Origin of the sequence: Sphaerisporangium perillae (assembly GCF_023276435.1) — a bacterium.
GTDB classification, from domain to species: Bacteria; Actinomycetota; Actinomycetes; order Streptosporangiales; family Streptosporangiaceae; genus Sphaerisporangium; species Sphaerisporangium perillae.
This window is the reverse complement of record NZ_JALLPO010000027.1, coordinates 62,857-119,878: the sequence shown is the minus strand read 5'-3', so window position 1 is coordinate 119,878 and position 57,022 is coordinate 62,857. Positions and strand designations below refer to the sequence as shown.

General features: G+C 70.8%; 49 protein-coding genes, 4 pseudogenes and 1 riboswitch (1 of these 54 cut by a window edge). Of the genes and pseudogenes, 26 read left to right on the top strand and 27 right to left on the bottom strand.

All coding sequences use genetic code 11. The features are described from left to right. The 4 genes from MYF83_RS26025 to MYF83_RS26010 form a co-directional block, all read left to right on the top strand. Positions 1 to 725: the 3' portion of a multicopper oxidase family protein gene (locus MYF83_RS26025; protein WP_248963327.1), read on the top strand. The gene continues 676 nt to the left of window position 1, outside the view; only the last 725 of its 1,401 coding nucleotides appear in the window; the start codon falls outside the window, past its left edge; the stop codon is at positions 723 to 725. A 167-nt stretch (positions 726 to 892) separates the two neighbouring features. After that, positions 893 to 1,306: a VOC family protein gene (locus tag MYF83_RS26020; protein WP_248963326.1), complete on the top strand. Its 414-nt coding sequence runs from the start codon at positions 893 to 895 to the stop codon at positions 1,304 to 1,306. A gap of 159 nt (positions 1,307 to 1,465) precedes the next feature. Continuing rightward, positions 1,466 to 3,019 (top strand): acetolactate synthase large subunit, encoded by a 1,554-nt coding sequence (locus MYF83_RS26015; protein WP_248963325.1) that lies wholly within the window; start codon positions 1,466 to 1,468, stop codon positions 3,017 to 3,019. A 135-nt stretch (positions 3,020 to 3,154) separates the two neighbouring features. After that, positions 3,155 to 4,261 (top strand): TetR/AcrR family transcriptional regulator, encoded by a 1,107-nt coding sequence (locus tag MYF83_RS26010; RefSeq protein WP_248963324.1) that lies wholly within the window; start codon positions 3,155 to 3,157, stop codon positions 4,259 to 4,261. Positions 4,262 to 4,322: 61 nt separating this feature from the next. On the opposite strand, the gene MYF83_RS26005 is transcribed toward MYF83_RS26010, so the two are convergent. Further along, entirely contained in the window at positions 4,323 to 4,916 is a 594-nt protein-coding gene (locus MYF83_RS26005; RefSeq protein WP_248963323.1) for a transcriptional regulator, read from the bottom strand. A 50-nt stretch (positions 4,917 to 4,966) separates the two neighbouring features. Here MYF83_RS26005 and MYF83_RS26000 point away from each other — a divergent pair, with 50 nt between their 5' ends. From MYF83_RS26000 to MYF83_RS25990, 3 genes are all read left to right on the top strand, one after another. After that, positions 4,967 to 6,598 (top strand): pyruvate, phosphate dikinase, encoded by a 1,632-nt coding sequence (locus MYF83_RS26000; protein WP_248963322.1) that lies wholly within the window; start codon positions 4,967 to 4,969, stop codon positions 6,596 to 6,598. 231 nt (positions 6,599 to 6,829) lie between these two features. Further along, on the top strand, positions 6,830 to 8,686 hold the full coding sequence (locus tag MYF83_RS25995; RefSeq protein ID WP_248963321.1) for an APC family permease: 1,857 nt from the start codon (positions 6,830 to 6,832) through the stop codon (positions 8,684 to 8,686). A gap of 190 nt (positions 8,687 to 8,876) precedes the next feature. After that, on the top strand, positions 8,877 to 9,581 hold the full coding sequence (locus MYF83_RS25990) for a DUF4118 domain-containing protein (RefSeq protein ID WP_248963320.1): 705 nt from the start codon (positions 8,877 to 8,879) through the stop codon (positions 9,579 to 9,581). A gap of 20 nt (positions 9,582 to 9,601) precedes the next feature. Here the strand turns inward: MYF83_RS25990 and MYF83_RS25985 are convergent, their stop codons facing one another. Further along, a complete protein-coding gene (locus MYF83_RS25985; RefSeq protein ID WP_248963319.1) occupies positions 9,602 to 11,386 on the bottom strand; it encodes an APC family permease in 1,785 nt (594 codons plus the stop codon). Positions 11,387 to 11,810: 424 nt separating this feature from the next. Here MYF83_RS25985 and MYF83_RS25980 point away from each other — a divergent pair, with 424 nt between their 5' ends. The 7 genes from MYF83_RS25980 (at position 11,811) to MYF83_RS25950 (ending at position 18,108) form a co-directional block, all read left to right on the top strand. After that, positions 11,811 to 12,188 carry a hypothetical protein gene (locus tag MYF83_RS25980; RefSeq protein ID WP_248963318.1) on the top strand — a complete coding sequence of 126 codons (378 nt, stop codon included), beginning with the start codon at positions 11,811 to 11,813 and terminating at the stop codon, positions 12,186 to 12,188. 124 nt (positions 12,189 to 12,312) lie between these two features. Beyond that, positions 12,313 to 12,915 carry a DedA family protein gene (locus MYF83_RS25975; protein ID WP_248963317.1) on the top strand — a complete coding sequence of 201 codons (603 nt, stop codon included), beginning with the start codon at positions 12,313 to 12,315 and terminating at the stop codon, positions 12,913 to 12,915. 22 nt (positions 12,916 to 12,937) lie between these two features. Next, a complete protein-coding gene (locus MYF83_RS25970) occupies positions 12,938 to 13,339 on the top strand; it encodes a TraR/DksA family transcriptional regulator (RefSeq protein WP_248963316.1) in 402 nt (133 codons plus the stop codon). A gap of 296 nt (positions 13,340 to 13,635) precedes the next feature. Then, the gene (locus MYF83_RS25965) at positions 13,636 to 14,553 is read left to right on the top strand and encodes an SRPBCC family protein (RefSeq protein ID WP_248963315.1); all 918 of its coding nucleotides are present in this window, start codon (positions 13,636 to 13,638) and stop codon (positions 14,551 to 14,553) included. 10 nt (positions 14,554 to 14,563) lie between these two features. Further along, entirely contained in the window at positions 14,564 to 15,736 is a 1,173-nt protein-coding gene (locus MYF83_RS25960; RefSeq protein WP_248963314.1) for a zinc-dependent alcohol dehydrogenase, read from the top strand. 549 nt (positions 15,737 to 16,285) lie between these two features. Further along, a riboswitch (cyclic di-AMP (ydaO/yuaA leader) is annotated at positions 16,286 to 16,431 on the top strand. 11 nt (positions 16,432 to 16,442) lie between these two features. Continuing rightward, entirely contained in the window at positions 16,443 to 17,186 is a 744-nt protein-coding gene (locus MYF83_RS25955; RefSeq protein WP_248963313.1) for a glycoside hydrolase family 25 protein, read from the top strand. 376 nt (positions 17,187 to 17,562) lie between these two features. Beyond that, positions 17,563 to 18,108, top strand: coding sequence for an RNA 2'-phosphotransferase (locus MYF83_RS25950; RefSeq protein ID WP_372500241.1), 546 nt, complete (start codon positions 17,563 to 17,565; stop codon positions 18,106 to 18,108). 101 nt (positions 18,109 to 18,209) lie between these two features. Here the strand turns inward: MYF83_RS25950 and MYF83_RS25945 are convergent, their stop codons facing one another. Further along, positions 18,210 to 18,932, bottom strand: a complete 723-nt coding sequence (locus MYF83_RS25945; RefSeq protein ID WP_248963312.1) for an expansin EXLX1 family cellulose-binding protein — start codon at positions 18,930 to 18,932, stop codon at positions 18,210 to 18,212. A 140-nt stretch (positions 18,933 to 19,072) separates the two neighbouring features. Beyond that, positions 19,073 to 21,205: a PEP/pyruvate-binding domain-containing protein gene (locus tag MYF83_RS25940; protein WP_248963311.1), complete on the bottom strand. Its 2,133-nt coding sequence runs from the start codon at positions 21,203 to 21,205 to the stop codon at positions 19,073 to 19,075. Between the two features lie 143 nt (positions 21,206 to 21,348). Between MYF83_RS25940 and MYF83_RS25935 the strand changes: the two genes are divergently transcribed. Continuing rightward, positions 21,349 to 21,687 (top strand): PadR family transcriptional regulator, encoded by a 339-nt coding sequence (locus tag MYF83_RS25935; RefSeq protein ID WP_248963310.1) that lies wholly within the window; start codon positions 21,349 to 21,351, stop codon positions 21,685 to 21,687. Beyond that, the gene (locus MYF83_RS25930) at positions 21,669 to 22,247 is read left to right on the top strand and encodes a hypothetical protein (protein WP_248963309.1); all 579 of its coding nucleotides are present in this window, start codon (positions 21,669 to 21,671) and stop codon (positions 22,245 to 22,247) included. The genes MYF83_RS25935 and MYF83_RS25930 overlap by 19 nt, the downstream gene beginning before the upstream one ends. 175 nt (positions 22,248 to 22,422) lie before the next feature. Here the strand turns inward: MYF83_RS25930 and MYF83_RS25925 are convergent. The 7 genes and pseudogenes from MYF83_RS25925 to MYF83_RS25900 form a co-directional block, all read right to left on the bottom strand. Next, a pseudogene (locus MYF83_RS25925) lies at positions 22,423 to 22,524 on the bottom strand (DUF397 domain-containing protein); the annotation flags it as partial. 391 nt (positions 22,525 to 22,915) lie between these two features. After that, complete coding sequence (locus MYF83_RS25920) at positions 22,916 to 24,202, bottom strand: cyclase family protein (RefSeq protein ID WP_248963308.1); 1,287 nt, start codon at positions 24,200 to 24,202, stop codon at positions 22,916 to 22,918. Between the two features lie 63 nt (positions 24,203 to 24,265). Beyond that, on the bottom strand, positions 24,266 to 25,030 hold the full coding sequence (locus MYF83_RS25915; protein WP_248963307.1) for a hypothetical protein: 765 nt from the start codon (positions 25,028 to 25,030) through the stop codon (positions 24,266 to 24,268). A gap of 328 nt (positions 25,031 to 25,358) precedes the next feature. Further along, positions 25,359 to 25,640 (bottom strand): annotated as a pseudogene (locus MYF83_RS44465) (DUF6519 domain-containing protein); the annotation flags it as partial. 248 nt (positions 25,641 to 25,888) lie between these two features. Beyond that, a complete protein-coding gene (locus MYF83_RS25910; RefSeq protein WP_248963306.1) occupies positions 25,889 to 26,200 on the bottom strand; it encodes an oxidoreductase dimerization domain-containing protein in 312 nt (103 codons plus the stop codon). A 64-nt stretch (positions 26,201 to 26,264) separates the two neighbouring features. Further along, positions 26,265 to 26,717 (bottom strand): annotated as a pseudogene (locus MYF83_RS25905) (FAD-dependent oxidoreductase); the annotation flags it as partial. Between the two features lie 73 nt (positions 26,718 to 26,790). After that, positions 26,791 to 27,351: a hypothetical protein gene (locus MYF83_RS25900; RefSeq protein ID WP_248963305.1), complete on the bottom strand. Its 561-nt coding sequence runs from the start codon at positions 27,349 to 27,351 to the stop codon at positions 26,791 to 26,793. A gap of 343 nt (positions 27,352 to 27,694) precedes the next feature. Between MYF83_RS25900 and MYF83_RS44460 the strand changes: the two are divergent. Then, positions 27,695 to 27,877 (top strand): annotated as a pseudogene (locus tag MYF83_RS44460) (helix-turn-helix domain-containing protein); the annotation flags it as partial. Positions 27,878 to 27,982: 105 nt separating this feature from the next. Here MYF83_RS44460 and MYF83_RS25895 read toward each other — a convergent pair. Then, complete coding sequence (locus MYF83_RS25895) at positions 27,983 to 28,609, bottom strand: hypothetical protein (RefSeq protein WP_248963304.1); 627 nt, start codon at positions 28,607 to 28,609, stop codon at positions 27,983 to 27,985. Positions 28,610 to 28,773: 164 nt separating this feature from the next. On the opposite strand from MYF83_RS25895, the gene MYF83_RS25890 reads away from it, so the two are divergent. Then, positions 28,774 to 29,460, top strand: coding sequence for a hypothetical protein (locus MYF83_RS25890; protein WP_248963363.1), 687 nt, complete (start codon positions 28,774 to 28,776; stop codon positions 29,458 to 29,460). Between the two features lie 180 nt (positions 29,461 to 29,640). Here the strand turns inward: MYF83_RS25890 and MYF83_RS25885 are convergent, their stop codons facing one another. The 6 genes from MYF83_RS25885 to MYF83_RS25860 form a co-directional block, all read right to left on the bottom strand. Next, a complete protein-coding gene (locus tag MYF83_RS25885; RefSeq protein ID WP_248963303.1) occupies positions 29,641 to 30,255 on the bottom strand; it encodes a hypothetical protein in 615 nt (204 codons plus the stop codon). 139 nt (positions 30,256 to 30,394) lie between these two features. Beyond that, entirely contained in the window at positions 30,395 to 33,169 is a 2,775-nt protein-coding gene (locus tag MYF83_RS25880; RefSeq protein WP_248963302.1) for a DUF5682 family protein, read from the bottom strand. Next, positions 33,166 to 34,281: an ATP-binding protein gene (locus MYF83_RS25875; RefSeq protein WP_248963301.1), complete on the bottom strand. Its 1,116-nt coding sequence runs from the start codon at positions 34,279 to 34,281 to the stop codon at positions 33,166 to 33,168. Before MYF83_RS25875 ends, MYF83_RS25880 begins: the two co-directional genes overlap by 4 nt. Positions 34,282 to 34,294: 13 nt before the next feature. Continuing rightward, the gene (locus MYF83_RS25870) at positions 34,295 to 35,596 is read right to left on the bottom strand and encodes a VWA domain-containing protein (protein WP_248963300.1); all 1,302 of its coding nucleotides are present in this window, start codon (positions 35,594 to 35,596) and stop codon (positions 34,295 to 34,297) included. Continuing rightward, entirely contained in the window at positions 35,593 to 36,978 is a 1,386-nt protein-coding gene (locus tag MYF83_RS25865) for a hypothetical protein (RefSeq protein ID WP_248963299.1), read from the bottom strand. The genes MYF83_RS25870 and MYF83_RS25865 overlap by 4 nt, the downstream gene beginning before the upstream one ends. After that, the gene (locus tag MYF83_RS25860; RefSeq protein WP_308201505.1) at positions 36,978 to 37,472 is read right to left on the bottom strand and encodes a hypothetical protein; all 495 of its coding nucleotides are present in this window, start codon (positions 37,470 to 37,472) and stop codon (positions 36,978 to 36,980) included. Before MYF83_RS25860 ends, MYF83_RS25865 begins: the two co-directional genes overlap by 1 nt. Positions 37,473 to 37,849: 377 nt before the next feature. Here MYF83_RS25860 and MYF83_RS25855 point away from each other — a divergent pair, with 377 nt between their 5' ends. After that, positions 37,850 to 38,542, top strand: a complete 693-nt coding sequence (locus tag MYF83_RS25855) for a formylglycine-generating enzyme family protein (protein WP_248963298.1) — start codon at positions 37,850 to 37,852, stop codon at positions 38,540 to 38,542. A gap of 81 nt (positions 38,543 to 38,623) precedes the next feature. Continuing rightward, positions 38,624 to 39,265 (top strand): glycosyltransferase, encoded by a 642-nt coding sequence (locus MYF83_RS25850; RefSeq protein ID WP_248963297.1) that lies wholly within the window; start codon positions 38,624 to 38,626, stop codon positions 39,263 to 39,265. A gap of 140 nt (positions 39,266 to 39,405) precedes the next feature. On the opposite strand, the gene MYF83_RS25845 is transcribed toward MYF83_RS25850, so the two are convergent. Next, a complete protein-coding gene (locus MYF83_RS25845) occupies positions 39,406 to 40,284 on the bottom strand; it encodes a D-alanyl-D-alanine carboxypeptidase family protein (protein WP_248963296.1) in 879 nt (292 codons plus the stop codon). 719 nt (positions 40,285 to 41,003) lie between these two features. Between MYF83_RS25845 and MYF83_RS25840 the strand changes: the two genes are divergently transcribed. Both MYF83_RS25840 and MYF83_RS25835 read left to right on the top strand, forming a co-directional pair. Beyond that, positions 41,004 to 41,375, top strand: coding sequence for a hypothetical protein (locus tag MYF83_RS25840; RefSeq protein ID WP_248963295.1), 372 nt, complete (start codon positions 41,004 to 41,006; stop codon positions 41,373 to 41,375). A 109-nt stretch (positions 41,376 to 41,484) separates the two neighbouring features. Further along, entirely contained in the window at positions 41,485 to 41,940 is a 456-nt protein-coding gene (locus tag MYF83_RS25835; RefSeq protein WP_308201504.1) for an Lrp/AsnC family transcriptional regulator, read from the top strand. A gap of 6 nt (positions 41,941 to 41,946) precedes the next feature. On the opposite strand, the gene MYF83_RS25830 is transcribed toward MYF83_RS25835, so the two are convergent. The 6 genes from MYF83_RS25830 to MYF83_RS25805 form a co-directional block, all read right to left on the bottom strand. After that, positions 41,947 to 42,930 carry an N-acetylglucosamine kinase gene (locus MYF83_RS25830; protein WP_248963294.1) on the bottom strand — a complete coding sequence of 328 codons (984 nt, stop codon included), beginning with the start codon at positions 42,928 to 42,930 and terminating at the stop codon, positions 41,947 to 41,949. After that, positions 42,927 to 44,201 (bottom strand): 6-phospho-beta-glucosidase, encoded by a 1,275-nt coding sequence (locus tag MYF83_RS25825; protein WP_248963293.1) that lies wholly within the window; start codon positions 44,199 to 44,201, stop codon positions 42,927 to 42,929. Before MYF83_RS25825 ends, MYF83_RS25830 begins: the two co-directional genes overlap by 4 nt. Then, positions 44,201 to 45,088, bottom strand: coding sequence for a carbohydrate ABC transporter permease (locus MYF83_RS25820; protein WP_248963292.1), 888 nt, complete (start codon positions 45,086 to 45,088; stop codon positions 44,201 to 44,203). The genes MYF83_RS25825 and MYF83_RS25820 overlap by 1 nt, the downstream gene beginning before the upstream one ends. After that, entirely contained in the window at positions 45,085 to 46,047 is a 963-nt protein-coding gene (locus MYF83_RS25815; RefSeq protein WP_248963291.1) for a carbohydrate ABC transporter permease, read from the bottom strand. The genes MYF83_RS25820 and MYF83_RS25815 overlap by 4 nt, the downstream gene beginning before the upstream one ends. A 3-nt stretch (positions 46,048 to 46,050) precedes the next feature. Continuing rightward, positions 46,051 to 47,382: an ABC transporter substrate-binding protein gene (locus MYF83_RS25810; protein ID WP_248963290.1), complete on the bottom strand. Its 1,332-nt coding sequence runs from the start codon at positions 47,380 to 47,382 to the stop codon at positions 46,051 to 46,053. Positions 47,383 to 47,468: 86 nt separating this feature from the next. Then, positions 47,469 to 48,719, bottom strand: coding sequence for an ROK family transcriptional regulator (locus MYF83_RS25805; protein WP_248963289.1), 1,251 nt, complete (start codon positions 48,717 to 48,719; stop codon positions 47,469 to 47,471). 461 nt (positions 48,720 to 49,180) lie between these two features. On the opposite strand from MYF83_RS25805, the gene MYF83_RS25800 reads away from it, so the two are divergent. From MYF83_RS25800 to MYF83_RS25785, 4 genes are all read left to right on the top strand, one after another. After that, entirely contained in the window at positions 49,181 to 51,505 is a 2,325-nt protein-coding gene (locus MYF83_RS25800; RefSeq protein WP_248963288.1) for a HelD family protein, read from the top strand. Between the two features lie 525 nt (positions 51,506 to 52,030). Then, complete coding sequence (gene lnt / locus MYF83_RS25795; protein WP_248963287.1) at positions 52,031 to 53,623, top strand: apolipoprotein N-acyltransferase; 1,593 nt, start codon at positions 52,031 to 52,033, stop codon at positions 53,621 to 53,623. After that, complete coding sequence (locus MYF83_RS25790) at positions 53,623 to 54,366, top strand: polyprenol monophosphomannose synthase (RefSeq protein ID WP_248963357.1); 744 nt, start codon at positions 53,623 to 53,625, stop codon at positions 54,364 to 54,366. Before lnt ends, MYF83_RS25790 begins: the two co-directional genes overlap by 1 nt. A gap of 63 nt (positions 54,367 to 54,429) precedes the next feature. Continuing rightward, the gene (locus MYF83_RS25785; RefSeq protein WP_248963286.1) at positions 54,430 to 54,957 is read left to right on the top strand and encodes an FxsA family protein; all 528 of its coding nucleotides are present in this window, start codon (positions 54,430 to 54,432) and stop codon (positions 54,955 to 54,957) included. Positions 54,958 to 55,063: 106 nt separating this feature from the next. Here the strand turns inward: MYF83_RS25785 and MYF83_RS25780 are convergent, their stop codons facing one another. Together MYF83_RS25780 and MYF83_RS25775 are read right to left on the bottom strand one after the other, a co-directional pair. Beyond that, entirely contained in the window at positions 55,064 to 55,408 is a 345-nt protein-coding gene (locus MYF83_RS25780; protein ID WP_184981820.1) for an RNA polymerase-binding protein RbpA, read from the bottom strand. A gap of 169 nt (positions 55,409 to 55,577) precedes the next feature. After that, complete coding sequence (locus MYF83_RS25775) at positions 55,578 to 56,924, bottom strand: MFS transporter (protein ID WP_248963285.1); 1,347 nt, start codon at positions 56,922 to 56,924, stop codon at positions 55,578 to 55,580. Between the last annotated feature and the right edge of the window lie 98 nt (positions 56,925 to 57,022).

Below are 57,022 nucleotides of genomic sequence, written 5' to 3'. Positions count from 1 at the left end.
TCCGTCCCGGCGAGACGCAGCTGTGGCGGCTGGCGAACATCGGGGCCGACATCGCCTACAAGGTCCAGTTGCAGGGAACGCGCTTCAACGTCATCGCGCAGGACGCCAATCCCGTCAGCACGGTGTGGAGCGCCGACACGCTTGTCATGCCCCCCGGAAGCCGCTTCGACGTGCTGGTGCAGGGGCCCCCGGCCGGCCGGAGCCTGTTGCGGACCCTGCCCTACACCACGGGGCCCGCTGGTGACGACTATCCGGAGACGACCCTGGCCACCCTGCTGTCAACGGGCCGGCCCATGCCACAGGCGACACTGCCCACGACGTTCGCCCCGTTCGATGATCTGCGCGCGGACAGGGTCGATCGGCGGCGCACCATCACGTTCTCCGAGAACAGCGCGTCCACCGAGTTCTACATCGACAACAAGCTGTTCGCCCCCGACCGGATCGACGTGCGGGCACGGCTGAACACCACCGAGGAATGGACGGTGCGCAACCTCGCCGACGAAGAGCACACCTTTCACATCCACGTCAACGATTTCCAGGTCATGAGCGTCAACGGCAGAACGTACAACGCCCGCAGCTGGCAGGACACCGTTCAACTACCGGTGCATGGAGAAGTCGTCATCAGGATGCGGTTCCGTGACTTCCTCGGTAAGTATCCGTTTCACTGCCACATCCTCAATCACGAGGACAAGGGAATGATGGCGAACATCGAGGTGGTCCCGTAGAAGACCGCGCCCGGCGCTGAGCCCGTAGCGGCGCCGAAGCCGTCGAGGAGATCATCGGCGTTCTCTCGCTCCGCGGCATGGGCCGACGCGTTCTCGGCCGCGTTTTACAGTGTCGGCGCCGCGCCAGTCTGCAAAGCTAGGTTTCTGTCACGACCAAGGAGCAGCCTGTGACCTCTCGACTCAACCCGTACATCAGCTTCGCCGGCAACGCGCGGCAGGCCATGGAGTTCTACAAGGACGTCTTCGGCGGCACCTTGACGCTGAACAACTACGGTGAATACGGCGCGCCGGACTCCGAGGGCGCCGACAAGATCATGCACGGCATGCTCGAGACCGACAGCGGATTCACGCTCATGGCCTCCGACACCCCGCCTGGGATGGAGCACAACCCGGGGGACAACATCTCGGTGAGCCTGAGCGGCGACGACGCCGACGAGCTGCGCGGCTACTGGCAGAAGCTGTGCGACGGCGGCACCGTCTCGGTCCCCCTGGAGAAGCAGATGTGGGGCGATGAGTTCGGTGCGTGCGTGGACCGGTTCGGCATCGCGTGGATGGTCAACATCGGCCGGCCGCAAACCTGATCTGCGTCCCGGATCTTAGAGGGATGTCGCCGGTCGGCCGGGCGCCGACCGGCGGTACACCGGGGTGTGCGATCGTGGTCGTCACGGGTGTCGGGGACGCGTTCTGCCGCGGAGCGTCAAGCTGGATTTCCACCCGGGCGACATCTGACTAGGAGCGAGATGAACGGCGCGCAGTCCCTGATCCGCACGCTCGTCGACGCGGGCGTCGACGTGTGCTTCTCCAATCCCGGCACGTCGGAGATGCATTTCGTCGCCGCCCTCGACACGGTGCCCGAGATGCGCGGGGTGCTGGCGCTGTTCGAGGGCGTGGTGACCGGCGCGGCCGACGGGTACGCGCGCATCGCGGGCAAGCCCGCGGCGACGTTGCTGCACCTGGGGCCCGGGCTGGGTAACGGGCTGGCGAACCTGCACAATGCCCGGCGGGCGCACACCCCGATCGTCAACGTGATCGGCGACCACGCGACCTATCACAAGAAGTACGACGCGCCGCTGGAGTCCGACATAGAGCCGGTCGCCGGTTCACTCCGCGGATGGATCCGCCGCTCGGGCAGCACCGCCGATGTGGGCGCGGACGCGGCGGCCGCGGTGGCGGCGTCGCAGGCCCCCCCGGGCCGGGTCGCCACTCTGATCCTCCCCGCCGACATTTCGTGGGGCGATGGCGGCGTGGCCGTGCCGCCGATCCCGCCGCGCGTCCCGCACGCGGTGGCGGATACGACGGTCAAGTCGATCGCCGAGGTCCTGCGTACCGGTGAGCCGGTCGCGCTGCTGGTCGGTGGGCCCGCCTGCCGCGAGCCCGGGCTGCGCGCGATCAGCCGGATCGCGACGGCGACAGGCGCGAAGCCTTTCGTGGAGACCTTCCCGGCACGGCTCGAGCGCGGTGCCGGCCTGCCCGCCATCGAACGGCTGGGCTATTTCGCCGAGCAGGTGACGGAGCAGTTGCAGGGCGTCAGGCACGTGATCCTGGCCGGGACGAAGGCGCCGGTGTCGTTCTTCGCCTACCCGGGCAAGCCGAGCGATCTGGTGCCGGAGGGCGCGCAGGCGCACACCCTCGCGGAGCTGGACCAGGACGTCGTCGGCGCGTTGGAAGCGCTGGCCGAGGAGGTGGCCCCGGGCACGGAACCCGTGCTGCAGCAGCCACATCGCCCGGACCTGCCGACGGGCCCGCTCACCGCGCAGAACTGGGTGGACGTGATCGGCGCGTTGCTGCCGGAGGGTGCGATCGTCTCGGACGAGGCCAACACTTCGGGCGTGCGCCTGCCGGCGGCGACTGCGGGCGCGCCCCGCCACGACCTGCTGACCTTGACGGGCGGCGCGATCGGCCAGGGCCTGCCGGTGGCGACCGGCGCCGCGATCGCCGCCCCCGACCGCCCGGTGGTCGCCCTGCAGTCGGACGGGAGTGCGCTGTACACGATCTCGGCCCTGTGGACCATGGCGCGCGAAAACCTCAACGTGACAACGGTTCTGCTGAACAACCGCGCGTACGCCATCCTCCGGCTGGAACTGCTGCGCGTCGGTGCGGAGGGCTCCGGGCCGAAGGCCATGGAACTGCTGGATCTCTCGCGGCCGGACATGGACTTCGTGAAGATCGCGGAGGGCATGGGCGTCCCGGCGTCGCGCGCGACCACCGCCGAGGAGCTGGCCGAGCAGTTCCGCCGGGCCCTGGCGGAGGCAGGGCCGCACCTCATCGACGCCGCAGTACCTTCTCTGCTCTAACCCGGCCGGGAGCCGAACGTCGCGGAAGTGGACCTGCACCGTGGCCGCCTGCTCGGGCATCCGGGACCCCCAGATGATAGAAACATCTGAGTGTTGTGAGTATCGTATGGCCATGAGTGTAGCGGGGAGATCGCGATGGCCAGGCTGACCCGGGCGCAGCAGCAGGAACGCACCCGAGCGGCCGTGCTGGCCGCGGCGAGGGAGGAGTTCGCCGAGTGCGGATACGCCAACGCCAAGGTCGATCGGATCGCGGAGCGGGCGGAGCTGACCCGTGGCGCGGTGTACTCGAACTTCCCGAGCAAGCGCGCGCTCTACCTGGCGGTCCTGGTCGACTCGATCGAGCACACGGGCGGGGTCGAGGCCCCGTCGTCACCCGGCCTGGCCGAGGCGATGGGCGCGTTCGCTCGCGTCTGGCTCGAACGGCTGCCATTGACCGGTGACACGCCCGCCGGCGGGAGCCTGCAGTTGCGCTCGCTGGCCGGGGTGTTCGACGACGAACCGGGCCGCACCGCGCTGGCGCAGGTCAGCAGACTGGAGGCGCTGCTGCTCGCTCTCGCGCTGGAGTCATGCGTACCGCACCACGGGGGGCGGGTACGGCGGGTACGGCTGGCCGAGCTGGTCTTCACGCTGTTGAACGGAGCCGGCCACCTGGCCGCTACGGCGCCCGGATTCGGCGACCCCTTCGACGTGGCACGCGCCTGCCGGCACCTGGCCGGCCTCGACCTCGCCGACACGTGGGACCCGCCGCACCTGCCCTACGTCACCCCTGCACAAGCCGTCCAGGACGCCTGGGAGCCGCCCGCGGAGTTGCCGGATCAGATCACCGGTCGCCGGGTCGGATTCGACGCTGACGGCGTGATCGCGGTCCTGGGCACCAGCCGGCTGGAGGCGTCGGAGGAAGCCGTCCGCGCCGCCCGCCCGGGCGACCGGATCACCGTGGCCGTGGTGACGAGCGATCCCGCCGAGATCGGACGTCTTGTGCGGCTCAGGATCAGCGACCTCATCGGGTGCCTGCGAGGCGTGTTCGCCCCGGACGCCTGGCCGGGCCTTCGCCTCGTCCTCGACGACCGTGCCACCGTCGCGTCGGCCATCGGAGTTCCGGACACCGGCGACGCCACCGAGGCCGCGGTGCGCATCCAGGCGGGCAAGATCGTCGCGCGGGCCTGCGGGCGAGGCGCCGCCCATGCTGTAGCGACCGCGGGTGACTCGACCACCACGCGATCCGGCGAGGCCGGCGGATGACTCGCGTCGCTCGAGGGGGCGTCGACGTCGAGACGAAACCCTCTGGAGGGGTCGGAACGGTTCAGTGTCGTGGGATGCCCAGGGTGACGAGCAGGTCTTCGTGAAGTTGGAACCACACGGCGTGGTAGGACGCCATGCTGTCGGTCACGTAGTCCAGCGCACCGGACTTGGCGCGGGTGAGCGCGTTTGTGAGCCGGGACCGATACCGCTGGAACCGGAGCATCGCCGCGAACAGGTCTGCGCAGACGACATCGGCACGCCGGTCCAAGTCGGTGAATCGGTCCAGGACACGGGAGTCGTAGGCAGCATCGGTGTGGTCGTTCATTGTCGCGACACCGCCGGCCGATCGCATCTGCCATGCCGTGCACAGATCGAGCAGCTCCGGGTTGAGCACGAGAAAGCCGTCGTAGGCCTCGGCCACCGTGGTCCGGGTGCCGGCCGTGTCCAGCTCGGCGGAGATCCGCTCGGCATCCGCGGCGCGGCCGGCCTCGGTCAGACCCCACCCGCCGAAGTCACCCGGAAGATGCGTGACAAGGCCGGCCACCGCGAGATCGATCAGCTCGGATTCGACCTCGGGCTCAGGGAGCCCCGCCGCGTCGGACACGCGGGCCAGGACGGCGAACCCGATGCAGCGAAGGGCGTGGAGGACCAACAAGTCAGTGCTGGTCGAATGGGGCGAGTTCGGCACGTCGAGATGCTATACCGATGACCTGGATTCACCCGCTGTCGGCGGAGGTCGAGGAAACCGCGAGCGTCCTCGGCGGCAAGGGGCACGGCCTTGTCGTATTGCGACGTCTCGGCTTGCCCGTGCCCCCTGGGTTCGTCATCGGCACCGGGGCATGCCGCGCCTTTCTCCGTGACGGGCGGCTTCCTGATGGCCTCGATGCCGAGCTGGCGGCCGCCGTGTCCGACCTCGAAGCCGCCACGCGACGGCGCCTTGGCGGACCCGAGCGGCCACTGGCGGTGTCGGTTCGCTCAGGCGGCAGCGTGTCGATGCCCGGAATGATGAGCACCATCCTCAACCTCGGTCTCACCGCCGAGACCACGGCAGCGTTGGCGGCCGAGACAGGGGACCCGCGGTTCGCGCTCGACTCACGCCTGCGGTTCCTGTCCGGCTTCGCCTCCGCGGTCTTCGGCCTGGACCCGGAAAGCCTGGAAGCCGTCGCGGGGGAGCCGGCCGGACGCGACGCCGGCAGCGAGGAGACGCGTCTTGCCGATGCGATCCGAGGCGTTCAGAGCCTCATCCGCGGACGAGCCGGCGGACCGGTCCCCGACGACGCGACGCGGCAGTTGGAGCTGGCCGTCAGGGCCGTGTTCTCGTCATGGGACACGCCGCGCGCCAAGACCTACCGCGAACTGCACGACATCCCGCACGAGCTGGGCACGGCCGTCACCGTGCAGGCCATGGTGTTCGGCAATCGCGACGGCCACAGTGGCACCGGTGTCGCGTTCAGCCGCGACCCCAACACCGGGGAGAATGTTCCATTCGGTGAGGTCCTGTTCGGCCGCCAAGGCGAAGACGTCGTCTCTGGCAGGTCGCTGACTCGGCCACTGCCCGAACTCGCCGAACGAGAGCCGACAGTATGGGCCGGCCTCCTGGACGCCATGAAGCGAATCGAGGAGCACTACCGCGACGCATGCCACGTGGAGTTCACCTTCGAGGCGGGCCGGCTGTGGGTCCTGCAGGTGCGCACCGGCGGCCTCGTCGGACGCGCCGCCGTCCGCGTCGCGGTCGACCTGGCCGGCGAGGGCGTCATCGGCCGCCGCGAGGCCCTGCTCCGGGTCTCTCCGCGGCATCTCCAAAGCGCTCGTACGCCCCGGATAGAGACGGCCGACCCGATCGACCTCCTCACCCGAGGGCTGGGCGCCTGTCCGGGTGTCGCGGTCGGCAGGGTGGCGACCACCGCCGACAAGGCAGCCCGGATGGCCGCCGGCGGTCCGGTGATCCTGGTGCGTCCGCAGACCTCCCCGCTCGACATGCACGGCCTGGCCGCCGCCGCGGGAGTCGTCACCGCCCGCGGCGGGCCGACCAGCCACGCCGCTGTCGTCGCGCGAGCAATGGGCAAACCCGCCGTCGTGGGAGCCACAGACCTCACGGTCGACGTCGCCGCCGCCTCCGTGCGAGCCGGCGGACGCACCTTCCCAGAAGGCACGCTCATCACCATCGACGGGACCGGCGGAGAGGTCGTCGTCGGCGGCGCCCGCATCGCCACGGCTACGACCGACTCCCACCTGCACCGCCTGCTCGAATGGGCCGATGAAGTCTCGGGCGGCGACTCAGACCGCGACGAGGCAGAACGCCTCATGGCGGCCCACGCCGTCCTCCTGAACGCCTAATGTCTCGGACAGCCGGGCAGTGACGGTGTCGTCGTCCCACTCGGGCCGCAGCGCCGCCCGCCGGTGCACAGCGCGCGATTACCGGGTTGCTGATCGAGCGCGCCGATCGATCGGCATCCTCGTCAAGGCGCCGTAGGAATTTCGGATATGCGCGTCAAGGGCGCGTAGGGATATACCGGACAAGGGGCTTACCGGGCTGAAGATAGGGATGTTTCCCCTACAGGAGGACTCATGTCCGCAGCCCCGGCCCCTGCTGTCGCCTCCATGGCGAAGGAGGCACCCGGTGACAAGCATCGGTTGAGCGTGATCGGCGGCCTGGCCGCGCTGTCGCTCGACGCGATGGCCTCGGTGGCGTACGGCCCAGAGGCCATGGTCCTGGTCCTCGCGCTCGCCGGCGGCGCAGGTCTGGGGTTCACCCTCCCGATCACAGTGACCATCGCCGTGCTGCTCGGCGTGCTCACCCTCTCCTACCGCCAGGTCGTCGCCGCCTTTCCCCAGGGCGGCGGCGCGTACGGCGTCGCCAAGACCTACCTCAGCCGCCGATCCGGGCTCGTGGCCGGGGCGAGCCTGATCATCGACTACGTGCTCAACGTCGCGGTGTCGGTGGCCGCCGGAGTCGCCGCGCTCACCTCGGCGTTCCCCCGGCTTCTGCCCTACACAGTCTGGCTCTGTCTGGGCGTTCTCGCCCTGGTCACCTCGATCAACCTGCGCGGCATCGCGCACAGCGCCCGGGCCTTCATCGCCCCCACGGTCATCTACGTCGGCGCCATCCTCCTGGTGATCCTGGCCGGCCTTGTCCGCAGCGAGCCCGCGACGGTCGCCGAGCACGCCGCGCAGGCGCACAACCTGCATAGCGTGGGCATCTTGCTGCTGCTCAAGGCGTTCGCCAACGGCTGCGCCTCCCTGACCGGGGTGGAGGCCATCGCCAACGCCGTGCCCTCGTTCAAGAAGCCGCGCGTCAAACGGGCCCAGCGGACGGAGGTCGCCCTCGGCGCCCTGCTGGCGGTCATGCTGATCGGCATCGCCGCGCTGATCCAGAAGTTCTCCATCGCCCCCGTCGATGGCGTCACCGTGCTGGCCCAGGTCACTCAGGCCTCGCTCGGCGATGGGCCGCTGTTCTATCTGGTGCAGTTCTCCACGGTGATCCTGCTGGCGCTGGCGGCCAACACCTCCTTCGGCGGCCTGCCCGTGCTGGCCCACCTGCTGGCCACGGACAACAACCTTCCTCATCTGTTCGCGCTGCGGGCCGACCGTCACGTCCACCGGTACGGCATCGCCTTCCTGGCGATCACCTCCGCGGGGCTGCTGATCCTCTCCGATGGCGACATGAACACGCTGGTGCCGCTGTTCGCCATCGGCGTGTTCGTCGGCTTCACGCTCTCGCAGATCGGAATGGTCCGGCACTGGGCGGTGGTGCGCCCCCGGCGCTGGCAGGGCAAGGCCGCGCTCAACGGGTTCGGCGCGTTGCTGACCTTCGTCGCGGCCATCGTGGTCGCCGCCTCCAAGTTCACCGAAGGCGGCTGGCTGATCGTCGTCGCGCTGCCACTGATCGTGCTGATGATGGAGATGGTCAACCGCACCTACACCCGGATCGGCCAGCGGCTGGAACTCGGCAAGACCCCCATGCCGCCCCGGCCACGCCGCTCACTGGTCGTGGTCCCCGTGCACGCGGTCAACCGGCTGACCCGCGACGCCCTGGCCGCCGCGCTGTCCCTGGGCGACCGGGTGGTGGCCGTCAACGTCACCTACGCCGAGGACGAGGACGACGCCCGGCGCTTCGTCGAGGATTGGGAGCGCTGGCACCCCGACGTGGAACTCGTGCAGATCTTCGACGCCCACCGCCGTCTCGCCGCCCCCCTGATCGAGTACCTCAACAGCGTGCCCGAAGCGCACGTGTTCGTGCTCATCGCCGAGGTCGAGCCCGAACACCTCTGGCAGCGGCCGCTGCAGAATCAGCGCGGCGTCGTCCTCGCCCGGGCGCTGCGCCGCCGTACCGACACCGTGGTCTGCCGTATGCGCTTCCGCGTCGGCGCCCCAATGGCCCAGACGGTACGAATAGGCCCGGTCGCCGGCCGGCCGTCCGGCTGATCCGGACGGCCGCCGGCGAGCGTGCCGTACGGTGCGGCCATGATCACCCTGGGTAGTGGCCGCTCGGATGCCGGAACGGCTGGGGCGCCCCCGGCCTGGGTAGGGATGGTGCGTCGGCCTCCGTAGAGGGGACGTGAGGGACGGGGGTGTGGCAATGCCTCGCTACCTGGACAGGGACCGCATCGCGATCGTGGCGGCGCTGGTGGTCCCACTGGCCGTATGTGCGGTGCTCGTGCCGTTTCGCGCGAGCATCGTGAACACGAACGTGGCCCTCGTCCTGGCCGCGATCGTGGTCGCGGTGGCCGCCAACGGGCACCGCCTCGCCGGCGCGCTCGCGGCGGTGTCGGCCGCCGTGTGGTTCGACTTCTTCTTCACCCAGCCCCACCACCGGCTTACCATCGCCAAGGCCGCGGACATCCAGACCGCCGTCCTGCTGCTCATCGTGGGCTTGGTGGTCTCGCAGCTGGCCGCACGCGCTCGGCGTATGCGCGTGATCGCCATTACCGACGCCGACTACTTGGCCCGGGTCCACGCGACGGCCGAGCTGGCCCAGTCCGCGAAAACGCCCGATGTTGTGGTCGCTCATGTCACGGCCCAGCTCACCGACCTGCTGGGCTTGCGCGGATGCCGCTTCGAATACGGAACGCTGATCGGCCATCCGCCCCGTCTCGAGCAGGACGGTTCGGTGGTCTGGGGCCACAGGCGCTGGGATGTCGACCGGTTGGGGCTGCCGGAGGAGGAGGTCGAGCTGCGCACGTTCGGCCAGGGCCGCTTCTATGGCCGGTACATGATGGATCCCATGCCCGGGACCTTCCCGTCCCTGCAGGCACGTCTCGTCGCGGTGACCCTCGCCGATCAGGCCGGTGCCGCGCTGGACACCGCCGGCACCGGGTAACGCCGTCAGGTCCGGCACACTTAGCCGACGTGGACGTGCGGCCGGCGTTCCAGGTGGGGTTCGGCCTGGCGCAGCACCTCGCGGGTGAGCGGCGGCACGTCACCTCCGCCGAAGACCAGGTAGCGCAGCATCGCCACCATCGGGTTGCCCTCGGCCCAGTGGAAGTAGATGTGCGGTACCCGGCCGGTGCGGTCGCGCAGGTAGAGCAGTAGCGCGGCCAGGGCGTTGGGCACGGTCGAGCTCTCGATGCGCAGGATGTGGTGTCCGTACCGGTCCTCGCCCTGGACGCGCAGCTCGGTCTCGAACTCCGAGGCGTCGGGCACGGTGACCTCGACGAAGATGATCGGATCCTTGCTGCCCAGCCGGTGGTTGAGCCACGTTTCGCGGCGCTTGTCGTTGTACTCGTTCTGGTCGCGCTCGTGCGGCTCGTTGGCGATCAGATGGATCTCCCCGCAGGCGTCCCGGACGATTCTCTCCGCCTGCGGATCCAGGTGGACCTCGGTGACCCGCAGCTCGGTGGAGCGCGTGGCCCGGGAGATCAGCGACGTGGCGATGATCGCCAGGATGAAGAACGACGCGATCTTCACACCGTCGGGGCGTTCGATGATGTTGGCGACCAGCGTGTAGGCCAGGACCAGGCCGATCGCGGTGAATCCGTACATCAGCCTGCGCTGCCCCTGCCTGCGAGCGGCCAGGGTCACGGCGACGTTGGCGGACATGAACAACACCAGCACTCCGGTGGCGTACGCGCCGCCCTGCGCCTCGACGTCGGCATGGAAGATCATCGTGATGGCGAACGCGATCGCGGTGAACACCAGCACCAGGGGCCGGACGGCGCGAGTCCAGTCCGGCGCCATGCCGTACCGAGGTAGATAGCGCGGCACCAGGTTGAGCAACCCGGCCATCGCCGAGGCCCCGGCGAACCAGAGGATGGCGATCGTGCTGATGTCGTACAGCGTGCCGAACCAGTCGCCGAGGAAGCCATGGGCGAGGTAGGCCAGGGCACGGCCGCTCGCCTTACCGCCCGCCTCGAACTCCTTCTCCGGAATCAGCACGGTCGTGACGAAGCTACTGAAGATCAGGAAGACGCTCATGATCAGGGCCGCGACGGTCAGCAGCCGCTTGGTGCCCTTGATCCGCCCGGCCAGGTCGCCCTTCACCAGCGGCATCACCGCGACGCCTGTCTCGAATCCGGACATGCCCAACGCGAGCTTGGGCATGACCAGCAGCGAGAGACCGATCATCGCCAGTGGACTGTCGTAGCGGAAGGTCAGCGTCCGCTTCCAGTCCACCACCACGTTCGACGCTTCCAGCACGTGTAGCAGTGCCGCCCCCACCACGACCGCGTTGAGCACGAGGTACACCCCGACGAGCAGCACAGCGATGCCGATCGCCTCACCGAACCCGCGCAGGAACACCAGGCCGAGCAGGCCGAGCAGCACCAGCGTGACCAGCACCCGCTGTCCGCTCAGAAAGCCGGGGACAAAGGGATTCTCCAGAATGTGCGCCGTCGCGTCCGCGGCCGACAGCGTCATCGTGATGATGAAGTCCGTCGCCGCGAAACCGAGCAACGCGAGTACGAACAGCTTGCCCCACCACTGGGGAGCCAGCTTCTCCAGCATCGCGATGGAGCCCTGCCCGTGCGGGCTCTCCACAGCCACTCGGCGGTAGATGGGCAACGCACCGCACAGGGTGAGCACGACGAGCAGCAACGTGGCGACCGGGGACAACGCCCCCGCCGCCAGCGCGGCGATCCCGGGCTGATAGCCGAGCGTGGAGAAATAGTCCACACCCGTCAGGCACATCACCTGCCACCACGAATGCTTCCTGTGCGGACCTCGATCGACCTGCTGAGCGTCGCTCTGCAAGCCGTCGAGCAGCCACGTTCGCAGCGGTCTTTCCGCCGCCACGGCAGACCGTGTTTCCCTGGCCACCCTCACGCCACCCCCGCGTCAACAACCCATAAAGACGACATGGACCCTACTGGCGGCCAGGAGGTGACTTTCGCGATCATGCCGTCAAGAAAACGTCAATATTGCAGATCGGTCCGCAAAGGCGGTCCGCGCGTCGACCCACCCGGCGGACAGGATCCCTCCCGCCTCTCGTCTCCGGCGGTGGAACCCCCGAATGACCCTGCGGACATTGGTCTCACTGGTGCCCGGCGCCGGCAGAGTCGCACGCTCACCGTAATCGACGTTTCCGCTGGTCCAGGTGGGTGATGTCTAGTTCATGCCTGCTTGGTGGCTACGCGACTTTCACGACGACGATCTGGATCAGGCCATCCAGATCTGGGATCAGAGCCGCGGAGGAGGAAATCCCGTCTTCTCGATCGCCGAGGTGATCGCGGCGGCTCGGGCCGGGCCGAATCGCGATGAGGTGGACCTGGTGAGCCTCGCGCAGTCCAGCGAGCTCTACACCCCCGCCGACATCGAGTTCGCCGCCCGCAAGGCCGCGCAAGCCGCCTTCGAGCGAGAGGTTCTGCACGGCGAAAAGCGGACGGCGACCACCGAGGACTACCTGGCCGCCATCTCCGAGACGCGGCCGACCCTCACGCCGGAGATCGTGGCCGAGTTCCAGCAGGATATCGACAGCTACAGCCGCGTCTGAGATGTCCTCGAACAGCACCAGGCGTCCCGAAGATCGCCGTTGGTGCCCTGCTCCCGTTCGCCGTGTACTGCCTGCTCGCCGGTATTCTGGGCACCATCCGGTTCGCGTAGAAATCAGCCAGCCCGTGAGCAGCGTCATCGATCACATCCTCACCGCCCCTGCTTGGCTGGTCTGCCTCCTGGTCGGGCTTCTGGTGTTCGCCGAAGATGCCCTCTTCGTCGGTTTCGTCGTTCCCGGCGAGACCGCTGCGATCGTGGGCGGTATCGATGCCAGCCGAGGACACGTCTCCCTCGCTTTGATCATCGCGGTGGTGGTCGCCGCCGCGATCATCGGCGACTCCGTCGGCTATGAGATCGGCCACCACGTCGGTGCCCGGATCCTGCATGGCCGCTTCCTTGCCGGACGTGGCCGACAGGTGTCCGCCGCCCAGGAGCTTCTCGCCCGCCGGGGCGGTCCGGCAGTGTTCTGGGCCCGGTTCGTCGCCTTCCTTCGCGCGGTCATGCCCGCCCTGGCGGGTACCGCCCAGATGCCCTACCGGCGATTTCTCGCCTTCAACGCGGCAGGGGGACTGGTCTGGGGAACCGGCTGCGTTCTCGCGGGCTATCTCGCCGGAAACTCCTACCGGGCGGTGGAGCACATCATCGGCCGGATAGCGGCACTCGCCATTCTCGCCGTGATCCTCCTGGCTGCGGCTGCTTACCGCTCTCGGTCACGGCGCTCGCAATAGGCTGGATGCGAGGTGAGGCACCATGATGGCTGAGCGACCTCAGGACGCCGCGCTGTCCCCCTCGGAGCAGGCGACCATCCAAGATCTCCTTGGCGTGGACCGCGAGCAGACCATGTCGCGAGTCGCTTCGCTGACGCGCGACCGGGACGCCATCGTCGAGTCGGCCACGCTGGTGGCCACCGATGACGAGCATGACCCCGAGGGGTCGTCGACCGCCTTCGAACGCGCCCACGTCCAAGCCCTGCTCGACCAGGCACATAGCCATCTCGCCGACCTGGACAGAGCTCTGGAACGGCTTCACGACGGCACGTACGGGGTGTGCGAGGGCTGCGGGCGTCCCATCGCGCTCGAACGCCTGAAGGTCCGCCCGGCGGCGAAGACCTGCATCACCTGCGCGACCGTGCGACGCCGAAGCGACCGGTGACGCGCCGCGAAGCCGTACTCCTGGCCGTCGTCATCGGAATGGTGGTCGAAGCAGCTGTAACGCTCGCGGGCGCGGGCCGCGGCGGCCGGCCGCCGCGGGGTGGAACGGGTATCGATACGGTCCGGTTCCAGGCCAGGAACCGGACGATCAGTGTTGTCCCATGTCAAAGGGGTACGGCTGAGTGATACACGAGAGGTTCGCCACCGATCGGGCCGCGCGGCGCCGCGTCGGGTGCGATCGCCACGATGAGTGAACGTGGACGCGGACCGGAAGACACCCAGCCATGTGAGGTTCACATGAGCGAAGCGAATGGCCACAAGACGGACCGTCTCGCCTGCGGACTGGGGTGGGCCAGCTTAGGCCTGGGCGCCGTGCAGCTCGCCGCGCCCGGCGCCGTCAGCCGGTTCAGCGGCATCGACGACTCGGCCTGGTCCCGTGTCGTGGTACGGCTGGTCGGCATACGGGAACTGTTCCACGCGGCCGTCCTGCTGGGCAGCCGCAGGCCCGCTCCGATGGTGTGGACCCGTGTCGCGGGCGACGCCATGGACATGGAGCTGCTGCGCCGAGCCATGTCCCACCGGGAGGGGGCGAGGCGCCGCCGCGTCATGGCCGCCTCGGCGGCGGTGGCGGGCGTCGCGGCCGCCGATCTGTACACCGCGGTGCGCGCGAACCGGATGCCGGGCGCGCGGACCGAACCCACCACGAGCCTGCGCGCGGCCATCACGGTCAACCGCCCCCGCAACGAGGTCTACCGGTTCTGGCACGACTTCGAGAACCTTCCCCGCTTCATGGCGCACCTGGAGTCGGTGGAGACCATCGCGGGCGGCTACTCCCACTGGAAGGCCAAGGGCCCCTGGAAGAAGGCCGTCGAGTGGGACGCGGAGATCATCGAGGAACTCTCGGACGAGGTGATCGCTTGGCGATCGGTGAGGGACGCGACCGTGCGCAACAGCGGTGTGGTGCGCTTCACCGACGCTCCCGGCGGGCGTGGCACAGAGGTGCGGGTGGAGATCCACTACGACCCGCCGGCGGGCAAGGTCGGCCTCGCCTTCGCCAGGCTCCTGGGTGAGCACCCCGAGCAGCAGGTCAGCGACGACCTGCGCCGGTTCAAGCAGGTCATGGAGACCGGTGAGGTGGCCCGTTCCGAGGGCAGCCCGGAGGGCACCCGCGCGATGCGGCAGGTCTTCCAGCATGCGGCCCAGCCGGTGAGGTGAGGAGATACCCATGAAAGCCAACTGCTGGATGGGGCGCAACACGGTGGAGGTGCGGGAGGTGCCAGACCCGAGGATCCTGAACCCTCGGGACGCCATCGTCCGCATCACCTCGAGCGCGATCTGCGGCTCCGACCTCCACCTGTACGACGGCTACGTCCCCACCATGAAGAAGGGCGACATCCTCGGCCACGAGTTCATGGGGGAGGTCGTGGAGGTCGGCCCGCGAGTGTCGACGCTACGGGTCGGCGACCGGGTGGTCGTCCCGTTCCCGATCGCCTGTGGGAGCTGCCTCGCCTGCGAGCACGAAATGTACTCGCTGTGTGAGAACTCCAACCCGAACGCGGGTATGGCGGAGAAGCTCATGGGACATGCTCCCGCGGGCATCTTCGGCTACTCCCACATGCTCGGCGGCTACGCGGGAGGCCAGGCACAGTACGCGCGCGTGCCGTTCGCCGACTTCGGGCCGATCAAGATCGAGGACGATCTGCCGGACGAGCAGGTGCTGTTCCTGTCCGACATCCTGCCCACCGGGTGGATGGGCGCCGAGATGTGCGACATCAAGCCCGGTGACATCATCGCCATCTGGGGCGCGGGTCCGGTCGGCCAGTTCGCGGCCGCGAGCGCCTACCTGATGGGCGCCGAGCGGGTGATCTGCATCGACCGCTTCCCGTACCGGCTCGAGATCGCCGCGTGCGCGGGTGCGGAGACCCTCAACTACGAGGAGGTCGACATCCTGGACGCGCTGCGGGACATGACCGCCGGTCGCGGTCCCGACGCGTGCATCGACGCCGTGGGCATGGAGGCTCATTGCCCGGTCCCCGCGATGCAGGCCTACGACCGGGCCAAGCAGGCGACCCGGCTGGAGACGGATCGGCCGTACGCCCTGCGCGAGGCCATCCTCGCCTGCCGCAACGGCGGGACCGTCTCGGTCATCGGCGTGTACGGCGGCCTGGTCGACAAGTTCCCGATGGGCTCCTTCATGAACCGGTCGCTGACGATGAAGACCGGTCAGTGCCACGTCCAGCGCTACATGGAGCCCCTGCTGAAGAGGATCCGTAACAACGAGATCGACCCCAGCTTCATCATCACCCACCATCTGCGGCTGGAGGACGCCCCACGCGGATACGAAATGTTCAAGCACAAGGAGAACGACTGCAACAAGGTCGTCCTCAAGCCCTGGTAAAGCGCCTTTCCAAGGCACCTCGCCTCGCCGGGACGGCCAGGCGGGGTGTCTTGGCCGTTCATGGTCGAGCGAAGGAAGATCATGACCGCCGACGCCGTCATGCACGGACGTCGATCGCCGGCGTCAACCCTTACAACCACGAGCTGCTGCGTGAGTTCCCCACGGTGACCCCGTGAACTCCGCCTCCACGGTGCCGACGCTGAATCGCATCTCCTCGCCCAGCACCTCGGCTCTGGGTCATTCCCCCTGGTATGAATCACGCCAAGTGGGGCGGGGCCCCGCGATCTGATCGGGACGCTGTCCGAGTGGCGAAGTCGCAGGCGCCGGGGACGGTGATCTTGGTCTCGGCGGATCCGCGGACGAGGACGATCCGCCGGTTCGATGGTGTCCAGGTTGTGCCCACATGGGGCGTTTGTCCTATTTACACCGTTATGGTGTTGCGTGTACCTTTAGCAGTCACGGCACGTGTAGCGATGGCCCACGCCGTCGCATCCGTTGCCGCTTCGTTGCCCAGACCGCGCGTGCCCGGCGGGATCCAGTCCCGGCGAGGATACGCGCCCGCCGAATCCGTACCTCGCGGAACCGGGGACCCCATCTTTTCGGGGTGAATCGGAGCGCCGGCCCCCAGGGGCGCCCGTAGGGCACTTCCCGCCCGAACCCGTCAGCTAACCCGGTAGGCGCATGGAAGCAAGGAGTCAACCCCTTCATGCCCACCCGTCGGCTTTCCTCGATCATCCTCTCCCTCAGGGATCGGCTGAACCTCTCCGGCAAGCTCCTCCACGCCGCCATCGCGGGGCTGATCCTGGCCATGTTCGCCGCCACGGCCATCGTCGTCATGACAACCGGCCCGGCGCAAGCCGCCCCCGACCACACCCGCACCTATGGCCAGGACGTCTCCGACTACGAGTCCGATCATGACTGGAGCGCCAGCCCGGCGCAGTTCGGCATCATCAAGGCCACCGAGGGCCTGACCTTCCGCGACCCCTCCTTCGCCCACCACTGGCGGGAACTCGGCAAGAAGGGCATCGTCCGCGGCGCCTACCACTACGGCCACCCCGGCAACGATCCCATCGCCGAGGCCGACTACTTCCTCTCGGTGGTGAACCAGCAGCCGGCCAAGCCCGGCGACCTGCTGGTGCTGGACCTGGAGACCACTGACGGCGAGTCCGTGGCGGACGTCAACACCTGGGCCAAGACCTGGCTGGCCCACGTGAAGTCCGAGACCGGCGTCACCCCGCTGTTCTACAGCGGCTGGAACTTCGCCGACACCTACGGCCACGGCCTGGCCGACTACCCCTTGTGGGTGGCGTACTACGGCAGGGCCAAGGGCGACGTCACACCGCCCGCCGACTGGAAGACCTGGACCATCCACCAGTACACCGACGTTCCCATCGACCAGAACGTCTCTCCGCTGACCCCCGACCAGCTACGCGCCCTCGGCCGCCCCTGACCACGGGCGCAACATCAGCCCCCTGGCCGGCCGCCCGCTCGCCGGCCAGGCTGCCCACCGGGCGGCGCAAGCCCAGTTGAGGGGGCGGGCGGCAGAGGAGGGCGTTCGAATCGGCATGCCGGCTCGTTGACTCGACCACGGCCGTCAGGTTGGCTCCGCGGCACCACCACATGGCAGCGGTGGATGGGCTTCGGGCGCCGACCAGAGCACGGGTACGGCGAAGCTGGTGCGCAGGACCGGCGACGCATGGGCCTCGCGTGGCTTCCCGCGAAGCGGTGATGGGGACCTGTCGCACGACCGGGTCGCTCTCCGGGCGTGATGCCGGTCGCGCGCGGAAATAGAGTTGGCGGGGACACGCGAACCCGGAAGACTGCCCATGATGGACGAGCGACGGATGGTACGGGTCTCCAAGTACCTGGCCAAGCACCTGCGGCATCAGCCGGAGCGCATCGGGCTCACCCTGGACGCGAGCGGCTGGGTGGAGGTGGAGACCCTCCTGCGCGTGGCCGGTGAGCACGGATTCCCGATCACGATGCCGGAGCTGGAGCAGGTGGTCGCCGCCAACGACAAGCGGCGATACGTCATCCAGGACGGCCGGATCCGGGCCAGCCAGGGCCATTCGGTGCCGGTTCGGCTCGACCTGCCGGTGGTCGAGCCGCCCGCGATCCTCTACCACGGCACGGTGGCCCGGAACCTGCCCTCGATCCGCGCGCAGGGCCTGCGGCCGATGAACCGCCACCACGTGCACCTGTCCCCGGACCGGGAGACCGCGACCCGGGTGGGCGCCCGCAGGGGCGTCCCGGTCGTGCTCGTCGCCGACGCCGCCGCGATGCACGCCGCCGGGCACGAGTTCCAGGTCAGCGCCAATGGAGTATGGCTGGTGGACCACGTCCCGCCCGGCTTCCTGCGCTTCCCGGGGTGAGCCGCCGAGGTGTGAGCTGAAATGCTCATGTGCCGCGGCGCGCCGGGCGGGGTCATGACCATCGGCCAGGGGGCGCGGGCGCTTCGCCGTGGCGCGCGGCGCTAGTACATCTTCGCGGTGGTGCGCTGTATCACGGCCGGCGCCAGCCGTACGCGCCTGACCGTGGCCTGGTGGCCGCGCCTGTCGGTGACCCGCACGGTGAAGGGGCCCGGGCCCATGCCTGACCGGGCGATCCAATAGTTGTAGTCGGTGCGGGCGAGCTCGCGCCACGCGCCGCCGCCTCCCCGCATCTCGACCGAGGTGAGCGAGTTGCCGTGGTCGATGACCAGCAGGGCGAGCCACCATCGCGACGACTCCTCCTTGACGCGGAAGGAGAGCCGCCTGCCGATCCGCGGGTCGCGGACCGGGCGGTAGGTCACCCCTGCCATGCCCTTGCCGGGGTCCGCGACACGGGCGAAGGCCGTACGGCTCAGGTCGATGTGACCCGCCGGGCACTTCGGGCACTGGTCGACGACCTTGACCCGGACGGTTCCTCTCGGCCCGGTGACGCTCAGGTAGCCGCCGCACGCGGTGCCGCCGGCGTACTCGCGGGGCGAGAGCGCGACATAGAGGCTGCCGGCCGGAGCGGAGGGGTAGGAGCAGTTCCCGCCGCCGGGCCGAAGCTCGTAGAAGGTCGCCTTGCCCTTGACCACCGAGGTCGCCGCGTCCACCCGGGTGATCGCGTTGCTCTCTGCGCTTCGAGCCGGCTGCGCCAGGGCGGCGGGGGCGGGGAGAAGCGAGGTCGCCGCCAGCGCGGTGGCGAGAACGGAGACGAGGCGTCGCATCCGGGGCTCCTTCCTGCGGGACGGAAGTGACGCTAGCGAAACACGGGCATCCCGGTACCGCGAAACCCCGATTTCGGCCGTGCGGGTATTTCCTGGAGCGTTGTTTGAGGACGGCCTTCATGCATCGAACCCGCTGCCGGCTACAGGTGGACGATCCCCTGGGTGCCGTCGACCGTGACGATCTGGCCGTCGCGGAGGCGCAGCGTGGCATCGCCCGTCGCCACGACGGCCGGTATGCCGTACTCACGGGCGATCAGCGAGGCATGGGCGGCCAGCGTGCCGCCGTCCGTCACCACAGCGGTGACCGTCGCGAACAGCGGTGTCCACGCGGGGGCGGTGGCCCTGGCGACCAGCACGTCGCCGGGCCGGACGTCGCCGAAGTCCTCGGCGCCGTGGATGACGCGCACCGGGCCGGTGGCCCGGCCGGCGCTGGCGCCCTGCCCGGTGAGGGTGTCTGCTGTGCGGCCCGCGCGGGTGAGGCCAAGGGTGCGCAGAAGGTGGCGGCCGATGACCGGTGGTGGTGTCCCGATGGTCAGTGGCGCGGCCAGCCGGCGCTGTCCTTCCCACGCGATACGGCGCTGCCGGGCCACCGCTCCGTGCGGCCCGCTCTGACCGATCTCGCTCCGGGTGAGGAAGAACACCTCGTCCGGCTCTTCGAGCACGCCGTCATCGGTCAGGAGCTGCCCGATCCGGCGCGCGCATTCACGCAGCAGGGGCCATCCCACGGTGAGCTCGCGGGCCTGCCGCTCACGGATCACGGCGTAGCGTTGCGCGGTCTCCGTCATCGTCGTGAAGGCGGCGAGAAGCCGGGGCCGGCCGGTGAGCTGATCCCGGTAGTCACGTTCGCCCCGAACGCGCCGGTTCTCCAGCTCCGCCTGACCGCAGGGGCCGGCGCCGGCTCCCGGGAGCCCGCTCTCCGCCGCGGTGGGGTGGTACCAGTCGAGGCTGTACACCGCGTGGGCGGGCACGCTGCGATCGGCGCCGGGCAGGCCGCTCAGCAGGGTTTGCGCACTGACCCCCGTGAGCCGCCGGCGGGCGAGGAACCGGGCCAGGCAGGTTTCCATCTTCCAGGCGGCCCCACCGACCACGGCCAGATACCACAGGTGCCGTCCTGCCGTGCGGGCGATCTGGTCGACCAGTTCGATCAGCTCGGGCGCCGGCAGGCCATCGGCCCGCCGGCCGGCCAGATCGCGGTAGGCGGGTAGCAGATCGTCATGCCATCGCCGGTACAGGCGGCCGAGCAGAGCGCGGTCCGCGGCGGCGGGGTCGCGCCCGGGGCGGACGAGCGCGTTGACCATGAAAGCCGGCAGCCTGCCGCGCGACCTGAGGACCGCGGCGGGAACGTGCCGCAGGGAGGGCGTGGGCCGGGTGTAGTACCAGCCGTTGACGACACCGTAGTGGAAGGGCACCGCGACGCCGGCGGTGTCCCGCATGCCCTCCCGGAACCCCTCGTCCATGCGCGGCAGCAGCCAGTCGGCGAACAGCGGCGTGACCGGATCCGGTAGCCATTCGCCGATGCGGAAGTTGCGCAGCCACAGCCCGCCCCCAGGGGGCTGCCAGGTGACGGGCTCCGGCAGGGCGGTCATCGGCCGCGCCTGCAGCAGATGGACCCGGCCGGCCTCGATCGCCCACTCGATGTCCTGCGGCCCGCCGAGCAGATCCTGCACGCGCCGGGCGAGGCCGGCGATCGCCCGGGCCTGTTCGGGCTCCAGCACCTCACCTGGCCGGGTGAGCTCGACGTGCCCGCGGCGGACGATCCACTCCTCGCCCACCGCCTGGCCCGAGACCAGCGACTCGCCCAGACCGCGCACCGCCGTGATGAGGACCTCATCGCGGGCGCCGGTCACCGGGTCGGCGGTAAAGGCCACTCCGGCCGCGTCCGCGTCGACCATCCGCTGCACCAGCACCGCCACCCCCCGGCCGGCGTCCCCGTGGTGATACGCGGCGACCCGTCCGGCCCCGGCCGAGGCGCGGCAGCGCTGTGCCGCGTCGGCGACCTCGCCGGGTGTCACATTCAGGAACGTCTCGTAGAGCCCGGCGTAGGAGGCCTCGGGCAGGTCTTCGGCGACGGCCGACGACCGCACCGCGAACCTGCCCGCTCCCAGGTGGCCGACCGCGCGGCGCACCTCGTCGGGGGAGGGGTCGGCGTCCACCGGGACCACGAAGCCATCGGGCACGAGAAGACCGGTCGCGGCGAGCGTGGCCAGGTTCGCGGCCTTGGCGCCGATCAGCGACCGGCCGTACGCGGCGGCGTCCGCCAACCTGACGATCATGATATCCGCTCTCCCGCCTGCGGGATCGGGATGCCCGGCATGCCGATCCCGCTGATGTCCGCCCCAATACGTAGCAACGCTATATATAGCGACGCTACTCCAGCGATTGCCGCCGGACAAGGCTCGGTGTAGCGTCGCTACGTATGAGGGCGGAGGCGCTTAAAGGACACCTGGACGGCCTGTTGCTGGCCGCCCTGGAGGAGGGGCCGCTGCACGGCTACGCGGTCAAGGAAGCCCTGTGCGCGGCGACCGGCGGCCGTATCGACCTGCCCACCGGGACCGTCTACCCGGCCCTGCATCGCCTCGAGCGCGCCGGGCTCATCGCCGGCAGCTGGTCGGTCGTCGCGGGACGCCGCCGCCGTACCTACCGGCTCACCGAGGCGGGCGGCAGGGCGCTCAGCGGAGAGAGGGCAGGCTGGCAGGAGTTCGCCGCCGCGGTCACCACCGCACTGGGAGCCCGGCCATGGCCGACCACGAGCTGATCGCGCAGCACCTGCGGGCTCTGGCCTGCCGGCTGCCTCCTCAGGCGGTGGAAGAGATCGCGGACGGACTGCACGAGACCTTCGAGAAGTACCTGGCCATATCCGGCGACCCGGAACGCGCGGCACGGGCGGCGATCGGCGAGTTCGGCGAGGTCGGCCTGATCACGGCCGCCTTCTTCCGCGAGTCACCGTGGCGGCGTGCCGCGCTGACCCTGCTGGCGACCGGCCCCCTGGTGGGAGCCGCGTGGGGAGCCACCCTGGTCGCCGCCCACGCCTGGACGTGGCCGGTGCCGCTCGCGGTCAGGATGCTGTACGGCACCACGCTGGCGGTCACCGTGCTCGCCCTGCTCCTGGCGGCCCGTGAGAGGCGCGCCTACCGCAGGATGCGCCGGGCGACCCTCGCCGCCGCCTTGGGACTGATAGCCCTCGACGTGCTGATGCTGATCGCGATCGCCCTCCTCGCTCCCGTCCCGATGTGGCCGATGGCCATCGCCATACCCGCGAGCCTGATCCGGATCCTCGCCACCCTCCGGTGGCTTCCCACGGCCCTCGCTAGGTAGGTAGGGACGCCGGCCCCGCCGCCCGCTCATCCGGCGAGAACTCCGCCGGCGCCGACGGGTCTGGCCCGCGGATGCTCGCGCTCAGGCCGCGCCCACCTGCGGGAGGAACAGGGCCGGAGGGCAGTGGGCGAAGCGAACCTGTCGGGTCTGGCGGCAAACGGGGGAAGTCTGGCAATCAGGCTGGGTGGTCGAGGTCGCCTGTCTTGACGCCGCCGATGAAGGTGCGCCATGCGCCGGGGGCACAGAAGAGCTTGGGACCGTGAGGCTTCTTACTGTCGTGGACCGCGACGACGCCGGGCTTGTCAGTCCCGGGGGACTGTCACTCACGTTTGCCCAGGTCAGAAGCGGTTGAGTGACAGAGCCCTCGCGGCCGTCACTCACGGGGTCACCTCGGTTTTCCCAGGTCAGGTGCGGTGTCAGCAATCGGCCGCTACCGGGCGTGCGACCCGCACATCGAACCACTGCTCGGCGCCGTACTCCTCGAACATCCCCACCTCGGTGATGGCCATCTTCGCCGCGAGACGCATCGAGCGGCCGTTCGCGGTCTGAGTACTTAACGACTATCGGCTCTCCTCACGCGGCCGAGCACCACCGACGTAGGCACCCACGACCGCGTTCCAGGTGCGGGCCGGGTCCTTCATGGCGTCGCACCTCCTCGTGAACCGCGGTCAGAATGTGGCGATCGGGTTGACCGGGCTGCCGGACGTACCGGCGAAGCGGACCGGCGCGACTGCGAGGTGGAAGTCCCACTGGCCGAGCTCGGCAGCCGTCGTCGCGCACGCCTCCAGGTCGCAGTTGTCGAGCATCCACAGACCCATAGCGACGAGGCTCACGGCGTGAACCGGCATCAACACGCCTTCGTACCCCGACGGCTGAACGTCCTGGGGGGTGTCAGCGCCGATCAGCGCGACCTCCCGTTCATGCAGCCACGGCAGGCAGGACGCGTGCCACCCGGCCTGCGTGAAACCGCTGACCGCACCGGTCTCGTGCCGGACGCGGCCATAGCCGGTCCGCAGGAGTACCGCATCGCCGGATCGCACCCGCACACCCTGGCGACGCTCGGCCTCCTCGAGATCGTCGGGAAACACACCCTGCCCCGGTTCCAACCACGGCACATCCCGCACGCTCGCAATGTCCAGCAGGACACCACGCGTGATGATCCCGTTCGCCGCCGCCGTGACGGACGCCCACGCCGATCCCGTCGCGGCGTCGACCAGCGAGTGCGACCGCCCGTTGTACATCGTGCCGTCCCAGAAGATGTGGCACGGCGAGTCGACGTGGGTGAGGGTGTTGCCGTGGAAGGTGACGCCGAGCCGCTCGGACGAAAAGCCCCAGCGCCGGTCGTCGCGGAATCCGGGCGCCGGCATGTCCTCGGCACCCGGCATGTCGGCGGCGCACGGGCACGTCGTCGTCGACCGCTCCATGTCTTCCGGTACGGCAACCTCCCATGCGCACGACACGCTCCTGCCGTGGCGCACGGCCCGCGCCGCCGCCAGCCGGACGTCGTCGGTGATGTGGTTCAGAGTGCCGAGCTCGTCGTCGTCGCCCCACCGTCCCCAGTTCGACAGCGTGTTGAAGTACCCGAGCACGTCGTCCTGTGTGGGCATCGGTCGCCCAGCCGTCATCCCAGCATCGACTCCTCCGGTCACGTGGTTCGAGGCACCGCAGGCAGGGTATCCCGCCCTCTCGAACGTCAGGTCGCGGGCGAGCGCCGGCTGGTACTCGACCTGGTCGGTCGAGTACGACCACGCGTCCTCGTTTCCATGGACGATCTGAACTCCCACGGTCGGGCTGCTGATCGCTCCGAGTACGGTGAGCGGGCCGGAGATCGTCCCACCGGTCGTGTCGAGCTTCTGAGTGTCGAGCCGCCGGGTCTCGGCGGCCAGTCTGTTCCAGTCGTCGGACTTGATGGGGTCACCGGGGTGCTTGTTCCCGATGTTCTCGTCCAGTGCCATGCTCGGTCTCCTTCTCGGCTTGCGCCGCTGTCAGCGATCCATGTCCCGATGTGTGGGGCCGCCTCACACGAAGACGTGCCGGTCGAAGAACGAGGCGTCGAACCTGCCGTCGAGGTCGGGGACGGCCACCCAGAACCACATGGTGAAGTCGGCGCCGCGCACGTCGTCCACGGTCGGGAACACCACGTCGATCCCCTCGTCGGCCCGGACCCTGCTCAGCGCGAGCCCGTTCAGGACGCGACGGGGGTCCTCCGCGTCCATGACGGAGCGTCCGTGGACGGTGAGGCGGCACCGCACCCGGTGGACCAGCTTGTTCGCGGCCTCGAGCATCGACTCCACTCCCGCGCGCACCTCCTCCTCGGCCGGCGGGCGCCACAGGAGTTCCCGGTCCTCGACCGAGACGGTCCCGGCGAGGTCCAGCGGCTGCGTGCCCAGCACCGCCGTGGACTTCGCCGGAAGACCCCCGCTCTTCCGGTCGGCCGGGAACAGCGGCCACGGCAGGTCGAGGGTGAGGGTGAGCACCGGCTTGCCGGTCAGAGCCGTGGACGGTGTTCCGTCGAGACGTACGGCGACGCCATCGAGGAGGTCCTCCAGCTTGACGGTGGTGTCGTTGTCCAGTGCGGTGCCCCGGGTGGCCACCAGCACGCCCTCCACATGCAGCCCGGGGGCGGCCGGCGGGCGCTCCGGCACCTGGGCGAACGGCGTGAACAGCGCCCGGCAGTCCGACACCAGGCTCCAGGCGCCGCCGGCCCGGTCGAGCAGCGCGATGAGCGCGGTCCGGTGTTCGATGCCCTCCGGCGGCCGGAAGACCGGGCCGCCGTCCTCCACGGGCCACTCGACACCGGCGAGATCCGCGTCGAGGTCGGTGCCGGACAGGGCCGTCCTGGCCGGGATCAGCCAGTAGTCGCCGTTGCGGTATCCTGCGCCGCGACCACACGTACGCCGGGCCGGTGGGCTCGTCGCGGACCTCCACCCGGTAGAGCTGGTTCTCCAGCCGCCGGTAGCCGGCGGAGGGCGGAATGACACAGGGCGCGGGGCTCGCGGCGGGTGCCTGCGCGCCGGCCCGGAGCCGCCCGGAGCCCGCCCCGCCGCCCGGCGCCCACGACGACGCGACCTCGGCCGGGGTGGCGGAGTCCGGGACCGCTGTGAGGCGGACCTGCCAGACGGTACGGCTCCGGGTGGCCGTGTCAGGACCGCCCAAGGCGACTTCCCGCAGCTCAGGCCGCTCCACGGCGGTGAGGTGCTCGCGCCATACGTCCAGGTGGGCGGCGTACCGGCCGTCGGCGTCCGGCAGCGGCACACCGGGCAGATCGGGCTGCGCGCCGAGCGGCACCGGCTCCTCGTTCTCGCACAGGACACCCCCGACGTAGTAGCGGCCGGCAGACAACCGCAGATCGGCGGCGGGGCAGGCCCGGGGGACGCCGCCGGCATCGGTCACCTCGAACCCGCCAAACACATCGGGCTGAGCTGCACCGAGGCACGCACCGTCCTGGCGGCCGCCCCCACCCCCACCAAGGCGGCCGACCTCACCGTGCACGACCTGGAGCAACTGCTGCGCAGGGCAGGGCGCCAGCGCAACATCACCCGCTGGGCCCAGCGACTCCACCAGATCTTCCAGGCCGAGCAGTTACACCACCCAGCCATCGTCGAAGCGGCCTTCGGCGAGCAAGCCCGCGCGTCGGACGGTCAGCGGCCGTACGCTTCCAGCAGCCGCAGCCACACCTCGCTGACCGTGGGAAACGCCGGAACCGCGTGCCACAGCCGGTCCAGCGGAACCTCGCCGACGACCGCGATCGTCGCAGCGTGCAGTAGTTCCGCGACGTCCGGGCCGACGAGCGTGAAGCCGACGATCACCTTCCGGTCCTCGTCGACGACCATGCGGGCGTGCCCCCGGTATCCGTCCGCGTGCAGGGCCGATCCCGCGACGGCGCCCAGGTCGTAGTCGATGACGCGGATCCGGACCCCGGCGGCCGCGGCCGCGGCCGCAGTCAGCCCCACCGACAGCGAACGCCGTCGCCATCTCCGACGCCACCACGCCGCCGCCAATGACAGCGAGCCGACGGGGAACCGCACCCGCGGCGGCCGCCTCGCGACTGCTCCATGGGGCAGCCTCACGCAGACCGGGGATGTCCGATAGCAGCGCGCTACTTCCGGTCGCGATGACGACCGCATGCCGCGCGGTAAGCGACGTCGCGGCGCCGTCGGCGCCGGTCACCTCGACGACCCGGTCGGCACTGATCCGGCCCTGGCCTCGGTACAGCGCGATCCCAGCCGAGTTGAGCCAAGACGCCTGCCCGTCGTCATTCCAGTGCGAAGAGAAGGAGTCGCGGCGGCGAAGCACGGCCGCGGCGTCCAGGTCACCGGTCACCGCCTCACGCGATCCCGGCACCTGCCTGGCCGCCCGAAGTGCAGCCGTGCTCCGCAGCAGTGCCTTGGTCGGCATGCAGGCCCAATAGGAGCACTCACCGCCGACCAGTCCCCGCTCGACGATGGCGGCGCTCAGCCCGCCCTGCACCACCCGGTCGGCGACGTTCTCCCCGACCGGACCCGCGCCGATCACGATGACGTCTTACGTGTGGGTATCCATGTCAGTTCCCCTTGGTGGCGCGGCCCAGGCGCAGGGCCGAGACGAGGAAGAAGATGCCGCCCGGGATGGCGTAGCCGATCGCGCCGGCCAGCGCGGGCTTGTCCGCGCTGGCCGACGCGATGAACGACGCCCCCGCCAGGACCGAGATACCGCCACTGATGATCATCGGCCATTGGCCGCCCATCTTGCGGCGGGGGACAGCCACGATCAGCTGGACCAGCCCGGCCACGACCGCCCAGGTACCCCACACGCGCAGCACCGCCGGGATGCCGGACACGCTGGCGAGGGCGACGGCGGTGGCAAGGCTGACCGCGACGTTCACGTACAACAGCGCAGGCGATCCCGTTCTGCGTGACACTTTCGCGTCGACGAGGGCCGCACCCACGTCGAACAGCGGGTACAGCACGAGCAGCGCGGTGACTACGACCGGACTGAGCTTCTGGGCCATCGTCAACATCACGGCGGCCCAGACGATGGCGAACGCGAACCGGACGAAGTACAGCCGCCGCAGGGCAGAGGCGGTCCCGGCAATGCCGGACGGAGCAGCAAGGGTGGCGCTCACGGTGATCCTTTCGGTGGATTAGACGGAGGGGATGGTGGCTCAGCGTGTCCTGCGGTCGGCCTTCTCGATCAGGTGGGCGACCAAGTCGGGCCGACTTACCTGACGGCGTGCGAGGCGTTCACCTCTTCGGTATGGGCCTTAGCCCGTTTCGCCAGGTCGCACTCTTGGTCCGGCGCGATGCCCCGGTCCTGCTTAGAACCAGGTGCCAGGACGGGATGGTGTGCCAGGCCACTGCCAGATACGACGAGCCACTGGACACCACTTCCGCGAGAAAGAACGTTCTGTCCCGCAAGGGTGACAGTGGCGTCCCGGACTGTCAAGACCGAACGTTCTACCCTCCAAGATGGCTGGCATGGTGCGCAGCGAATCCGAAAGCCGTCCGTCAGATGCGCTGTCCCGGCTGCTCAACACGGGCAGCCGGGTGTTCTACGCGGAAGGGATCCACACCGTCGGCGTCGACCGCATCGTCTCGGAAGCGCAGGTGACACGGGCCACGTTCTATCGCCACTTCCCCAGCAAGGAAAACCTGGTCGTCGCCTACCTGGACGAGGCTGACCGAGCCATACGCGGCCAGGCGGACGCGGCCGTCGCTGCCGGGCTCCCGGCAGCCGACACCATCCGAGCCCTCAGTTCATCCATTGCCCAGGGCATCCAGTCCCCCGGCTTCGGGGGGTGCGCCTTCCTCAATGCTGTCGCTGAGTACCCCGACCCCGGTCACCCGGTGCACCTGGCCGTCCTCGCCCACGGTGAGGTCCCCTTCGATCGACAGGCCGTCGACGATCAGTTCGCTCGGCTCGGTGGCGTGCCCGCCATGCGGCGCGACCACCTCGAGGGAACCGGCCAGGTGAGGGCGTGGCCCGGCGGCGACGAGCGGCCCGGGCGCCGGGTCTGGACCATCCGGGGACCGCGGGGCCGGGCCGGACGGCCGTTGGGCGGCGACCAGCAGCAGCCGGTTGCCCGGGGGGATCACGATGCCGCCGGCGCCGGTGAGATCCTCGTGGTAGGTGGCGCTGTCCAGTACGGCGATCACGCCCACCTGGCCGGGCCGCGGGTCGGGCCGAGCGTTCCAGGCGCGGATCGCCTCCCCGATCGTGCCGACGACCCGGCCTCCGGACGCGTGGTCGCGGCTCACGCTGATCTGCCAGTCGAAGGCGTCGGGCCAGGGGGTGTCGCCGGCCGCGAGAGTGGCGGCGAGTGTCGCCCGCCGGTCGTGCGGTCCGGCTCCGACATCCCCGGGGAATCCGTAGCTGAAGTCCACCCGCACCCGCTCCGGCCCCACCCCGGGCGGCAGGGTGAATCGGCCGAGGGCCGGGTCGACCGCGACCCAGGGGTCGTCGTCGCCTCCGTCCGCGGGCGGGCGGGCGGGCGGGTCCAGTCCGTCAGGTCGGCGCTGATCAGGCGCGCGGGCTTCACCGGCTCGTCATGGCCGCCCAAGGTGATCTGGAACGGCGGCCCGGGCTCTACGAGCGGGACCGGCGCCGGGTCGCGGGGCGTCTCCGGTTCCTGGTGGTGCGCCGGGTCGCGCGGCGCTTCCTGTTCGCGGTGGAGCGCCAGGCGCAGCGCGTCCAGTTCGCGGTGGAGCGCCAGGCGGCGCAGCGGGGCGGGGCCTCCGCAGCCGTCGCCGCTCGGCGGACGGGTGAACAGCGGCAGGTCCCGGCCGGCCGGGTCGAAGGTCCAGCGCCCCCGCGCGGCGTCCACGGCGCGCGCGTCGAGGCCGGTGCACGGGTACGCGCCGAGCCGCCACACGTGCAGGCCGATGCCGGCGATGTTGTACCGCCCGCGCCCGCTGTCGGCGTGCCGGACGTCCACGGTGCGGGCGACCGGGTCGAAGGGGATGCCCAGAAGGTCCAGCCGCCCGGTGTCCCGCAGATCCGGGGTGCGCAGGTTGCCGGGCCGTATGTGGCCGAGGTGCTGGGTGGTGACGAGCAGCCGGAAGTACTCCACGACGTGGGCGGGCCACCCGGTGACGTCCCGGGCCAGCCGCTCCAGCCCGGCAGTGTGCCCTTGCGCCGCCGGTGGCGCAGGGTGTTGGCCACGAACGCCCAGCGCGAGGCGCCCCCGTCCGGCATCGGCGACACGGCCTCCACCCCGAGCAGGTCGCCGAGGTAGGGCAGGACCCACTCCGCGCAGGTCTCCACGAACCAGTTGTCGTACAGCCCGTCGATGTCTCTCGCAGCCGGAGCAGTTCTTCTTCGACGACTTCGAGCAGGCCGCGCAGCGGGTGGCCAAGCTCCGCGTCGCGGGCCCGGTGCGCGGCGGGCAGCAGGTCGTACACGGGGCGGCCGGGGGTCATGGCACCATCTCCGTCACCGTGATCTGTGCCGGGTCGGCGAGCAGGAGTTCGGCGGGGACCACGGCCGGCGGCGCGATTCCCGGATCGGCGTCGCGCGGCATCGCGAGGTGGGCGCGACGGGCGGGGAGCACGTCCGCCACGAGCGCCGCGTCGAACCTGGCCGCGTCGAACCTCGCGGTGCCGAAGGGGCCCGCGCCGCTCAGGTGCAGGGCGGTCAGGTTCACCGCCACCACTCCGGGGACCTGGTGCGCCACGGTGATCACCTCGGCGGCGGTCACCAGCTGGGCGAAGGCGCGCCGGTCGAAGGAGAACGCCGCTCGCAGAGCGCCGGTGACCGAGCGGAGGACGGCGTCGCGCCGCCGGTCCGCCGCCACCAGCACCGCCATCCCCACCGCGAAGGTCACCGGCCGGAAGCTCGCCACGTCCAGCCGCCCGCCCGGGCGGCCCGCCCCGTCGAGGGCGCTTCTCGGCGCGGCCAGCAACTTCGCCGAGGCGCTCTGGGAGTACAAGCGGTTCCGGAGCTGCTCATCGGCCAGCTCGGTGTCGAGCCGTCCGCCGATCTGGTCCGGCTGGTCTTCGGTGAGGCCGTCGGCGAACACGCCGTCGGACACGGGTCCCGCACGGTCTGACCCGGCCGGGTGACCGGCGTCGCGGTGGTGTCACCGCCGCCCGTCCCGCCCGGCGACGAGCCGCGCCCTGCTCGAGAGCCTGGCCGGCCAGGCAGGGGCCTGACCGGCCAGGGACAACCGGCTAGGCGAGCAGCCGCGCCACGGCCAGGGCGGCTTCGGGATGCCCGGCCAGCAGCGCGCTCACCTCCCGGTGATCGGCGCCGCCGGCCAGCGGAGCCCGCCACTCCGCGTCGCACCCGAGCAGCTCGGCCACCGCGTCGCACGCCGCGGGATGCCCCGCCAGCAGCTCGGTCACCGGCCCCGCGGGCACCGGCGCGGGTGCCCGCTCGGCTCCGGGCGCGGACCGCGCCGGTCGCTCCGACCACGGCGGCGCCCAGGCGTCCACCGCGGCCAGGCCACCCGGGAACGTGCGGCCCGCCTCGCGCACGAGCATCGGCATCAGCTCGCCCGCCTGATCCCGCAGCATCGTGATCAGCTTTGGCAGCCACGGAAGCAGGACGGTGTCGGGCAGCCGCCCGAAAGCCTTGGAGATGACCTCGACCACGAAGCCCGCGAGGGCCGGAACGGGCTCCACGGCCTGCACGAACCCCATGATGTACAAGGGGAACGACGGGATCACCAGAGGGTTGGCCAGCAGCTCGTCGCACCGCGCCCGCAGCTCGGGCAGCGGCAGCAGGCCGAGCTGCGACTGGGCGGCCCACAGCAGCGCCATCTTGGCGGGCGCCTCGGGATGCGACTGCCGCACGGCCAGTTCGAGCTGGACGCGGTCACATCCCAGCGCCAGCGCGAGGCTCTCCAAGGTGAACAGGAACCCGAGCATGGCGCCCACCTGCCGGACACCGGTGTCCTCGTCGACGAAGGCGGTCGGCAGCAGCGTGCAGTAGTGCGCGTACCCGGTGCTGACGAACGCCTCGCACCAGGCGGGAAGCTCCGGCTCGGTGGCGCGGTAGTAGGCCAGCAGCCGCCGGATCCGGCGCAGCACCTCCGGCGCCTCGTCCACGGTGCGCTCGGCCGCCAGCAGCTCCACGGCGCGCGCCCCGAGCTCGTCGGCGAACCGCCTGCCGCCCAGGTACAGCAGGGCGTCCTCGACCGCCGCGAGGGCGGCGGCCGCCGTGGCCTCCGGCTCCCACACGGCGCGGCGGAGCCGCTGCTCCAGCACCTGCTCGACGGTGACGCCCTCGTAGCCGAGCTCGATGATGGAGCGCTGGTGGCGGCCGAACGACAGGTCCCAGCTCTCCTGGATCGACCGCTCGCCCAGCCTGCGCTCACCCATGATGGGCCGGACCGCGTCCTGCGGCAGCAGGTAGCGCAGCATCCACAGCAGGTCGGAGCAGGGCACCACCTCGGGGTCCGCCTTGAGGTCCAGCAGCGCCCGCTGGATCGTGCGCTTCTCCAGGTCCAGCCCCAGCGGCTTCAGCCGGTCGTACACGTCGCGGGCCAGCGGCGGCAGGGCATCGTACCCGACCTCGCCGACCCGGTCGCCGCCGAGGAGGATCTCGCACAGGCGGCGCACGTCGCGGCGTCCGGGCACCGCGTCCTTCTCGATGCACGTGACGGCCGCGTCCTGGAAGTCGTACGGCGTGGGCCGGGCCCTGTTACGCATGCCCGCGAGCAGGATCGAGGTCTCGAACACGGCGATGGCGTCCGCCGTGCTGGCCAGATAGCCGTTACGGCGGGCCAGCCGCACGACGTCGACGCACCAGCCGAGCAGCTCGGCCTCGTCGAGGTCGTCCAGGGCGGGCGGCTTGGACATGAAGCCGGACAGCCGATCGGCGACCGGCGCCGGCGGGCTCGGCGCGCCCTGCCGGACGCGTGCGGACCGCTTGCGGGTGCCCTTCTGGCCGGCCAACTGGTAGGGGGTGTCGCCGCCGCGCGCCACGGCCTTGGCCCAGGTCGCCGCGGCGATCGACACCGAGCCGGAGGCCAGCCCGAACTGCGCCTCGATGGCCGAGTGGCTGGAGGGGATGAGCCCGTACAGCCAGCGGGTGGCCGTGCGTGGGCTGATGTCGTAGGCCGGCGCCTCCGACGCCAGGCCGAACTGTTCGACCTGGCTGGCGGCGTGGAAGGCGCCGCACACATGCAGGCATTCCGCCGGGTCGGCGCCCGACGCGGCCAGGTGCTCGCGGATCCGGGTCCACATGTAGCGCTCGCGGTCCTCGTCCCTCGCCAGCCGGTCGCCGCCTGGGCCGAGCCGCCGGAACAGGCTGCCGATCAGCACCATGACCTGCCGGTAGGTGTCGTAGTCCGCGCCGGCGAGGGGCTGCTCGACGTACTGGTCCCACCACTCCGACCAGTGCCTGACCTTGCCGTGGTGCAGCAGGTGCTCTTCTAGCTCTGCGAAGCGGGGGCGCAGGTCGCCGATCTCGATGCCCACGGCGTCGCCGTGCAGGCCCGCGTCGTCCCCGTGCCCCGCCGCCTCCGGCTCCTCCTTGGGAGACCACTGGAAGACGTGGTCCGACGAGCGGTCCACCAGCACCAGCTCGACGCCGGGCGTTTCGAGGGCGTAGGCGATGGCCTGGTACTCGGCCGACGCCTCGGTGATGGGGGCTACCACGCTGAGCGGCCCCCAGGCCGGGGGGAAGCCGTCGAGGTCGGTCGCGAACGCCTGCAACGCCACGGGGAGGCGGCAGTTGCGCAGCTCGGTCAGCAGCGGCCGCAGGTCCTCGCAGAGTTCCAGGTAGATGACCTTCGGCTGCTTCTCCCGCAGGCGCCGCACCATGGCCAGCGCCGAGGCGGGGGAGTGGTGGCACACCGGGAAGATCTCGAGCTCCTCGCGCAGCGCCCGGTCGACGTCGTCCACCAGGCCCGACAGGATGCCGGGCACGGCGGAGGGGGCGCCGGCGAAGGCGGTGGCGGCGTCGAGCAACTGCTCGCGGAGTGCGCCGAAAGGACTCATGAGAGCGTGGCGATGGCCTGGCGGCCGCCTTCGAGGAAGCCCTGCCACGGCCCGCCGTCCTGCTTGCTGCGGGGCTCGACGACGCCGTGCCAGTACTTGTTCAGGATGGCCAGGTCCTCGGGGCTGCGGCGGGCGAGCGAGCCGACCAGCGAGCCGGCGAGCGTCTCGGCGCGCAGGGTGCGGTCGCCGAAGAAGTTGCTGTGCAGGATGGCGTCCTCGAGCACGCCGATCTGCTCGGCCGTGGACAGCGCGGACTCGAGCTTCTCGTCGTCGCTGGTGGCCGAGGCGGCGGCGGCGCGCAGGTCGGCGAAGCTCTGCAGCAGGATGTCCAGCAGCGTGGGCGGCACGTCCAGCTCGATCCGGTGCCGGCGCAGCAGCTCCTCGGTGCGGAAGCGGACGATCTCCGTCTCGCTGCGCTTGTTGGTCACGACGGGGATCCGGACGAAGTTGAACCGCCGCTTCAAGGCCGAGGAGAGGTCGTTGACGCCCCGGTCGCGGCTGTTGGCCGTGGCGATGATCGAGAATCCGGGCTGGGCGAAGACGATGTTGTCGTCGTCCAGCTCCGGGATGGACACGTACTTCTCGGACAGGATGGAGATCAAGGCGTCCTGCACGTCGCTGGTGGACCGGGTCAGCTCCTCGAAGCGGCCGATCACGCCCTGCTCCATCGCCGTCATGATGGGCGAGGGGATCATCGACTGGCGGGACTGGCCCTTGGCGATCACCATGGAGACGTTCCACGAGTACTTGATGTGGTCCTCGGTGGTGCCGGCCGTGCCCTGGACGACCAGGGTGGAGTTGCGGCAGATGGCGGCGGAGAGCAGCTCGGCCAGCCAGCTCTTGCCGGTGCCCGGGTCGCCGATCAGCAGCAGGCCGCGGTCCGAGGCCAGGGTCACGATGCTGCGCTCGACGAAGCTGCGGTCGCCGAACCACTTCTGCGGGATCTCGCGGTCGAGGCCGTCGGAGCGCTCGGAGCCGAGCACGAACAGCCGCACCATGCGGGGGCTGAGCCGCCACGAGAACGGCTTGGGGCCGTCGTCGATCGACTCCAGCCAGTCGAGCTCTTCGGCGTACTTCACCTCGGCGGGGGCACGCAGCATGTCGTCGGTCATCAGAAGGGGACTCCTAGGTCAGGAAGTTCTTGAGCTCGAACACGAGTTTGCGGATGTGGCCCGAGATCACCGGGGTGCCCAAATCCTTGAGCTTCTGGCGGTACCACGGGTCCACGCTCTGGTGGCCGGAGCTGTTCACCGAGCCCACGGGGATGAACTTCACCCCCGAGCGGTGCACCGCCTCGAAGTCGGTGATCAGCGCGCGGTTGTCGTAGAAGTCGGAGATCCACACCATCACGGTGTTGCGCGGATCGGCGATCTTCGGCCGGGCCAGGGCCATCGCGGCGGTGCCGTCGGTGCCGCCACCGAGCGTGGTGCGCAGCAGCACCTCGAACGGGTCGTGCACCCACGGGGTCAGGTCGAGCGCCCGGGTGTCATAGGCGATCAGGTGCACGTCCACCTTGGGCAGCCCCGCGAAGATCGACGCCAGGATGGTGCAGTTCACCATCGCGTCCACCATCGACCCCGACTGGTCGACGACCACGACCAGCCGGGCGGGGGTGGTGCGGCGGGCGGTGTGCCGGTAGTACAACCGGTCCACGTACAGCCGCTGGTCCTCCGGGCTCCAGTTGGTGAGGTTCTTCCAGATCGTTCGTTCCAGGTCGAGGTTGCGGAAGACCCGCTTCGGCGGCACCGACCTGTCGATGACGCCCACGCTGGTCTTCTCGACCTGCGTCCGCAGCACCTCTGCCACCTCGTCCACGAACCTGCGGATCAGCGCCTTCGCGTTGGCCAGCGCGACTCCCGACAGGTTGGACTTGTCGCGCAGAAGCTGCTCGATGAGCGACATGCTCGGCGTGAGCCGCTTGGCCAGGACGGGGTCGGCCAGCACCTCGCGCAGGCGCATGCGCTTGACGAGGTCGCCCTCCAGCCCCGCCAGGACCGCCGCCAGCTCCTCATCGCCGGGACGTGAGCGAAGCCCTCCGGGCTCGCATCCCATGCCGCGCTCGAACCAGCCCGCGTCCTGCTGCCAGCGCGCCAGGTCGCCGGCGGTGACGCTGCCCGTTCCCGTCGAGAACACGTTGAGCAGCAGCTTCGAGACCAGGGCCGCACGCCGCACCTCGCCCCCGTCCGAATGCTCCCGCTCCACCAGCAGGTCCTGCAGCTCGGCGCCCAGCTCGGGGAAGCGCTGCACCAGGTTGTCCACCGACACCCCGGGATCGAGCAGCGCGGGCGGCAGCCCCAGGTCGTCGACGATGGCCACGCTTGCGGCCTCCAGCGCGGGCTGCTCGTCGCCGTCGAACAGCCGTGACAGCAGGCGCCAATAGAGCACCTGGCGCCGGTTCTGGTCGGCGCCGTTCAAAGAGTCGCTCATCGCCGCAACAGCCGCCCTGCCCGCTCGCGGAGCACGGCGACCACGTCACCGGCCCTGGCCTCGGCCTTGACGACCTTGGGATCGGTGGGCCCGAGCGCCCAGTCGCCGTTGTGCGCGGCGACCGGCTTGCGCTTGACCGTCGCCTGCACCGCCAGGGGCTGCAGCAGCCATCGCCCACCGTCCCAGCGCATCAGGCCGAGGCACGACGAGGAGGCGGCCACCAGTTCGGGGGTGAGCGGGCCGCAGGCCGGCAGCCGGTCGAGGTCGACGTCGAGCGTGTGACCGCCCAGGTCGAACGAGCCGCCGTCGGCCGTGTACCCCTCCACCAGCACGGGCTCGGCGATGCGTACAGGATGGCGGTCCAGGGGCGGCACCGCCGGGGCGAGCGCCTCGCCGAGCCGGACCCGGGCGGTCGCGAACGGGTCGGCCGCCTCGCCGGCGCGGGCGCGCTCCTCCTTCCAGACCAGATCGCCGCCGCGTAGCAGCGGCATGTCGGTGATCTCCACGCTGAGGTGCCCGGCCAGCGCTCCGAGCAGGACGGGATATCCGCTCATCAGCCGCCACACGGCCGGGCCGGCGATCGTGTCGACCTTCGCCGCGGCCAGGCTCGTGCGAACCAGCCGGGACGGGGAGCCGCCGGCGGGTTCGAGGATCGCGTGGACCTGCACGCGCACGACCGTGCCGTGCTCGTGCACGTCGGCCCCGAGGAGCAGCAGCCGCCCCGACACCGGCTCGGCGCCGCCGTGCCACGCACCGGCCTGCGACAGCAGCAGACCGCGCGTCCACAGGTCGGCCCACCGGCGGACGGGCAGCCGCTCCATCGTCGCGACCGGGCACGACGCGCGCAGCTCGGCCGCCAGGCCGTCGAGCAGCACCGCCGCCCCTCGCAGCTCGGGCACGGCCAGCAGGGCGTCGAGCGTCTGGTCGGAGGCGGAGACGAGATCGTGATCCACCCCTCGCCATCCGGCGATGGCCAGCTCGCGCAGCCAGACCCGGCACCCGCCGAGCAGGTTGCCCGCCACCTCGGCCGTCGCCGCCGAAGGCTTCCACGCCGCCCGCGAGCGCCCGAGCGCGGCGTCGAGGCGGCCGAGCAGGGCGTCGTGCACCGCGCCGAACAGCGCGGCCCGCCCGCCGGCCAGCGCCGCCAGATGCTCGTCGGAGACCGACCCCGCGGCGACCTTCTCCGCCGCCTCGCCCGCCCGCTCGCCGAGCGGGGTGGCCGCCAGCGCGCCGGCCAGGGCGGCCAGGGCCGCGGCCCGCTCCTCGCCGAGCCGGGCGAACCCGTGGACCAGAGCGTCGTCGAAGCCCGTCACCACATCGAGCGCCTCATCGACCCCCGCCGGGGCGCCGGCGAGCAGCTCGCCGAGCTGTACGCCGAGCATCAGCGCACCGTCCCCATGGCCGGGAACCAGTGCAGCTCGGTCAGGGGCTCGGTGCTGTCGGGCATCTCCAGGTAGGCCAGGTGGCGCAGGAAGCGGCTGAACACCACCGCCGCGGGGGTGCGCTCCGGCGGGCCGCTCATGCAGCTCATCAGAGAGGCGCCTTCGGGGACCTCGACCCGGAGGTAGCGGGCCACCCGGTCGAGGCCGTACTGCAGCACGGCCTCGTCGGCGAGCGCGTGCAGATGCTTGCACGGAGAGCTGTGCACGGCCCCGCACGGCCGGTTGTTGTTGGTGCTGCAGGCGAAGGCGTGGGTCCCGGCGGTGATCGACGAGACGTAGACCCGCGCGATGTCCGACCCGCTCGACACCACGCCCTGCAACCGGCCGTCGGCCAGCTCGACGAACGGCACCTTCGCCAGTTTGCGCGGCTCGACGGGCGGTATCACCCGCACCACGCTGCGCCGTTCCCACGCGGTCCTGTCCGCGTCCACCACCTTCGACCTCCAGCCCGAACGGCTCGCGGACGCCAACCGGAACGTCGGCGCCTACGCGAACGGCCGATCAATGATCACGGAACCTACCCCACCGCACCGACAATCGGCGGCGGTTCAGTGGCTCGACGAGCAAACCAGCGCATAGGCCCTGATCATGGACGGCGCACGGCCCGGACCGCGTGGACGCCGTGCCATGCGAGGACGAGACGCGGTGCGAGTAGGAGGCGTGGCGCCTCACGGAATTCTTGTCTCCTCACCTGCGCACGGTGATCGTGTAACCGCCGGCCACGGCCGCCTGCCGGGGCGCGTGGTACCTTTCGCGACCAGGTGTGTCCGCACGCCATGGCCGCGAACGGGACGTATGGGGTGGGTGTGCGATGAGCCCTGAGTCAGTGCTGCGCCAGGCGATCGCCGAGCGCATGATCCGGCTGCCCGCCGGGGAGATCGTCCTGCGGGACGAGGGCACGAAGACGAACTGGAAGGCCGAGGTCGGGGCCTTTCGGCTGGCGCCGTATCCGGTGACCCGCGAGCTGTACCGCGCCGTTCTGGGTGAGGCGCCCGCGAGCGCGGCGGGGCCGCGGACGCCGGTGACCGAGGTCTCCTGGCTGGAGGCCGTCCGGTTCTGCAACCTGCTCTCGCGGGCGACGGGGCTCGAACCCTGCTACTCGATGGGCGACGACCCCGACGGGCAGGACGTGGTCTGCGACTGGGAGGCCGGCGGCTATCGCCTCCCGTCCGAGGCGGAGTGGGAGTACGCCTGCAGGGCGGGGACCTCAGGCGTCCGCTACGGAGAGCTGGACGAGATCGCCTGGTACCGCGGGAACTCCGGCGGCGAGGTGCACGACGTCGCGACCAAGGCGCCGAACGCGTGGGGCCTGCACGACATGATCGGCAACGTGTGGGAGTGGTGCTGGGACGTCTACGATCCCGGCGTCTACGGCCCGTACCGCGTGTTCCGCGGCGGGGGTTTGTACGACCACCCGCGAGGATGCCGGGCGTCGTGCCGCCGCAAGAGCCACCCGACGTTCCGCATCGACGACCTCGGGTTCCGGCTCGCCCGATCGCTGTGAACGGGGGCCGGGCCCGGCGGGGCCCGGCCGCCGGTCGCTCGGCCGCGATGTACCGCTGCAGTATTAACGCGGACCCTGGGCGTGCGGGGCCCGATCCTGCCGATGGGCAACGCCATCGACGATCAGCGCATCCGCTCGCTCGCCGGGCGGCGCGACGACCTGCGGCGCGCCTTCGACTGGGACGACCGCCTGGTCGTCCTCGGTGTGGGGCAGGTACAGCCGAGAAAGGGCGTCGAGGAATTCGTCTCCTGCGCCAGGAGCCTGCCGCATCTGAGATTCGTGTGGGTGGGCGGAATGCAGTTCGGCATGATCTCCGACGCCCGGCACGACCTGACGCGCCTGCGGGAGAACGCCCCGGCAAACGTGACGTTCACGGGACTGGTGCCGAGAGAGAAGGTCTTCGAGTACTGCGCGGCGGCCGACGTGTTCTTCCTGCCGTCCAAGCACGAGACGTTCGGCCTGGCCACGCTCGAGGCGGCCACCGCCGCGTTGCCGGTGGTCGTGCCCGACCTTCCCTGCTACCGGGAATGGCTGAAGGACGCCTACCTGCACGCGCGGACGGTGACGGAGTTCGTCGAGCTGCTCCGGAGCCTGGAGGACCCGGAGGTACGCGCCACATGGGCGAACCTCGCCTCGGCCGCCGCCGAGGCGCACGGCTCCCCGGCCCTGATGCACGGCCTGCGCGAGGCCTACCTCCTCGCCGCGACACGCCACCGGCCGTGACCGCCCGGAGGATCGGAGACGCCCGCCCGTCCTCCGCGTGCCCTGGCCGATCTCGCTGCCGGTTGCCGCGTCAGCCGTTGATCATGCCGTCCCATGGGCGCAGGCGGCGCCCTTGCCTGCCGCCGCCGGGGACTCCTCCGTTACAGGTCGCCGCGGGCGGCGCCGTCCCCCGGGCCGCGCTCGGCCGCCCAGTCGAGCAGCGACTCGGCGGTGTCGAAGCGCCGGCTGGAGACGTCCTCGCCGAGGATCACACCGATCAGCCGGTGTCCGTCACGGTCGGCCGCGAAGGTCAGGCAGAAGCCGGCGGCGTTGGTGAAACCGGTCTTCACGCCGAGCACGCCAGGTTCGCCCAGCAGCCTGTTGGTGCTGGTCCAGGTGTAGGCCTGGTGCTCCTCGGTCTCGTCGACGGAGTGGCTGGAGGTCGAGACGACGCGCGCGAAGGCCTTGTCGCGCAACGCCGCCGCGGCCAGCCGCGCCTGGTCCTGTGCGGTGGAGTAGCCGTCGCCCTCGGAGGTGGGAAGCCCGTCGGCGTTGACGTACAGGGTGTCGCGCAGGCCGAGCCGCCGCGCGGTGGCGTTCATCTTGCCGACGAATCCGTCGACGCCGGGGCCGTAGGTGCGGGCCAGGGCGTGGGCGGCGTCGGCGCCCGAGGGCAGCAGGAGGCCGTACAGCAGCTCCTTGACCGGAAGCCGGTCACCGGGCCGCAGGTCGGCGGTCGTGCCGTCGCCGTCCTCCGCGTACTGCACGTCGTCCGCTGTGATCTTGACGGTGTCCGACGGCCCGGCCTCGCTCAGGACGACGTAGGCGGTCATGACCTTGGTGAGGCTCGCTATCGGCATCCGCTCGGTGGCGTTCTCGCTGAGCAGGGTTTTGCCGTTGGAGGCGTCGATCAGGTAGGTGGCGCGTCCGTACACGGCCGGCGCGGCATACGCCTTTCCGGCCTGGGCGGAGAAAGCCGGCGCCTGGGCGGCCTGGGCCGGTGCCGGCGCTGCCGAGAACCCTGTGACCAGGGCGAACATCGCTGTAAAGCCGCTGAGGGCTACTTTCCGGTTGAGCACGGAGTTCAGGCTGCCATGCTGTTAGAGGTGCTTTTATACGTCTTTAGGTAAAAATAATTACGGTTACTGCGACATCTGGGATTAGTGGGGCCGCTGATCGGCATGGTGACGGCGGAACCGACCCTCAGGGTGAGCCGATGGCGGGCAGGCGGAGGACGAACCTGGCGCCTCGCGGCGAATCCTCTATCCGCAGGGTTGGTCTCGATCGTGTTGCGGACCGTGTGGTCGAGGCCCGCCCCGATCAACGTGAACGCGATCAGTGACAGCACCGCCGTCACGATCGTGTAGCGCGCCCGGATGGAGGATCGCCGGAGACGCGACAGCGGTCCACCGCTCGAGTTGCCGCCCACTTCCACTCCGCCGTTTGCCGTAAAAGTGCAGGTCAAGGTACTTGCTATAACTGACTTGTCAGGTAAAACGGACATATCGGATACATCTTGCCCAGGCCGCCACGCCGGCGGCGCGCCTTGGAGGTTCGCCACGGCGACCCGGCGCCGCGCGGTCGCGAGACGGGCCGGCCGCGGCCATGGCCGGAGGCGGCAAAGAGCGCGCAATCATCTGCGCCACGGGCGCCGAGAGCGGGACCGGCGCCCGGCGGGAGGGTAGGGAACTGACATCGCCGATGTCGGTACCAGCGGAAACGCCCGCGACCGACTCCCGAAGGGCCAGGTGCTAACGCGATGGATCGTCACTGTGCGCAGCATCCGCTCGCCCGTGTGGCCGCCGGCACGAAGTGGCCGGCGCGCGCGGCGCTCGTGATCGCGATGTCCGCGGCCGTCGCGTGGCCGCCGCTCGCCGCGCACGCCCGGACGGTTCCCGAGGGGTCACGGCTGATCGCGACCACCGGCGACCGCGGCCCGATCATCATCGGGAACGGCAAGCGCAACAGGAACTACGCGCAGGTGCTCAGCCCCACCCACATGCACGGCGTGCAGCACGTGTCCAACGCGAGCGTCATAGGAGCGTCCCCTTCGCAGTCCGGCTACTGCAGGAAGAAGCACCGGGTGTGCCACATCTCCGAGAAGATGTGGGTCTCCGACCGCCGCCGGTAGCCCGCGGCACGACGACCCGGCCGCTCCGGCCACGCAGGGACGCCGGTTGGGACCATGACGTGACCGGTTGGGTGACGAAACGGGCCCATAGGGCGCTACCGTTTACGGAGTGGAGGAGATCGATCGCCAAATCGTGATGCTGCTGACCGCGGACGGGCGCATGAGCTTCACCGACCTCGCCAAGGAGACAGGCCTGTCGGTGTCGGCCGTGCACCAGCGGGTGCGCAGGCTGGAGAAGCGCGGCGTCATCCGGGGCTACGCGGCCCTGGTCGATCACGACGCCGTCGGGCTTCCGCTCACGGCCTTCGTCTCGATCAAACCCATCGACCCCTCCGCGCCCGACGACGCGCCCGAGAAGCTCGAGTATCTGACGGCCATCGAGGCGTGCCACAGCGTCGCCGGGGATGAAAGTTACATCCTCAAGGTGCGAGTGCAGTCCCCGAACGCGCTGGAGCATCTGCTCCAGCAGATCCGGGCCTCAGCGAACGTCTCCACCCGCACCACCATCGTGCTCAGCACCCCCTACGAGCACCGCACCCCCGACCTGACCGCCGGCACCGCCTGATCGCGCTCACACCGGCGTGGACACCGGCCCGGTGAAGCCCGCCCGGAGCCGGTCCGCGGCGGCGTCCCCGGCGCCGAGACGGTCCAGGCCGAGCAGCGCGGCGCCGACGATGGGCGGCACGTCGGCGACCAGCAGCACCGCATGGGGCGCCTGCGCGGCGTACCTCTCCTCGACCAGCGCCATCAGCAGGGGATCGCGCGCGGTGAGCACGCCACCGCCCAGCACGACCTCGCAGCGCTCGGCCAGCAGGCCGAGACGGCGCATCGCGACCACCCCCATGACGGCCACCTCGTCGGCCTGGCGCTCCACCAGCCCCCTGGCGACGGCGTCCCCCTCGGCCGCCGCCGCCAGCAGGGCCGGCACCAGGCCGTGCAGCCGTTCGGCGGCCAGCTCGCCGAAGTGCAGCCCGAGGACGACCTCCTCGGCCAGCCGCGTGCCGAAGAACCGGCGGACCGCCTCCAGCAGGAGGGTCCGCGGGCCCCTGCCGTCCTCGGCGCGCACGGCGTGCCACAGGACCTCCTCGCCGAGCCCGAGGCCGCCGCCCCAGTCGCCGCTGATCCTGCCGAGGGCCGGGTACCTGGCCACCTCGCCGGCCGGGGAGACCCCGACCGCGTTGATCCCGGCGCCGCAGACGACCGCGACGCCCCACGGCCGCGACGCCCCGGCCCGCAGCAGCGCGAAGGTGTCGTTGCCCACCACCACCTCGCGGCCGTACCCGCGGGACAGGATCTCCGCGCGGAGCAGCTCCTCCTCGACGGGCAGGTCGGCCCCGGCCACGTAGGCCGCCACGTGGTCGGCGAACGGGGGCCGCGCCCCGGGGCCGAGCGCGAGGCGCGCGGCCTCGCCCAGCACGTCGATCGCGGCGGGCACGCCCGCGCTCTGCGGGACGAACCCTCCGCCCCGGCCGGTGGCGAGGACCGTGCCGTCCTCCGCCACCAGGGCGACGTCGGTCTTGCTGTTGCCGCCGTCGACCGCGAGCACCGTCCTCACGCCGGCACCGCCCCGTCGCCGGCCCAGGGCAGGTAGGGGCGGTTGGCGGCGACGAGCCGCTCGGCCAGGTCGGCCGACACCGACGCCTGCCCGATCAGCGGGTGGGCCAGCAGCGCGTCGGTGACGCGCTCGGCCCCGCCGCGCAGGGCGGCCTCCAGCGCGAGCGTCTCGTAGGCGGTGACGTGCGCGATCAGCCCGGCGTACAGCGGCTCGACCGGGTCGACCGGCAGGGCGCGGGCTCCGGAGGACCCGATGCGCGCGGGCACCTCGATGACCGCGTCGGCGGGGAGGAACGGCAGCGTGCCGTCGTTGCGCAGGTTGACCACCTGCGTGTCGCCCCGGTCGTTCATCAGCGAGGCGATCAGCGCGACCGCCGACTCGGAGTAGAAGGCGCCGCCCCGCCGCTCGAGCAGCTCGGGCTTGGTGTCCACCGCCGGGTCGGCGTAGAGCGCGAGCAGCTCCCGCTCCATGGCGGCGACCTCGGCGGCCCGCGTCGGCTTGGACCGCTGCTCGGCGACGACGGCGTCGTGCTCGTAGAAGTAGCGCAGGTAGTACGAGGGCACGACGCCGAGCCTGCGGATCAGCGGCGCGGCGAGCCCGACGTCGGCGGCGATCTCCTCGCCGTGCTCGGCCAGCAGCCGGGGCAGGACGTCCTGGCCGTCCAGGTGGACCGAACGCTCCCAGGTCAGGTGGTTCAGCCCGACGTGGCCGAGCGAGATCCGCTCCGGGGCGACCCCGAGGTGGGCGGCGAAGCGCCGCTGGAAGCCGATCGCCACGTTGCACAGGCCGATGGCCCGGTGCCCGGCCTGCAGCAGGGCGCGGGTGACGATGCCGACCGGGTTGGTGAAGTCGACGATCCAGGCGTCGGGGGCCGCCTTGGCGACGCGCTCGGCGATGTCCAGCACGACGGGCACGGTGCGCAGCGCCTTGGCCAGGCCGCCCGCCCCGGTCGTCTCCTGCCCGACGCACCCGCACGCCAGGGGGAGCGTCTCGTCGACGTTGCGCGCGGCCTGCCCGCCCACCCGCAACTGCAGCAGCACCGCCTGCGCCCCGGCGACGCCGTCCTCGACGGTGGTGGCGGTGCTCACCGTGGCGGGGTGCCCGGCCCGCAGGAGCATCCGCGCCGCCATCGCCGACACCGGCGCGAGGCGCCGCTCGTCGGGGTCGATGAGGACGATCTCCGACAGCGGCAGCTCGTCGCGCAGGCGCGCGAATCCGTCGATCAGCTCCGGTGTGTAGGTGGAGCCGCCCCCGACAACGGCCAGTTTCATCATTTGACTCCCGTCAGCTTGACGCCCTCGATGAATGCCTTCTGGGCGAGGAAGAACACGATGATCACCGGTGCCATGGCCAGCAGGGTGGCGGCCATGGTCAGGTTCCACTGGACGCGGTGCACGGCTCTGAAGGATGCCAGACCGAGCGACAGCGTCCAGTTCGAAGAGTCGGTCCCCGCGTACAGCAGGGGCCCGTAGTAGTCGTTCCAGCAGTAGAAGAACTGGAAGAGCGCCACCGCGGCGATCGCGGGCCGCGCCATGGGCAGGATGACCCGGATCAGCGTGCGGAACTCGCCGCAGCCGTCGACGCGCGCCGCGTCGGAGTACTCCTTCGGGATCGTCACCAGGAACTGCCGGAGCAGGAAGATCGAGAAGGCGTCGCCGAGCAGCATGGGCAGGATGAGCGGCCACAGCGTCCCGGTGAGGTGGAACCGCGCCCACAGCAGGTAGATGGGCACGGCGACGACCTGCGGAGGCAGCATCATGGTGGTGATGACCAGCAGGAACGCGAGCCTCCTGCCCGGGAAGCGGAGTCGCGCCAGCGCGTAGGCCACCGGGATCGACGAGATGAGCATGAACGCGGTGGCGAGCACCGCGTAGAGCATCGTGTTGGCGATCCAGGTGAGCAGGGGGGCCCTTGCGAAGATGTCGGCGAAGTTGCCCCACTCCCATCGCTCGGGCCACAGCTGCGAGGTGAGGGCCTGCTGGTCGGTCATGACGGCGGTCAGGCCGATGAACATCAGCGGGGCGAGGAACATGATCGACAGGGCGATGGCGAGGGCGTGGGTGGCGATCCATCCCAGCGCGGCGCGCCTGCGGTGGTTCCGGTGCCGGCGGGGGCGGGCCTCGCGAGCGGCCCGGGCCGGAGCGGCGGTCAGGGTCATGCCTCCTCCTCAAGGCCCCGGAACTGGCGCAGCAGGAAGAGCGTGAACACCATCGACACCACGAAGAGGATCACTGCCAGGACGCACGCGTAGCCCATGGCGAAGTCGCGGAACCCCTGGTGGAAGAGCCATTCAGGGAAGGTGAGGGTGGACTGGTCGGGGTAGCCGGGGACGAAGACCGAGCCGGCGGAGTCCGTCCCCCCCGACGCCACCCGGGCCGCCACCATCGCTTGAGTGAAGTACTGAAGTGTCTGGATGACCCCGGTCACCGCGGCGAACATCAGCACCGGCCGGATCACCGGGAGCGTGATGTGGAAGAACTGCCGCCAGGCGCCGGCGCCGTCCAGCGCCGCGGCCTCGTACAGCTGCTTCGGCACGTCCAGCAGCGCCGCCAGGAAGATGACCATGAGGTCGCCCACCGACCACAGCGCCAGCAGCGTGAGGCCCGGCTTGGCCCAGGCGGGGTCGCCGAACCAGTCGGGCGAAGGAAGGCCGATCGCCGACAGGATCGCCGCCACCGGCCCCGTGCCGGGGTTGAGCAGGTAGACGAACCCCAGCGTCCCGGCCACCAGCGGCACCAGCGAGGGCAGGTAGAACACCGTGCGGAAGAACCCGGTGCCCGCCTTCAGCTTGGTGACCAGCTGCGCCACGCCGAGGCCGAACAGCACCCGCAGCGGCACCATCACCACGACCAGCCACAGCGTGTTCCTGATCGAGGTCCAGGCCGCCTCGTCCTGCAGGAAGTACCGGTAGTTCAGCCACCCCACCGGCTCCAGGGTGAACATGTCGTAACGCTGGAAGGAGAAGTAGACGGTCGCGATCAGCGGGTAGCCGAAGAAGACCGAGAAGCCCACCAGCCAGGGGGAGAGGTAGAGCAGCGCCACGAGGCTCCCGCGGTGCCGGCCCTTCGGCCGGGCCGGCTCCGCGGCTCCGCGACGCCCGAACGTCGTCGTGGCCATGGATCAGTCGCCCGCGGTCAGCTTGAGCTTGTCGTCGATCTTCTTGTCGACCTCCGCGAGCAGCGCGTCCAGGTCGGGCGCCCGGCCCGACTCCCACTTGATCTGGGCCTCCTGCAGCGTCTGCTGGTTGAACACCGAGTTGATGTGCGCCGGGAGCGTGCTGCTGCTCGGGTTGGCGAAGATGTCGAGGAAGGTCTGGAAGTTCGGGTCCTTGTCCAGCTTGGGGGACTGCAGCGCGGGCAGCGTGCTCGGCACGTTGCGCAGGGCGTTGGACAGGCTCACCAGGGCGCCGGTGTCGGTGGTGAGGTACCGGACCAGCTCCCAGGCCGCGTCGGAGTGCGCGGCGCCCCGGGGGATGCCGATGATCGTGCCCGCGATGAAGCCGCCCCCGTACAGCTGCGGCTTGTCGTCGGCGACCGGCATCGGGGCGGTGCCGTAGTCCAGCCCCTTGGCGTCGGTGGCGATCATGGCGTTGCGCCACTCGCCGTCGATGGCCATGGCGACCTTGCCCTTCATGAACGGGTTGGCGGCCGACCACTCATCGCCCAGGCTCTTGCGGAACTTCTCCAGCTTGTCGTACCCGAACCAGTCGACCAGGTCCTTCTGCCACTTCATGAGCTGCTGCCACGCCGGGTCGCCGCCGATGGCCGAGGTGCCGTCCGGGTTGGTCCACTTGGCGCCGACCATGGCCCCGGTGTGGATCGGGGCGTTCTCGTACATCTGGCTGCTCGGGACGAAGCCGGCGACCTTGATGTTCCCCTGGGCGTCGCGCACGGTGCACTTCTTGGCGAGGGCGGACAGCTCCGAGAGCGTCTTCGGCGGCTGCGCGCCCTTCATCAGCTTCTTGTTGTAGTACAGGCCGTAGGTGTCGGCGAGCATGGGCATCACGCACCGTTTGCCCTGGTACTGGGTGTACTCCGCGATCACCTTGGGGAAGATCGACTCATCCACCTTGCTCGCCGACATGTACGGCTTGAGGTCCTGGAAGACCCCGGTCTTGCAGAAGGTCGCCACGCTGTCGGTCGTGAAGGACAGCGCCACGTCCGGCGGGTTGCCGCCGCGCGCCGCCTGGATGATCTGGTCGTCCTGGACGGCCTTGGAGGTCTTGACGGTGATCCACGGGTACTTCGCCCGGAACCCGGCCAGGGCGTCGTCGAACGCCTTGAGCTCGTTGTCGGCGACGAAGCCGTGCCACATCGTGATGGTGACGGGGCGCCGGTCGGGCGTGCTTCCCGCCTGCGGTTTCGCGGGCCCGTTCTCGGTGCCCGCCGTGCAGGCGGCCGAGGCCAGCACGGCCAGGGCCGCCAACGCGAGCTGCCAGCGTCGTGGTTTCACGGGGTGCCTCCCATGGGGGTGGTGAGCGATCAGGAGGGGTGATGGGGGAGAGGTGAGGGCGGACGGGAAGCTGGAGGGGCGAGGGGTCAGGCGGACACGGTCGAGGCGAAGATCTCGTCGCGGGTCGTGGTCAGGGCGAGCCCGAGGGCGCCGGTCAGCACCGGGTTGCCCTCGACGGTGGACACCCGCACCGGCGGGCGGGGCAGGGTGAGCGCGTGCAACTCCTGCTCGACGAGCGCGGCCAGCACCTCGCCGCCGGCCAGCAGCATGCCGCCGGTGAGCACCACGATCTCGGGATCGACCACCGCGGTGATCGGCGCCAGGCCCACGGCCAGGCGCGCCGCGACCTCGCGCAGCGCCAGTCCGGCCCGCTCGCCGCGCTCGCCGCCGAGCGCGGCGTCCCGTACGGCGGCGCGCACGGCCTGTGCCGGGTCGCCGCCGCGCACCCCGTGGGAGCGCAGCACCTTCAGCACGGCGGGCCCGCCGGCGAGGGCCTGGAAGCCGTGGTCGCCCCGCTTGCCGGTCTCCTTGGCCGTCGGCACGCCGGCCGTCGGCATGTACCCGACCTCGCCCGCGCCGCCGGTCGCGCCCCGGTGCAGCCTGCCGCCGAGGACCAGCGCCGCTCCTATCCCCTCGTCGGCCCACAGCAGCACGAAATCGGCGTGGCCGCGCGCGACGCCGTGGACCTGCTCGGTCAGCGCGACGAGGTTCACGTCGTTCTCGACGTCCACCGGCACGCCGAGCCCGTCGCGGAGCGTGCCCACCAGCTCGGGGATGTGCCAGCCGGGGATGTGGGCGGCGTACCCGAGGCGGGCGGTGCCCGGGTCCACGGCCCCCTGGATCCCGATCACCACACGGTGCAGGCCCACGGGGTCGACGCCGGCCTGCAGGCACGCCCCGTGGACGGCGGCCCGCACCTTGGCGACGACGTCCCCGGCGCTCCGGCCGGGCGTCGGGTGGCGGTACTCCGAGAGCACCGTGCCGGTGATGTCGGCGACGGAGGCGGCGATGCGCGCCGGGGTCACGTCCAGCGCCGCGACGTAAGCGGCGGCCGGGTTGATCCGGTACAGCTCCGCCGTGCGGCCGGGCAGGCCCTCGCGTATGCCGTCCAGCACGACCAGCCCCGCGTCCCGCAGGCGCGACAGCAACTGGGAGGCCGTGGGCTTGGACAGGCCGGTGAGCGCTCCCAGCTCGGGCCGGGTGAGCGGACCCCGTTCCAGCATCACCTGCAGCGCGGCACGATCGTTGATCGCCCGCAGCAGACTCGGCGTCCCCGGCCGCGTGCCCGGGCTCACGGCTCCGTGCTCATGGCGATCGCCGCGGGTTGCCTCGCGCACCCTTGCCTCCACCTCGCTCAGCCCGCCGGAATGCCCGGACCGTTCCATGCAGAGTTAGGAAAGATTCCTAACTTGAACAGAACGTACAGGCAGACCCTGGAGTGGAGTCAAGAGGCGCTGCCAGTCTTTGACTTCCTTCCCCTCCCAAGAAGGGGAGGTCCCACCCTCGCGGGTGAGGTCTCCTGCTTCATGGCCGACCGCACCCAGAGGACCCGGAATGTCTTACGTCAGCTCCACGGGCCGACACCGCTTGACCAGCGGACCGGGCCGCCTTCCAGGCACGCCGCAGGTGAGCCTGCGGATCAAGCTCGCCGGGCCGGCGCCCGCCGGAAGCTCCACTGGAGACGGGGTGCATGGGTGGCCGGTAAAAACGAAACGCCGCCTCGGAGGGCGGCGCGGGGAACGGAGTGATCCGTGAACGGTCTGCTATTCTGAGCCCTTGTCCTCATATTCACCATAAAGTGCACAAAGGCCCGGAGTTTCACATTACTACCAATAATAATGAAGCAGGGGCTACCCGTCAAATCGAGCTCGCCAAGGAGCAGGAGTACGTCACCGGACTGTACGAACGGCTCGACGTGCTGCGCGAGCGCACGCGGAAGCAGCTCGACGGCGTGCTCGCGCAGGGCGGTGGCGGCACCCACCAGAACCGCTCCGAGCGCGACTCCTTCGCCGGGATGTACGCCGAACGGCTCGCGCGGCTCTGGGCCGTCGAGAACGGCCTGTGCTTCGGGCGCCTGGACCTGGCGGAAGAGAGGCCCCTCTATATCGGCCGGCTTGGCCTTTCCGACGACGACCAGGCCCGGCTGCTCATCGACTGGCGCGCCCCCGTCGCCCAGCCGTTCTACCGCGCCACCCCCGCCGCGCCCATGGGGGTGACCCGGAGGCGCCACCTGCAGACCAAGGGCCGGCGCGTCATCGGCGTCGACGACGACCTGCTCGACCTGGACCGGCTGAGCGAGGCCGACCGGGCCACCCTGAACGGCGAGGCCGCCCTGCTCGCCGCGCTGGGTGAGAAGCGCACCGGGCGCATGCGCGACATCGTCGCCACCATTCAGGCCGAGCAGGATCGCGTCATCCGCAGCGACCTCAACGGCATCCTGGTCGTCCAGGGCGGGCCGGGCACCGGCAAGACCGTGGTGGCGCTGCACCGCGCCGCCTACCTCCTCTACACCCACCGCGAGCGGCTGGCCCGCCGGGGCGTGCTGATCATCGGCCCGAACCTCACCTTCCTGCGCTACATCGAGCAGGTGCTGCCCTCGCTGGGGGAGACCGACGTTCTGCTGTCCACCGTCGGCGAGATGTACCCCGGGGTCACCGGCACCGCGCGCGAGCCGGCGGAGGCCGCCGCGATCAAGGGGTCCATCCGCATGGCCGAGGTGCTGGCGCGGGCGCTGCGCGACCGGCAGCGGGTGCCGCGGCAGCCGATCGACATCGACCTCGGCAACTACACCCTCCGGCTGGACCAGCGCACCTGCGAGGCGGCCAAGAGCCGCGCCATGCGCAGCCGCCGCCCGCACAACGAGGCCAGGGCGGTCTTCGTCCGGCACATCCTCAACGTGCTCGCCAGGCAGGCCGCCAAGGCGCTCGGCCGGGGCATGCTGGACGAGTCCGACCTCGCCGACCTGCGCGAGGACCTGCGCACCGAGCCCGCCGTCAAGACCGCGCTCAACCGGCTGTGGCCCTACCTCACCCCCCAGCAGCTCCTCATCGGGCTGTTCGGCTCGCGCGAGCGGATGGCCTACGCCGGGCTCGCCGCCGCCGAGCAGGACGCGCTGTACCGCGAGGTCCCGCGCGGCGGCGCGCACTGGACCGAGGCCGACGTGCCGCTGCTGGACGAGGCCGCCGATCTGCTCGGCGACATCGACGCCCGGGTGCTGCGCGCCGCCGCCCTCCAGGCCGAGGAGGAGCTCGCCGCCGCCCGGCGCACCGAACAGGAGGAACGCGACGCCGAGCTGGCCTACGCCCGCGAGGTCCTCGAGCTGACCGGGATGTCCGACATCATGGACGCCGAGCGGCTCGCCGCCAGGCACCGGGGCCAGGACGAGTACCTGACGACCGCGGAGCGCGCGGCGGGCGACCGCACCTGGGCCTACGGGCACATCATCGTCGACGAGGCGCAGGAGCTGTCGGCCATGGCCTGGCGGATGCTGATGCGCCGCATCCCCACCCGTTCGATGACCATCGTCGGGGACATCGCCCAGACCGGGTCGGCCGCCGGCACCGCCTCCTGGGGGCAGGTGCTCGACCCCTACGCCCGCGGGCGCTGGCGCGAGGAGACGCTGACCGTCAACTACCGCACGCCCGTCGAGCTGATGGCCGTCGCCGCCGACGTGCTCAAGCTGATCGGCCCCGATCTCAAGGCGCCCGAATCGGTGCGGGAGACCGGGGTGCGGCCCTGGGCGAGGAAGGTGCGCGACACGCGCGACATCGGCCCGATCGTCGGCGGCGAGATCGTGGAGGGCGGGCGGCTCGTCGTCATCGTCCCGGCCACGCGCGCGGACGAGATCGGCCGGATCGTCACCTCCTCGGTCCCGGGGGCGGTGGCCGGGCCGGTGGCCGGCGCGCTGGAGGCCCCGGCGGCCGTGCTGACCGTGGCCGAGGCCAAGGGCCTGGAGTTCGACGCCGTGCTCATCGTGGAACCGGCCGAGATCCTGACCGAGTCCGCCCGGGGCCCAAGCGATCTTTACGTCGCTCTGACCCGTGCCACCCGCCGGCTTGGCATCCTGCATACCGGCGACCTGCCCCCCGTCCTCTCCCGCTGCGAAGACGCGCAGGCGCCCTGACCGAATGACGGCATTGACAGCACTCACGTCTCCTGTCCTAGCTGCGAAAACTTGGTGTTTCCGCTGATCGGGACACGGTTGACATCTGAGCTGAGGTCGGTAGTTTGCTGGACAGTCCAGCACGGGACTACCGGTTGGCCGTCTTCAGACATCGTCGGATTCTGCGTCATGACGGAGCACGACTCCGTCTGCTCAGCCAGGCGCAGCGCTGGCGTTCCGTCGAGTCGGGGCACCCCAGCCGGATGGGGGGTTGGACCCGGGAGGGGCCTGGACACCCAGTAGACAACGGAACTCCGCGCTCGCCGCCGACGGGACGGGTCCGGTCCGAAGGGTTTGTCCAGGCCCTCTTCCCGTCTCGTGCCAGAGCCGCAGTGTGGTTCCTGGGTTCCCGTGGAAGCAGCGGGAGACCCAGGGATCACCATGCGTGATCGTTCACCGCCGCGCCTGCCCGGCGGTTGGAGCGGGGTCCGCCGAGCGGTAGCGTTCGGTGGTTACCGAAGGACCCGCCGAGGAGACCCCGACCCTGTGGCCCAGCCGACAGTGCAGGACATCGAGCGGACGCCGGCCGTTTCCGGCGTCCTGTCCCCTTCGCGTGCCCTCTGGCGGCTCGCCGCCGGCCTGATCGGAGGGGTGCTGCTCTTCCTGGCCTTCCCCCCGATCGACCTGTGGTTCCTGGCACCGCCGGGTGTGGCGCTGCTCACGCTCGCGGCGTACGGGACGGGCGTCCGCAGGGCCGCCTGGCTCGGATACCTGGGCGGCGCCGCCTTCCTGCTGCCCGCGCTGTCCTGGGTGCGCCCGATCGGTGACGACGCGTGGGTGCTCCTGGTCGCCGTGGAGAGCCTGTTCTTCGCCGCTACGTCCGCGGGGGTGGCGCTGGTGACCCGGCTGCGGGGCTGGCCGCTGTGGGTGGCGGCCCTGTGGGTGGCGCAGGAGTGGGCCCGGGGGGTCTTCCCGCTCGGCGGGTTCCCGTGGGTGCGGGTGGCGTTCAGCCAGGGCGGGTCGGTGTTCACGCCGTACGCGGCGCTCGGCGGCGCTCCGCTGGTGTCCTTCGCGGTCGTGCTCTGCGGCGCCCTGCTGGCGATGCTCGCGGTACGGCTCGCGCCGCGCCGGTGGACCAGGCAGGCGACGTTGCTGGTGGCCGGGGCGCTGGCGGTGCCCCTGCTCGCCTACGTCGTCCCGAGGCCGGGAGCCGAGGCGGCCAGGACGGTGCGGGTCGGGGTGATCCAGGGCGACGTCCCGGGCACCGGCATGGGTTTCCTCGGCGACGAACCCGCCGTCGTGCTGCGCAACCACGCCGGCAAGACCCACGACCTGGCGCTGGCCGTCCGGCAGGGGAAGGTCGAAAAGCCGGACATCGTGGTGTGGCCGGAGAACTCCACCGACATCGACCCCTACCGCAGCACCTACGCGCGCGAGATCATCGACGGGGCCGTGCGCGACATCGGGGTGCCGGTGCTCGTCGGGGCCGTGGTGCGCACGCCGGACGGGCAGCACAGGTACACGCGCGGCATCGTGTGGGACCCGTCCACCGGCCCGGGCGCCTACTATGACAAGCGCAAACTGGTGCCGTTCGGCGAGTTCGTCCCCTTCAAGGACCTTCTCGCGAAGTTCATCGCGCGGGTCGAGCTCGTCGGCCTGCAGTCGCTGGCCGGCGACCGCGACGGTGACCTGAAGATGGGCCCGGTGACGGTGGGCGCGGTCGAGTGCTACGAGGTCGCCTTCGACGGCGTCGTGCGGAGCACGGTGCGCACGGGGGCGACGCCGCTCGTCGTGCAGACCAACAACGCCACCTACGCCCTGACCAACCTGCCGCCGCAGCAGCTCGCCATGTCGCGACTGCGGGCCGTAGAGCACAACCGGGCGGTGATCACGGCCGCCACGACCGGCATCTCCGCCTATGTCGACCCCGATGGCCGGGTGCGGTGGCGGACGGCCGAACGGGTCGCGGACATGGCCGTGGTGAGCGTCCCGGTCCGCACGAAGAAGACGATCGCGACACGGATCGGGGCCGCGCCCGAGTGGGCACTGCTGCTCGTCGCGGCCGGTGCGCTGGCCGGTGCCCTTCCCCGGCGGCGCACGGCGGCACAACACGACAAATCCGAAGAAGAGGACGGGTGATGGAGCGGATCCTCGGGCGGGTACTCGTCATCGTTCCGACGTACAACGAGCGCGAGAACCTGCCGGTGATCGTGGGACGGGTACGCGCGGCGGTGCCGGACGCCCACCTGCTGATCGCCGACGACAACAGCCCGGACGGCACCGGTGAGGTGGCCGACGAGCTCGCCGCCGGAGATCAGCACGTCCACGTGCTGCACCGCCCGGGCAAGCAAGGGCTCGGCGCCGCCTACTTCGCCGGGTTCCACTGGGGCCTGGCCGAGGGGTACGACGTGCTGGTCGAGATGGACGCCGACGGCTCGCACCAGCCCGAGGAGCTGCCCCTGCTGCTGAAGGCCCTGGCGGAGGGCGCCGACCTGGTCATCGGGTCGCGCTACGTCCCGGGAGGCGAGCTGGTCAACTGGCCGGCCTCCCGCAAGGCCCTGTCGCGGGGCGCCAACACCTACGTGCGCATCATGCTCGGGGTGCCGGTGCGCGACGCCACCGCGGGCTTCCGGGCCTACCGCGCCTCGGCGCTGGGGAAGATCGTCCTGGACGAGGTGCAGTCCCAGGGCTACTGCTTCCAGGTCGACCTGACGCTGCGCACCGTGCGGCAGGGCCTGCGGGTCACCGAGGTGCCGATCACGTTCGTCGAGCGGACGGTGGGGGCGAGCAAGATGAGCCGGGCCGTCTTCGTCGAGGCGCTGTGGCGGGTCACCCTCTGGGGGATCACCGGATTGCCGCGCCGCCTCAGGAGGGCCCGCTGAGCTCCGTCCCGCGGGAACCATCGGCGGGGGTCCAGGCGTTGTAGGTCGCGAGGTGGTGAAGCCATGCTGCGCGTGCTCATGTTCATAGCTTTCCTGGTCGTGCCGGTGCTGGAGATCTGGGTGCTCATCCAGATCGGCCAGGTGATCGGCGGCTGGCAGACCGTCGGCCTGCTCATCCTGGACAGCCTGCTCGGGGCCTGGCTCGTGCGGCGGGAGGGGCGGCGCGCGTGGCGGGCGCTGCGGCAGGCCCTGGAGTCGGGCCGCATGCCCGACCGGGAGCTCGCCGACGGCGCCCTGATCGTCGCGGGCGGCACGCTGCTGCTCACCCCCGGCTTCCTGACCGACATCGCGGGGTTCTTCATGATCCTGCCGTTCAGCCGGCCCATCGCGCGGCGCGGCCTGAGCTGGTTCCTCGGCCGCCGCGTACGGGCCATGGCCGCCGTGTCGCCGTTCGGGGTGATGTTCTCCGGCGGGGGGCCCGGCGGGCCGCGCCCGAGCCAGGACGGCTCACGGGTGGTCAGCGGTCAGGTCATCGACGACGACGTCCCTCCGCGCGACGCGGGGCCGGGCACGGAGGCCCTGGGCCGGTAAAGGCCCTGGGCCGCTAGGGCGACGCGGACCGATAGAGGGGCACGCACAAAAGAGCGGTGCCTCCGAGGCCACCCCTGAGGGGGCCTGGAGGCACCGGTGGACAGGGTCAGGCGCTCTTGCGCCGCTGTGCCCGAAGGATCGCCAGACGCTCGTTCAGCACCTCTTCGAGGTCCTCGATCGTGCGGCGCTCCAGTAGCATGTCCCAGTGGGTGCGCGGCGGCTTGGCCTTCTTCTGCTGAGGCTGTTCGGCGTCTACCCTTAGAGCGGTGGCGCCGCAACTGCGACACTCCCACGTCGCCGGGATCTCCGCCTCCGCGGCAAGGGGCACGTCGAAGCGATGGCCCTTCGGGCAGGTGTAAGGCACCTCCTGGCGCGGGGCCAGATCGGTGTTGCGGTCGTTCTCGTAGCTGGTGGCTCCGAGCCGGGTACCGCGAAGTGCACGCTCGCCCATGTTCTAATGCCTCCTGAGGGCCCCATCGTGAGGGGTGGGTCTCCACGGCTTACAACGCTTGATACCGTGGATGGATTCCCACCCTGAGGGTGATCCAATCGCGCTTTTCGCCTCCGGCCCTCGGTTCCCGTAGCCGATCTTCCCGGCGTCCCGGCCGGGGGAGCCCCGGCTAGATGCGCGCGGGGACCTCGTTTCCCGCCTCTCTGATGGCCCTTGGCAGGTTGACCAGGGCGAGCAGCACGAACCCGGCCACGAAGAAGATCACCAGGGACAGGATGGCCAAGCGGTAGCTGTCGGTGAGCTGGAGGGCGAGGGCCAGAGTGAAGGAGCCGAGCAGTGCCGAGCCCTTGTCGCTGATCTCGAACAGGCTGAAGTACTCCGCCTCCCTGCCCGCGGGGATCACCAGCGAGTAGAGCGACCGCGAGAGGGCCTGCGTGCCGCCGAGCACGATCGCGATCAGGAAGGCGATCGCGTAGAACTGCACCTCGGCGCCCTTCTCCAGGAAGTAGGCCACGGCCACCACGGCCGTCCACAGCACGAGGCTGGTCAGGACCGTGCGCTTGGTGCCGAGGCGCGACGCGAGCCAGCCGAGCAGCAGGGCGCCGCCGAAGGCGACGAACTGCACCATGAGGATCGCGGTGATCTGCACTTCCTTGCCCAGGCCGAGCTCCTTGTCGGCGTAGGTCGCCGAGAAGGAGATCACCGTCTGCACGCCGTCGTTGTAGATCAGGTAGGCCAGCAGGAACAGCAGGCTGCGCGGGTAGCGGCGCAGCCCGGCGATGGTCCGGCCGAGCTGCCGGAAGCTGCCGCCGACGGCCTGCCGGGTCGTGGCCTCGGGGGTGGCGGGGAGCCGGTTGCGCAGGCGCAGCAGGGGTATCACCGTGAACACGGCCCACCACAGGCCGGCGGAGGCGAGGCTGATGCGCACGGCCATGCCCTCGTCGATGCCGCTGCTCTGGTAGAGGTAGAGGTTCACGGCGAGCAACACGAAGCCGCCGAGGTAGCCGAACCCCCAGCCGCGCGAGGAGACGGCGTCCCGCTCGTCCGGCGCGGCGATCTGGGGCAGGAACGAGTTGTAGACGACCATTGCGGCGCCGAAGGCCACGTTCGCGACGATGAACAGGACCCCGCCCAGCGCGTAGGCGCCGCCGGAGACGAAGTAGAAGCCGAGCGTCGCCGCCGCGCCGAGGTAGGCGAACAGGGCGAGCAGTTCCTTCTTGCGGCCGGTGTGGTCGGCCAGGGCTCCGGCGACCGGCATGATCAGGATCTGCAGGACCACCGAGATCGACACGATGGCCGGGAAGTAGGCCGAGGGCCGGAAGTCGAAGCCGAGGAAGCCGACGAACCCGCCCGTCCCGCCCGCGGCGTTCTCGGCGAGCGTCGTCAGGTACGGGCCGAGGAAGACCGTGATCACCGTCGACTGGAAGCCCGAGTTGGCGAAGTCGTACCAGTACCAGCCCCGTTGCTCGCGCTTGCGCGCCTGCGGGGGATCTTCGGCGACGACGGAGGTGCTCATGGGGTCTCCTGGGGGGCGCAGGGGCATGGTGGGGCCGGGGTCAGGGGTGCGGCGGGGCGCCGGCGCGGGCGGCGGGGAAGCGCGCGGGGTGGCGACGT

Excerpts from the sequence above, each read along its gene's own strand:
- MYF83_RS26015 (WP_248963325.1), top strand. The coding sequence starts at position 1,466 with ATGAACGGCGCGCAGTCCCTGATCCGCACGCTCGTCGACGCGGGCGTC.
- MYF83_RS26010 (WP_248963324.1), top strand. The coding sequence starts at position 3,155 with ATGGCCAGGCTGACCCGGGCGCAGCAGCAGGAACGCACCCGAGCGGCC.
- MYF83_RS26000 (WP_248963322.1), top strand. The coding sequence starts at position 4,967 with ATGACCTGGATTCACCCGCTGTCGGCGGAGGTCGAGGAAACCGCGAGC.
- MYF83_RS25995 (WP_248963321.1), top strand. The coding sequence starts at position 6,830 with ATGTCCGCAGCCCCGGCCCCTGCTGTCGCCTCCATGGCGAAGGAGGCA.
- MYF83_RS25985 (WP_248963319.1), bottom strand. The coding sequence starts at position 11,386 with ATGTGCCTGACGGGTGTGGACTATTTCTCCACGCTCGGCTATCAGCCC.
- MYF83_RS25980 (WP_248963318.1), top strand. The coding sequence starts at position 11,811 with ATGCCTGCTTGGTGGCTACGCGACTTTCACGACGACGATCTGGATCAG.
- MYF83_RS25970 (WP_248963316.1), top strand. The coding sequence starts at position 12,938 with ATGATGGCTGAGCGACCTCAGGACGCCGCGCTGTCCCCCTCGGAGCAG.
- MYF83_RS25965 (WP_248963315.1), top strand. The coding sequence starts at position 13,636 with ATGAGCGAAGCGAATGGCCACAAGACGGACCGTCTCGCCTGCGGACTG.
- MYF83_RS25960 (WP_248963314.1), top strand. The coding sequence starts at position 14,564 with ATGAAAGCCAACTGCTGGATGGGGCGCAACACGGTGGAGGTGCGGGAG.
- MYF83_RS25955 (WP_248963313.1), top strand. The coding sequence starts at position 16,443 with ATGCCCACCCGTCGGCTTTCCTCGATCATCCTCTCCCTCAGGGATCGG.
- MYF83_RS25950 (WP_372500241.1), top strand. The coding sequence starts at position 17,563 with ATGATGGACGAGCGACGGATGGTACGGGTCTCCAAGTACCTGGCCAAG.
- MYF83_RS25945 (WP_248963312.1), bottom strand. The coding sequence starts at position 18,932 with ATGCGACGCCTCGTCTCCGTTCTCGCCACCGCGCTGGCGGCGACCTCG.
- MYF83_RS25940 (WP_248963311.1), bottom strand. The coding sequence starts at position 21,205 with ATGATCGTCAGGTTGGCGGACGCCGCCGCGTACGGCCGGTCGCTGATC.
- MYF83_RS25935 (WP_248963310.1), top strand. The coding sequence starts at position 21,349 with ATGAGGGCGGAGGCGCTTAAAGGACACCTGGACGGCCTGTTGCTGGCC.
- MYF83_RS25930 (WP_248963309.1), top strand. The coding sequence starts at position 21,669 with ATGGCCGACCACGAGCTGATCGCGCAGCACCTGCGGGCTCTGGCCTGC.
- MYF83_RS25920 (WP_248963308.1), bottom strand. The coding sequence starts at position 24,202 with ATGGCACTGGACGAGAACATCGGGAACAAGCACCCCGGTGACCCCATC.
- MYF83_RS25890 (WP_248963363.1), top strand. The coding sequence starts at position 28,774 with ATGGCCGCCCAAGGTGATCTGGAACGGCGGCCCGGGCTCTACGAGCGG.
- MYF83_RS25880 (WP_248963302.1), bottom strand. The coding sequence starts at position 33,169 with ATGAGTCCTTTCGGCGCACTCCGCGAGCAGTTGCTCGACGCCGCCACC.
- MYF83_RS25875 (WP_248963301.1), bottom strand. The coding sequence starts at position 34,281 with ATGACCGACGACATGCTGCGTGCCCCCGCCGAGGTGAAGTACGCCGAA.
- MYF83_RS25870 (WP_248963300.1), bottom strand. The coding sequence starts at position 35,596 with ATGAGCGACTCTTTGAACGGCGCCGACCAGAACCGGCGCCAGGTGCTC.
- MYF83_RS25865 (WP_248963299.1), bottom strand. The coding sequence starts at position 36,978 with ATGCTCGGCGTACAGCTCGGCGAGCTGCTCGCCGGCGCCCCGGCGGGG.
- MYF83_RS25855 (WP_248963298.1), top strand. The coding sequence starts at position 37,850 with ATGAGCCCTGAGTCAGTGCTGCGCCAGGCGATCGCCGAGCGCATGATC.
- MYF83_RS25845 (WP_248963296.1), bottom strand. The coding sequence starts at position 40,284 with ATGTTCGCCCTGGTCACAGGGTTCTCGGCAGCGCCGGCACCGGCCCAG.
- MYF83_RS25840 (WP_248963295.1), top strand. The coding sequence starts at position 41,004 with ATGGATCGTCACTGTGCGCAGCATCCGCTCGCCCGTGTGGCCGCCGGC.
- MYF83_RS25825 (WP_248963293.1), bottom strand. The coding sequence starts at position 44,201 with ATGAAACTGGCCGTTGTCGGGGGCGGCTCCACCTACACACCGGAGCTG.
- MYF83_RS25820 (WP_248963292.1), bottom strand. The coding sequence starts at position 45,088 with ATGACCCTGACCGCCGCTCCGGCCCGGGCCGCTCGCGAGGCCCGCCCC.
- MYF83_RS25815 (WP_248963291.1), bottom strand. The coding sequence starts at position 46,047 with ATGGCCACGACGACGTTCGGGCGTCGCGGAGCCGCGGAGCCGGCCCGG.
- MYF83_RS25790 (WP_248963357.1), top strand. The coding sequence starts at position 53,623 with ATGGAGCGGATCCTCGGGCGGGTACTCGTCATCGTTCCGACGTACAAC.
- MYF83_RS25785 (WP_248963286.1), top strand. The coding sequence starts at position 54,430 with ATGCTGCGCGTGCTCATGTTCATAGCTTTCCTGGTCGTGCCGGTGCTG.
- MYF83_RS25780 (WP_184981820.1), bottom strand. The coding sequence starts at position 55,408 with ATGGGCGAGCGTGCACTTCGCGGTACCCGGCTCGGAGCCACCAGCTAC.
- MYF83_RS25775 (WP_248963285.1), bottom strand. The coding sequence starts at position 56,924 with ATGAGCACCTCCGTCGTCGCCGAAGATCCCCCGCAGGCGCGCAAGCGC.